Genomic DNA, 57,671 nt, shown 5'->3' with positions numbered 1-57,671 from the left:
TCTGCTACGCCCAGGGCCTCACCGACAAGGTCATGAAAGGCATGCTGACCGGCCCGGTGACCATGCTGATGTGGTCGTTCGCCCGCGAAGACGTCAGCCGCGAGGTGCAGGCTCGACAACTGGCGCTGGCCATTCGTGACGAAGTGAATGATCTGGAAGCGGCAGGAATCAAAATCGTGCAGATCGACGAAGCGGCGTTCCGTGAAGGCTTGCCGTTACGCCGGGCGCAGTGGCCGGCGTATCTGGAATGGGCAAGCGAAGCGTTCCGCCTGTGCGCCTCCGGCGTGCGCGACGAAACCCAGATCCACACGCACATGTGCTACAGCGAATTCAACGACGTGATCGAGTCGATCGCGGCGATGGACGCCGATGTCATCACCATTGAAACCTCGCGTTCGGACATGGAACTGCTCGAAGCGTTTGAAGCGTTCGCCTACCCGAACGACATCGGCCCGGGCGTCTACGATATTCACTCGCCACGGATTCCCGATGTGTCGGAAATGGTTGGCTTGCTTCGCAAGGCGGCGCAGCGTATTCCGGTTGAGCGGCTGTGGGTCAATCCGGATTGCGGGCTGAAAACCCGAGGCTGGCCTGAGACCGAAGCGGCATTGGTGCACATGGTCAGCGCCGCGCGGCAACTGCGTAAAGAGTGGACCTGACCCTTTATCGCCCTGGAATACATAACCCTGTGGGAGCGAGCCTGCTCGCGAAAGCGGTGTGTCAATCGACACCATGTTGGATGACCTGACGCCTTCGCGAGCAGGCTCGCTCCCACAGAATTCGCGTTCCCCCTGTCATTCACGGCAACACACAAATCCTTTGTGGGAGCGAGCTTGCTCGCGAAAGCGGTCTGTCAGCTACACATGCATCAAGCAAGGAAGCGCAATATCGGTGCACCATCGAACGGGTCCGTCAGATAGTGCGCCCTGACCCCGAAAGTCGTCTGTAACCGCTCCGGCGTCAGCACGTGCAGCGGCTCGCCAAGCGCGACCAGACGCCCGCGCTCCAGCACCGCCAGGCGATCGCACTTGAGCGCCTGATTGAGATCGTGCAGGGCGATCAGCGTAGTCACCGGCAGTGCGCGCACCACTTGCAGAATGCTCAACTGATGCTGGATATCGAGGTGATTCGCCGGCTCGTCGAGCAGCAGGATCTGCGGGCGCTGCGCCAGTGCGCGGGCGATATGCACGCGTTGGCGTTCACCGCCGGAGAGGCTGCGCCAGAGGCGGTTGCGCAGGTGCACGGCGTCGACGTCAATCAGCGCTTGCTCGACGATGGCATCATCGGCGGGCGACCACGGTTGCAGCGCCGACAGCCACGGCGTGCGCCCCAGCGCCACCGCGTCGAACACGCGAATGCCATCGTCGGTATCGGCCTGTTGCTCAACCACCGCGAGCGTCTGCGCGATAGTGCGCCGGGACATCTTGCCCAGCGTCCGACCGTCGAGCTGCACATGGCCCACGCTCGGTTCACGCAGCCCGGCGAGCAGTTTCAGCAGAGTGGATTTACCCGAACCGTTCGGCCCGACAATGCCCAGGGTCTCGCCGCGCCGAACATCGAGACTGACACCATTGAGCAACTCGGCACCGCGCACTTTGAAGCCCACCCCCGCACAACTCAGAACCGTGTTCATCGCGCCGATCTCCGGCCCACCAGAATCAGCGCGAACACCGGTGCGCCGACCAGCGCAGTGATCACGCCGACCGGGATCACCTGACCCTTGATCAGGGTGCGCGACAGCACATCGGCGGCAATCAGAAACACCGCACCGCCCAACGCACTGGCAGGCAGAAGACGCGCATGGCCGGTGCCGAGCAACAACCGCGCGGCGTGGGGAATCACTAGGCCGACAAAACCGATCGAGCCGACAATCGACACCATCACCGCCGTCACCAGCGCGGCGCAGCCAATCAGCAGGATCTGCACTCGGCGCACGGCAATGCCGAGGGAGGCTGCCGAGTCCGCGCCAAAGGTGAACGCATCCAAGGCTCGGCGATGCCACAGACAAACAACCAACCCCAACACCGCCACCGGCACCGCCAGCCACACCGACGGCCAGCGCACGCCGCCGAGATTGCCCAACAACCAGAACATGATCCCGCGCGCCTGTTCCGAGCTGGCCGAGCGGGTGATCAGAAAAGCGGTGAGGGCGTTGAACAGCTGCGAGCCGGCAATCCCGGCGAGAATGATCTGCCCGGTGCCGCTGGCCGAGCCGCTGACCCGCGCCAACAGGATTACCAGCACGAACGCCGTCACCGCGCCGGCAAACGCACCGACCGACAATGAAATCGCCCCGGCGCCGACGCCAAGCAGGGCGACCATCACCGCGCCAGTCGAGGCGCCAGCAGAAATACCCAGCAGATACGGATCGGCCAGCGGATTGCGCAGCAGCGACTGCAGGATTACGCCACAGGTCGCCAGACCGGCGCCGCAGGCCGCCCCGACCAAAGCGCGGGTCAGGCGATAGTTCCAGACAATGCCTTCGTCGATCGGGTCGAGCACATAACCGGCGCCCCACAGCTTGTTGGCCAGCACCTGCAATACCACGCTCGGCTCGATCGAAGTCTCACCAATGGCCACGCCGCCGATCAGCGCAACCGACAGCGTCAACAGCACCAGCAGCAAACGGATCAGGCGTCTGCTCATGGCGACAGGTCGTAGCCGTTGATGGCGCTGGCCAGTTGTGCGAGGCCGTCGAAGGTGCGCAGGCTGGCCTGCATGGCCATGGCGTCAAGGATGATGATGCGGTTGTGCTTGACCGCGTCCATGTTGCGCGTCACCGGATCACTGCGCAGGAAGGCGAGTTTCTTCTGGTAGTCGTCCGCCGGGAAACGTCGACGATCCATGCGCGCGATCACCAGAAACGTCGGGTTGGCCTTGGCGATGGTTTCCCAGCCGACGGTTGGCCATTCTTCATCCGACTCGACCACGTTGCGCACGCCGAGGGTGCTGAGCATGAAATCGGGAACGCCTTTGTGCCCGGCCACGAACGGCTCGATGTCCATCTCGGCGCTGGAGAACCACACCAGAGCGCTGACGTCTTTGCGCTGCTGGTTTTTCGCGGTGGCGATCGATTGCGCGAGGCTGGCTTTGAGCTGTTCATTGAGCTGCTCGCCACGCGCCTGCACATCGAAAATCGCCGCCAGTTGGCTCACGCTTTTGTAGATGCTGTCGATGCGAAACGGCGCCAGCCGCGTGCCGTCCGAGCCGACGAGGTTGTCCTTGGCTTCGCAGTCGGAGGGCAGCAGATAGGTAGGAATCTTCAGTTCATGAAACTGCTCGCGGGTGCCGACCGCGCCTTGCGGGCCGACCATCCATTCCAGCTCGACGGCTACCAGTTCCGGGCGTTTGGCGATCACCGCTTCGAAACTCGGCTCGTTGTCGGCGAGGCGCTCGATCCTGTCGTTCTGTACTTTGTATGTGCCCAGCACGTCATTGAACCACAGCGAGGTGCCGACGACCTTGTCGCCCAGACCCAAGGCGTAGAGCATTTCGGTGCCGGCCTGGCCGATGGTCACCGTGCGCGCAGGCGCGTGCTGAAAGGTCAGGCTGCTGCCACAGTTTTCCACGGTCAGCGGATACGCAGTCGGCGCCGCTTGCGCCAGGGCGCAAAGGCTCAGAGCGGTGAGCAGGGTGGCAACGCGGGGCAGCAGCATGGGGCAGTCTCCAGGGGAACCGTACGGGAGCGGGCGGGTACGGTTGGAAACACACCTCGGGCGCGGTCGTGGAAACTGCGCAAGGCCGGCATAGTGAAAACAAGCACGGCACGATGTCCTTCCCGGACACCCCGCCGGTTAGTCAGTCACTGTGCCGGCAGGTCTCCTGACTGATGCGTCATCGCCACGCTCCGGCCTTCCCGGGATTCACCCAGTGGCAGTCGAGGAGCAGGCTCGGCACCTACAGTTGCGGGGGCAGTTCCGATTGATGCTGTGCAAGCATTTCGGATTCCCTATTAATTCCGTGTGGAAACCGGCGGCGGCATGGTAGTCGATTTGCGCGGTGGAGGGGGAGGCGAATCTGCCACAGCGTCGATTTTGCCGTTGGCATTGCAATCGGCCGTATGCACTGATTAATATACGTTCCATATACACATCGTATCGGATTCATATATGGGCATCGTAAAAATTTCAGAGGACATGCACGAGAACCTGCGCATCTCCAGCAACGCCCTCAGCCGCTCGATCAACGCGCAGGCCGAGCACTGGATGCGCATCGGCATGCTCGCCGAGCTGCATCCCAAGCTCGACCACAGCGCCATTTGCCGCCTGCTGATCCGCGCCGAACAGAACGGCGGACTGGATCTGCAACAACTGACTCAGGAAGCCGTCAGCGCATGAGAAACCAGATCAAGATCAACACGCCGGCCGACATCGAAAAATCCCGCGCCGCCGGCAAACTCGCCGCTGAAGTGCTGGCAATGCTGGTGCCGCATGTGAAGGCCGGGGTGACCACCGATGAGCTGGACCGGTTGTGCAACGATTACATCGTCAATGTGCAGAAAGCCGTGCCGGCCAACGTCGGTTATCACGGCTTTCCGAAAACCGTCTGCGCGTCGGTCAATGACGTGGTGTGCCACGGGATTCCATCGGGTACGCCATTGAAAGACGGCGACATCGTCAACCTCGACATCGCCGTGATCAAGGATGGCTGGTTCGGTGATACCAGCCGCATGTATGTCGTGGGTGAGGCGAGCCCCGAGGCGCAGCACCTGATCAAGACCACTTACGACGCGATGTGCGCGGGCATTCGCGCAGTGAAACCGGGTGCAACGCTGGGCGATATCGGTTACGCGATCCAGAGCCTGGCGGAGGCGGAGGGCTTCAGCGTGGTACGCGAGTACTGCGGCCATGGCATCGGCAAGGTCTATCACGATGAGCCGCAGATCCTGCATTACGGCTTTCCCAATCAAGGGCTGAAGCTCAAGGCCGGGATGATTTTCACCGTGGAACCGATGCTCAATGCCGGCAAACGCCATGTGAAGAACATGCCTGATGGCTGGACGGTGCTGACCAAGGATGGCTCGTTGTCGGCGCAGTGGGAGCATATGGTCGCGGTGACGGAGAGCGGGTTCGAAGTGCTGACGGCTTGGCCGGATGAGATTGAAGGGTACCGGGCCATTGGCTAATACCGTGTCGCCTGCTTGCCCTCACCCTAGCCCTCTCCCAATGGGAGAGGGGACTGACCGAGGTGTTGTTGCGAGATACGCCGACGTGCGATACCGAGTCGAACTTACATTTTGAACAGCATGAAGATCGGCTCCCTTTCCCCCTCGCCCCCCGTGGGGGAGAGGGCTGGGGTGAGGGGGTAGATCCAACTGACTCAGCGCAATCAGTGAGCACCTGCTGCCTTGTTCAAATCGCTCTCGGTCCACTCGGTATAAACACAAGCATCCGCCGTCGCCCAGCGCACCCGGACCGGATCGCCGGCCTTGAGTGGCATGCCCGCTGCCGACAGCGCTTTCACCGTCATCGACGTCCCGCCCGCAGTGACCACGCTGCACGTCTGGCTCTCACCAAGAAACAGCACCTCCACAACATTCGCCGATACCTCATTCCAACCCGCCGCCAGCGGCTCATCGAGCGCCTGCTGCGTGCTCAACGCCAAGGCTTTTTCCGGACGCACCATCAGCAGCACATCCTGATCAGTGTGCAACCCGGACGTCAGCCGAATCGACAACGACTGACCCTCGAAAATCGCCGCTGCATTGCTCTGCGCCTTGAGCTTGAGGAAGTTCGAATTGCCCAGAAACGAGGCGACAAAGGCATTCGGCGGATTCTGGTAAAGGTCGTAACCACTGCCCAGACCGACGATCTTGCCGTGGCTGAAAATCGCGATGCGTTGCGACAGCCGCATGGCTTCTTCCTGGTCGTGGGTCACGTACACGATGGTGATACCCAGGCGTCGGTGCAGCTGGCGCAATTCGTCTTGCAGGTCTTCGCGCAGTTTTTTATCCAGCGCGCCCAGCGGTTCGTCCATCAGCAGGATGCGTGGCTCGTAAACCAGCGCCCGGGCGATGGCGACACGTTGTTGCTGACCACCAGACAGTTGCGAAGGGCGGCGATGGGCGAACTGTTCGAGTTGCACCAGTTTCAACATCGCATCGACACGTTTTTCGCGCTCGGCTGTCGCCAGTTTGCGAATCGCCAAAGGGAAGGCGATGTTGTCGCGCACCGACAGATGCGGGAACAGCGAGTAGCGCTGGAAGACCATGCCGATGTCACGCTTGTGCGGCGGCACGTTGACCAGCGACTGGCCATTGACGAGGATCTCGCCGCTGCTCGGTGTTTCAAAACCGGCGAGCATCGACAGCGTGGTGCTTTTGCCCGAGCCGCTGGAGCCGAGGAAGGTGAGGAATTCGCCGTCCTTGATGTCCAGCGAGATATTGTCGACGGCAGCAAAATCGCCGTAGTGCTTGTTCAGGTTGCGCAGACTGACCAGTGGTTTGTCGCTCTGCTGGGATGCGTCTTTGATCACGGCACTCATGTCGTACTCCTGGGCGCTCAGGCGCTGATTTCGTTGCGCCGGCGCAAGGCGGCGGCGATCACCATGACCAACACTGACAGGCCGATCAGCAGCGTCGAAGCGACGGCGATCACTGGCGTCAGGTCCTGGCGCAGGGTGGTCCACATTTTCACGGGAAGGGTTTGCAGAGTCGGGCTTGCCATCATCACGCTGAGCACCACTTCGTCCCATGAAACGAGGAAGGCGAAGAGGGCGCCGGCGACCATCCCCGGACGGATCGCCGGGAACGTCACCTTGAACACCGCTTGCAAGCGCGAGGCACCGCAGATTACCGCCGCGTCTTCAATCGACTGATCGAACAGCTTCAGCGAGTTGATGATCGAGATGATGGTGAACGGCAGCGCGACGATCACATGGCTGACGACGAAGGCGAACATGGTCCCGGTATAGCCGAGCTTGAGAAACAGCGCGTACACCGCCACGGCGATGATCACCAGCGGCACGATCATCGGCAGGGTGAACAGGCCGTAGAGCATCTCGCGGCCGGGAAAGCGCCCGCGCACCAGCGCAAACGCGGTCGGTAAACCGAGGGCCACGGCGCAGATCGTGGTCAGCACGGCAACCTTGAGGCTGGCGGCAGCGGCGTTCATCCAGTCGGGGTTGGAGAAGAACTGGCCGTACCATTTCAGCGTCCAGCCCGGTGGCGGGAACACCAGCCACTGCGAGGAGCCGAACGACAGCAGCACGATGAACACGATCGGCAACAGCAGAAACAGACCGATCAGCCCGGTAGTGGCGTAGAGGCCGAAACGCATGCGCCGGCTCATGGCATTGGGGGTCAGGAGCATGTCGGCTTACCTCGCATTACTGGCGCCAACCGGGGATTCCGGTTGAAGCTTCAGGTAGAAGTAGAACAGCACCAGGGTGATTGCGATCAACAACGCGGCGCCGGCACTGGCCAGGCCCCAGTTGAGGAACGATTGCACCTGCTGAATGATGAACTCCGGCAGCATCATGTTCTGCGCCCCGCCGAGCAGCGCCGGGGTGACGTAGTAACCGAGCGACATCACGAACACCATCAAACCGCCGGAGGCCAGACCCGGCCGGCACAGCGGCAGGAACACCCGGAAGAAGTTGGTCCACGGGCTGGCGCCACAGATCGAGCCGGCCTGCAGGATCATCGGGTCGATGGCCTGCATGGTCGCCTGCAACGGCAGCACGATGAACGGGATCATGATGTAGCTCATGCCGATCACCACGCCCGTCAGGTTGTGCACCATTTCCAACGGCTGATCGATGATGCCCATCGCCATCAGCGCCTTGTTGATCACGCCCGAGGCTTGCAGCAACACCAGCCACGAATAGGTGCGGGCGAGCAGGCTGGTCCACATCGACAGCAGCACGATGTTGAGGATCCAGCGCCCCCAGCCGCGCGGCACCAGGGTGATCGCCCAGGCCAGCGGAAAGCCCAGCAGCAGACTGAACAGCGTCACCAGCCCGGCCACCGAAAAGGTGTTGAGCAGCACTCGCGCATAGGCCGAGTTGGCGAACAGTTGTTCGTAGTTGCCGAGACCCGGCACAGGTTCGAGCACACCGCGCAGCAGCAGGCCAATCAACGGCGCCAGAAAGAACAGGCCGAGGAACAGCAGCGCCGGGACGAGGTTGCCGGCGCCGCGCCAGCGTTGCTTGAAGGCCGAACCGGCAGCGCCGGCGGCGCTCCCGGTGGCAGTGGAAGGACGGGGCGCAGTGGCCGCGATTTTCATTTGACCAGCCATTCGTTCCACCGTGTCGCGATAGCCGGACCGTTCTTGGCCCAGTAAGCGAAATCAAGGGTGATCTGATCCTTGGCGTAAGCCGTCGGCAGGTTGGGGGCCAGCGTCGAATCCAGACGCTCCACACTGTCGAGGTTGACCGGCGCGTAGGCGGTCAGGTTGGAGAAGTCGGCCTGACCTTTGGCGCTGCTCGCATTGGCGAGGAACTTCATCGCCGCATCTTTGTTTTTCGAGCCTTTGGGAATGACCAGAATGTCGGCCATGACCAGGTTCTGCTTCCAGCTCACGCCGACCGGTGCGCCGTCTTCCTGCAAGGCGTGCACACGGCCATTCCAGAACTGGCCCATGCTCGCTTCGCCGGACGCCAGCAGTTGCTGCGACTGCGCGCCGCCGCCCCACCAGACGATGTCTTTCTTGATGGTGTCGAGTTTCTTGAAGGCGCGATCCAGATCCAGCGGGTAGAGCTTGTCAGCCGCAACGCCGTCGGCCAGCAGCGCCAGTTCGAGCACGCCGGGGCTTGGCCATTTGTACAGGGCGCGTTTGCCGGGGTAGGTTTTGGTGTCGAACAGCGCACTCCAGTCCTGCGGCTTGTTGGCGCCTAGCTTGCCCTCGTTGTAGCCGAGGACGAAGGAGAAGAAGAACGAGCCGACACCGTGATCGCTGACGAAACGCGGGTCGATCTTGTCGCGCTGAATGACTTTGAAATCGAGGGGTTCGAGCAGGCCTTCGGCAGCGGCGCGCAGGGCGAAATCGGCTTCGACATCGACCACGTCCCACTGCACGTTGCCGCTTTCGACCATGGCCTTGAGTTTGCCGTAGTCGGTGGGGCCGTCCTGGACGACGGTGATGCCGCTGGCCTTGCTGAACGGATCGGCCCAGGCCTGTTTCTGCGCATCCTGGGTGCTACCGCCCCAGCTCACAAAATTCACGCTTTCGGCAGCCATTGCAGCCTGGCCGGTAACGCTGAGCAGTCCCGCGAAAAAGATCGCGGTTGCAGCTTTGTTCAACACCATGTTCACGCCCTCATTGTTGTGTTTTTGAGCGGGCCTTGCGTTGTTGCCCGCCTGTCGGGAGCAGTAGCTGGACGGTTTTTTGGTCCGTCCGGTCTATGGAATATCATATTATGGTATTCCAAACTTTGTGCAAGCACTTTGCCTTACCGGTTATCTGGCGGATCTGTCTTTCCGGTCTTCATCCAAATGTGTAGCGAATGAAACTGTGGCGAGGGGATTTATCCCCGTCGGGCTGCGGAGCAGCCCTGAAAGCGGGACATGCGATATTTCTGGCGGATCGCGTTGGCAGGAATCGGGGCCGCTTCGCAGCCCGACGGGGATAAATCCCCTCGCCACAGGGGAGTATCGATAACAGGGTTATTCGGTGAAAGGAATGCTCTCAACCACCTCAAGGTCATACCCGGTCAACCCCGCGTACTTCAGCGGCGGACCGAGGTGACGCAACTTGCCCACTCCCAGATTCTGCAGAATCTGCGCCCCCGTCCCGACCTCGGAATAAATCCGCGATTGCGAACGGCTGAACTGCCGTGGCGGCTGGGTCAACTGCGGCACGCGTTCGAGCAACGCCTGCGACGATTCATGATTGGCCAGCACGACCACAACCCCATGACCTTCCGCCGCGACCCGTTGCAACGCTGCCCAGAGGGTCCAGTTCGTCGGTCCGCTGTACTCGGCGCCGACCAGATCGCGCAGCGGATCGATCACGTGCACGCGCACCAGTGTCGGCTCTTCACGACGCAAGTCGCCCATGACCATCGCCATGTGCACACCGCCTTCGATGCGATCTTCGAAGGTGATCAAACGGAAGGTGCCATGCACCGTCGGCAGCTCTCGTTCACCGATGCGTTCGACGGTGTGCTCGGTGCTCAGGCGATAGTGGATCAGGTCGGCGATGGTGCCGATCTTGATCCCGTGCTTGCGCGCGAACTGCTCCAGATCCGGGCGGCGCGCCATGGTGCCGTCGTCGTTCATCACTTCGACAATCACCGAGGCCGGGGTGAAACCGGCCAGACGCGCCAGATCGCAGCCGGCCTCGGTGTGCCCGGCGCGGGTCAGCACGCCACCTTCCTTGGCGCGCAACGGGAAGATGTGGCCGGGCTGCACCAGGTCTTCGGCGCGGGCATTCGGCGCGACGGCGGCAGCAACGGTGCAGGCGCGATCTGCGGCGGAAATGCCGGTGGTCACGCCAACCGCCGCTTCGATCGACACGGTAAATGCAGTGCTGAATACACTGCCATTGGCGGGTACCATTTGCTCCAGGCCCAAGCGCTGACAATGTTCGTCGGTCAGGGTCAGGCAGATCAGCCCGCGTGCCTCGCGGGCCATGAAGCTGATAGCCTCCGGTGTGCAACGATCAGCGGCCAGCAGCAGGTCGCCTTCGTTCTCGCGGTCTTCGTCATCGACCAGCAGGACCATTTTGCCGAGGCGATAATCTTCGATGATTTCTTCGATGCTGTTGAAGGCCATGCTGGACTCTCAGGGTTCGTTGGAAATATATTGGTATACCATAATACAAAATCAACAAAGAGGTCACTATGAAGGCGTACTGGATTGCACATGTGGATATAGCCGATGCCGAGCACTACAGCCAATACACCCAGCGCACCCCGCAGGCGATTGCCGCATTCGGCGGCAAGTTTCTCGCCAGAGGCGGGCGCAGTGAAGCGCTGGAAGGGCGGCAGACGCCACAGCGTACGGTGATCATCGAGTTTGAAAGCTACGAAACAGCCGTCGCGTGCTACCGCTCGGCGGCGTATCAGGAGGCGAAAAGTTATCGCGAAGAATGGGCGAGGGCGGAGATCATCATCGTTGAAGGCATCAACCCAATTTAAGCCACACTGATGATCGTTCCCACGCTCCGCGTGGGAATGCAGCCCGGGACGCTCTGCGTCCCATCCAGAGCCGAACGCGGAGCGTCCGTAAAGGCATTCCCACGCGGAGCGTGGGAACGATCAGGGGGAAGGTGATTTTTAGCGCATGAAATGAATCTTGCCGCTGTCATCATTACCCATGTAAATCCCGTAAACCCCCGCTTGGCGCTCTTCGATATAGCGCTCGAGAATCTGCCGGATCGCCGGGTAATAGATCTGCTCCCACGGAATCTCTTCCGGGGCGAAGAACTTGTAATCCATGGTTTCCGGCCCGTACTGCCCGGTGATCTCCAGGGCGATGGCGCGGAAGATGATGTACACCTCGCTGATCTTCGGCACGCTGAAGATCGAATACGGCGAGACGATTTCCGCGCGCACGCCGCTTTCTTCCCAGACTTCGCGCAGCGCCGCCTGTTCGGTGGTCTCAAAGCTTTCCATGAAACCGGCCGGCAGCGTCCAGGTGCCCGGGCGCGGGGGGATCGCCCGTTGGCACAAAAGGTATTTGCCGTCCTGCTCTATGATGCAGCCGGCAATGATCTTCGGATTGACGTAGTGGATATAGCCGCAGCCGCGGCACATCAGGCGCTCGTGCGTATCGCCCGGCGGCGTCTGCTGACCGAGGTCAGGGCCACCGCATTTCGGGCAAAAGCTCGGGCTGAACATGTCATTGACCTATGCGGGGTTCTTTCAGCGCGATCGGCAGGGTGATCGCCGGGGTACCTTTGACGGCGACGCCGGTCTCTTCCTGCTTGCGCTTGAGGTAATCGAGGGCCACGGCGGCGGCCGCGCGGACGTGATCGACACACGCCTGATGCGCCGCCAGCGGATCGCCGCTCTTGATCGCCTCGACCATTTTTTCCATCTCGTGATTACTCGCGCCACGACGGTTTTCCTGGGAGACCGAGGTCGCGCGCAGATAGCTGATGCGTGCCTGCAACTGACGCAATTGGGTGGCGGCGACATGGTTGCCCGAGCCTTCGAGCAGCACGTCGTAGAAGCCCTGCACCGAGTCGATCACCTGTTGCAGCTCGCCGTCCTTGAGCGCCTTGCGGTTGTCATCGAGGGCTTTTTCCAGGGCTTTGATGTCCTTGGCTTTGGCGCGCAGGGTGAACAGCTGCACGATCAGGCCTTCGAGCACACAACGCAATTCGTAGATATCGACGGCGTCGTCGAGGGTGATGATGGCCACGCGCGGGCCTTTGGCATCGGCGAATTCGACGAGACCTTCGGATTCGAGGTGACGCAAGGCTTCGCGCACCGACGTGCGGCTGACGCCGAGGCGATCGCACAGGTCGCGTTCGACCAGGCGATCACCTGGCATGAGCTGGAAATTCATGATCGCGCTACGCAGTTTGTCCAGCACGATTTCGCGCAGGGTAACGGGGTTGCGATTGACCTTGAAGCTGTCGTCGAGTGGCTGGCGTTTCATGGGGTCCGCTCTTGAGCTTGGCTGTCCATGCCAGACGGGCATCAAAACAGCCGAGGGTTAACTGGAGGCCTCGGCGTCGGCTTCGGCAAAGGCTTCACGGGCCAGCCGGAAACTGTCCACGGCCGCCGGAACGCCGCAATAAATGCCGACCTGAAGCAGAATTTCGCGTATTTGCTCACGACTCAGGCCGTTACGCAAGGCGCCACGCACATGCAGCTTGAGTTCATGCGGGCGGTTGAGCGCCGAGATCATTGCCAGGTTGATCATGCTGCGCTCCTTGAGCGACAGACCCTCACGCCCCCAGACATGGCCCCAGCAGTATTCGGTGACCATTTCCTGCAGCGGACGGGTGAAGTCGTCGGCGTTCTCGATCGAGCGTTGCACGTAGGCTTCGCCCAATACCTGGGTGCGGATTTTCAGACCTTTTTCATACTTCTCGTTACTCATCATTCCTCCTCACAACACAGATCCCCTTGTTGGAATGAACCCTGTGGTGAGGGGATTTATCTCCCTCACCACAATGGGAGTTGGGTGGGGCAATCAGGTCAAGGCAGGCAACGCACCCAACTTGCCCTTGTGATAAATCATCGGCGTCACCGGGTGCTCGGGCAGGATCAGGTTCTTCACTGCGCCGACAATGATCGCGTGATCGCCGCCGTCGTATTCACGCCACAACTCGCACTCGATGATCGCCGTCGCCTTGGCCAGGATCGGGTTGCCCAGGTCGCTCAGGTGCCAGTCGATGCCCTTGGCCTTTTCCTTGCCCTTGCCGGCGAACGCGTAGGCTTCGGCGGTCTGCTCGGCGGAGAGCAAATGGATGGCGAATTTCTTGCTGTCGCGCAGCACCGGGTAGGTGTCGGACGCATAGTTGGGGCAGAACAGCACCAGCGCCGGGTCGATCGACAGCGCGCTGAACGCGCTGGCGGTGATACCGACGATGCCGCCGTCCGGGTCGAGGGTGGTGACCACCGTGACGCCGGACGGGAACGAGCTCATGACGTCTTTGTAAATGCCGGGTTCGATCATTTCGCAGGACTCCTAGCGCATCACAAACGGATCAGGCATTGGCGCCTGGGAGAGGTTGATCCACACCGTTTTCAGTTCGGTGTAGGCCAGCACCGAATCGATGCCGCTTTCGCGTCCATAGCCACTGTTCTTGAAGCCGCCGATCGGCGCCATCGCCGACACTGCGCGGTAAGTGTTGACCCAGATGATCCCCGAGCGCACATCGCGTGCCAGACGATGGGCGCGGCCGAGGTCACGGGTCCAGATGCCGGCGGCGAGGCCGAACTGTGAGTCATTGGCGATCGCCAGCGCTTCGGCTTCGTCTTTGAAACGAATCACCGAGGCGACCGGGCCGAAGACTTCTTCCTGCATGATCTTCATCGAATTGCGGTCGCACTCGAACAGCGTCGGCTCGTAAAACCAGCCTTCACCGAGATCCGCCGGACGCTTGCCACCGGTGCGCAAACGCGCGCCTTCGGCGATGGCATCGGCGACCAGACCTTCGACCACCGCCAGTTGCTGCGCGGTGGCCATCGGACCCATTTCACTGTTGTCTTCCTGTGGGTTGCCGATGCGGATGCGCTGGGCGCGCTCGACCAGACGGTTGACGAATTCGTCGTAGATTTCGTCCTGCACCAGCAAGCGCGAACCGGACACGCAGCTCTGCCCGGACGCCGCGTAGATCCCGGCAATCGCACCGTTGATCGCGCTGTCCAGGTCGGCGTCGGCGAAGATGATATTCGGCGACTTGCCGCCCAGCTCCAGCGACAGCTTGGCGAAGTTCTCGGCGCTGCTGCGCACCACATGCCGTGCCGTGGCCGCGCCGCCGGTGAAGGCGATCTTGCGGATCAGCGGATGGCGGGTGAGGGCGGCGCCGGTGCTCGGGCCGTAGCCGGTAACGACGTTGACCACGCCCGGCGGAATCCCGGCTTCGAGGGCCAGACGCGCCAGCTCGAGAATGGTCGCCGAGGCGTGCTCGGACGGCTTGATCACAATCGTGTTGCCGGCGGCCAGGGCCGGGGCCAGTTTGATCGCGGTCAGGTACAGCGGGCTGTTCCATGGAATGATCGCGGCAACCACACCCATGGCTTCGTGCACGGTGTAGGCAAACAGGTCGGGCTTGTCCAACGGCAGCGTACCGCCTTCAAGCTTGTCAGCGAGGCCTGCGGTGTAGTGGAAGAACTCCGGCAGATAGCTGACCTGGCCACGGGTTTCGCGGATCAGCTTGCCGTTGTCGCGGCTTTCCAGCTGCGCCAGGTGTTCCTTGTTTTCAGCGATCAGATCACCGAGGCGGCGCAGCAGTTTGCCGCGCGCAGTGGCGGTCAGGCCGCGCCAGGCCGGGCTGTCGAAGGCAGTTTGCGCTGCTTGCACGGCGCGTTCGACGTCCGCTTCATCGGCGTCGGGCAGTTCCGCCCAGGCTTGCGCGGAGGCCGGGTTGAGGCTTTCGAAGGTCTTGCCGGAGAGGGCGTCGACCCAGTCTCCGCCGATGCACATCTGGAAGCGTGCGAGTGTCATGCAACGATCCCCTTTATATGGTTTTGTCGGGCGTGTGCGAATTGGAGAAATTCCAGCAGCATCTGATTGACCAGACGCGGCGACTCTACCGGCATCATATGCCGTTGCTCGGGCAGCACGGCAACCTTCGCAGCGGGGATGCGTCGGGCCAGTTGCTCGGCCATTTCCGGGGTTGAACCGGGGTCGAGTTCGCCGGTGGCGATCAGCGTCGGCGCCTGAATGCTACTCAGATCGTCGGCGCGGTACATGTCCTGGGTGGCGAACAATTCGTAGGTGGTCAGGTAGCCCTGCGGATCGTTGTTGGCCAAAGTCTGGCGCAACGCGGCGATCTGCGCCGGGTTGGCTGCCTGATATTCACGGCTGAACCAGCGGGACAATGCCGCTTCGGCATTGGCGTCCGGGCCATGTTCGGCAGCCTGCGCAGTGCGTGCGATGACGCCGGCACGCTGTTCTTCGCTGCGGTTGAACACGCTGTTCAGCACCACCAGGCTTTGCAGGCGCTCCGGGTAATGCAGGGCGAAGGCCCTCGCGACCAGGCCGCCCATGGAGAAACCGATCACCGCTGCCTGGGGCAGATTGAGGTGATCGAGCAGCTCGAGCAACTGATCGGCGTAACCGAGCAGGTCGGTGCCGCTGGCCGGGCGCGGGCTGGCGCCGTGGCCGAGCATGTCGTAGGCGATCACCTGGTACTGGCTGGCGAGGCCGACAATCTGCCCGCCCCACATTTCTTTGTTCAGGCCCACGCCGTGGATCAATACCACGGGCTGGCCTTGGCCGGTCGCCAGGTAACTGGTGCCAGCCGGGGTGAGTTCAGCGGTGAGCCGAATCATGGAGCGCTCCTGCAATGCCTTTCTTGTTGTGATTACTGGGCCTTTTCGGCGGCCAGTTCTTCCAGATCGATGTAGCGGTTGCCGATGCGCGGGTGCAGGCGGCCACCGTCGGCGCAACCCAGCACGACAACGATTTCGTCAGCACGCGGCGCGTCTTCGATCTGCATTTCCAGGGTGATGTAGTGCGAACGCAGGCCTTCGTCGTCCTTGTGCATCATCGGGATCTGAATCGACGTGCCCGGACCGCCGCGCTTGTTGGTAAAGCTCAGATAGCTCTTGGCTTTTACCGCTTCGCGATAGTGATTGCCGAAGCGCAGGGTGTGGATCACCGCCGACGCGTGCTCGATTTCGCCATCAGCGCCGACGACCGCCGCTTTGCCGTAGGCCTCGATCTTCTCGGCACCGCCGATGATGCCGACCAGGCGTTCGACCATCATGGCGCCGAGGTCGGAGCAGTTGGCGCGGATCTGCGGCTTGAGGTCTTCGACAAAACCGTTGCCCACCCACGGGTTCTTCATCACCACGGCGAGGCCGACCATGGTCACCGGCTTGTCAGTAGCCTTGCCGCCTTCGATGAAGGTTTCTTCGACATAGCTGACGATCTTGCGAATTTCGAAACTCATGAGCTGCTCCGTTGGGGATTAAGAGTGTCTGTGCGTCTGATGGTATACCATAATACCGATCCTGCAAGTCCCCGCAGCGACAATTGCGTCATCCATCCTACGAATGGCTGCGCATTCAGCCTTTGGCGCGAAACCACCCATCACCACAAACCCTGTGGGAGCGAGCCTGCTCGCGAAAGCGGTGGGTCAGCCAATAAACAGGGTGACTGATACACCGCATTCGCGAGCAAGCTCGCTCCCACAGGGGAATTCCTTGGTTACAGAGGGCCGCTTTCGGTTAACAAAAGATAACGCGGCGCCGATTGTCAGACATTTGCAAAGCCCGATAGGATGAGCCAGCTTCCGAAGGGGCTCTGGATTGCGGGTTTCAGGACTATGCTTCTGAAACGCCACTAGCCGAGCACCCTTGCGGCGCCCTTGAAGGCCCGATGGCCCAACAATAATAAATAGGGGAAGGTCTATGAGTCGTTGCCGCCCGCCGGCGTTACGCAACACCGCGTTGCTGGCCACAGCACTCTCGCTGCTGGGCTTTGCCACGTTATCGGCACCTGTGATTGCCGCCGAGGCCCCGGCTGACGTGGTCTATGCCACCGAATCGGCCAAGGCCGCGAAAAGCCTGATTCTTGATGTCGTCCACGCTGGCGCGCGTCTGGTCGCGGTCGGCGATCGCGGGCACATCGTCTATTCCGATGACCAGGGCAAAACCTGGACCCAGGCCAAGGTGCCAACCCGGCAACTGCTCACTGCCGTGTATTTCGTCGATGACAAAAACGGTTGGGCCGTGGGCCACGATGCACAGATTCTCGCCAGCGCAGACGGCGGTCTGACCTGGACCAAACAATTCGAAGACCTCGCACGCGAATCGCCGCTGCTCGACGTCTGGTTCAAGGACGCCAGCAGCGGCTTTGCCGTGGGCGCCTACGGCACGCTGCTGGAAACCTCCGATGGCGGCAAGCACTGGGAAGACGTCAGCGATCGCCTCGACAACGAAGACCAGTTCCACCTCAACGCCATCGCCGCCGTGAAAGACGCCGGGCTGTTTATCGTCGGCGAGTCCGGCAGCATGTTCCGCTCCGCCGATGACGGCCAGACCTGGGAAAAGCTTGAAGGCCCGTACGAAGGTTCACTGTTCGGCGTGATCGGCACGGCGCAGCCGCAGACCCTGCTGGCTTACGGCTTGCGCGGCAATCTTTATCGCTCCACTGATTTCGGCAGCAACTGGGAGCAGGTCGAACTCAAAGCTGCACGCGGTGCGCTGGAGTTCGGCCTGTCCGGCGGCACGCTGCTGGAAGACGGCTCGATCGTCATCGTCGGTAACGGCGGCTCGGTGATCAGCAGCAGCGACAACGGCGAAACCTTCAGCGTGTTCAACCGCCCGGATCGCATTTCGCTGTCGTCGGTCACCGCCGCCGGCAACGGCAACCTGATTCTGACCGGGCAGGGTGGCTTGCACATCACCCAGCCAAACGGTGCCGAGACCAATAACAAGAAGGCGGGGCTATGACTTCCTTGATCACTCCTCAGCAGGAAAAGGCGACGGTTCTCGAGCGCCTGATCTTCAATAACCGTCCGGCCGTGATCCTGATCTGCCTGGTGGTGAGCATTTTCCTGTTCTGGCAGGCCACGCTGATTCGGCCGTCGACCAGTTTTGAAAAAATGATCCCGCTGCAGCATCCCTTCATCGAAAAGATGATGGAGCACCGCAACGATCTGGCGAACCTGGGCAACACGGTGCGTATTTCGGTGGAAGCCACCGACGGCGACATCTTCTCCAAGGAGTACATGGAGACCCTGCGCCAGATCAACGACGAAGTGTTCTACATTTCCGGCGTCGATCGTTCAGGCCTCAAATCGCTGTGGAGCCCGAGCGTACGCTGGACCGAAGTGACCGAAGAGGGTTTCGCCGGCGGTGAAGTGATTCCGCAGAGCTACAACGGCTCCCAGGACAGCCTCGATCTGCTGCGCAACAACGTGCTCAAGTCCGGCCAGGTCGGGCGTCTGGTGGCCAACGACTTCAAGTCGAGCATTGTCGACATCCCGCTGCTCGAGGCCTATCCGGACCCGCAGGATCAGGGCAAGTTGCTGGCGCTGGACTATCGCCAGTTCTCCCATGAGCTCGAAGACAAGATCCGCAACAAGTTCGAAGCGCAGAACCCCAACATCAAGATCCACATCGTCGGTTTCGCCAAGAAGGTCGGTGACCTGATCGACGGTCTGGTGATGGTGGTGCTGTTCTTCGGTGTCGCCTTCGTCATCACCCTGATTCTGCTGCTGTGGTTCACCAACTGCCTGCGCAGCACCATCGCGGTGTTGAGCACAACGCTGGTGGCGGTGGTCTGGCAGCTCGGGTTGATGCACTTCTTCGGCTTCGGGCTCGACCCGTATTCGATGCTGGTGCCGTTCCTGATTTTCGCCATCGGCATTTCCCACGGCGTGCAGAAGATCAACGGTATCGCCCTGCAATCCAGCGAGGCCGATAACGCCCTGACCGCTGCACGACGCACCTTCCGCCAGTTGTTCCTGCCGGGGATGATCGCGATTCTGGCCGATGCGGTAGGCTTCATCACCCTGCTGATCATCGACATCGGGGTGATCCGTGAACTGGCTATCGGCGCGTCCATCGGCGTTGCGGTGATCGTGTTCACCAACCTGATCCTGCTGCCGGTGGCGATTTCCTATGTGGGCATCAGCAAGCGCGCGATTGCCAAGAGCAAGAAGGACGCCAACCGTGAACATCCGTTCTGGCGTCTGCTGTCGAACTTCGCCAGCCCGAAAGTCGCGCCGATTTCGGTAGCCCTGGCGTTGATCGCCTTCGGTGGCGGCCTCTGGTACAGCCAGAACCTGAAGATCGGCGACCTCGACCAGGGCGCGCCGGAACTGCGTCCGGACTCGCGCTACAACAAGGACAACAACTTCATCATCAGCAATTACTCGACCAGTTCCGACGTGCTGGTGGTGATGGTCAAGACCAAGGCCGAAGGCTGCTCGCGCTACGAAGCCATGGCGCCGATCGATCAGCTGATGTGGAAGATGCAGAACACCGAGGGCGTGCAGTCGGCGATCTCGCTGGTGACCGTGTCCAAGCAGATGATCAAGGGCATGAACGAGGGCAACCTGAAATGGGAAACCCTGTCGCGCAACCCGGACGTACTGAACAACTCGATCGCCCGCGCCGATGGCCTGTACAACAACAGCTGCTCGCTGGCGCCAGTGCTGGTGTTCCTCAACGACCACAAGGCCGAAACCCTCGATCGTGCGGTCAACGCGGTGCAGGAGTTCGCCAAGGAAAACAACAAGGACGGCCTGGAATTCATCCTCGCTGCCGGTAACGCCGGGATCGAAGCAGCCACCAACGAAGTCATCAAACAGGCTGAGCTGACCATCCTGATTCTGGTGTACATCTGCGTGGCGGTGATGTGCATGATCACCTTCCGCTCCTGGGCAGCGACCCTGTGCATCGTCCTGCCGCTGGTACTCACCTCGGTGCTCGGCAACGCGCTGATGGCGTTCATGGGCATCGGCGTGAAAGTCGCGACGCTGCCGGTGGTGGCGTTGGGCGTGGGGATCGGCGTGGATTACGGCATCTACATCTACAGCCGCCTGGAAAGTTTCCTGCGTGCCGGGCTACCGTTGCAGGAAGCCTATTACCAGACCCTGAAGTCGACCGGTAAAGCGGTGCTGTTCACCGGTCTGTGCCTGGCGATCGGCGTGTGCACCTGGATCTTCTCGGCGATCAAGTTCCAGGCCGACATGGGTCTGATGCTGACCTTCATGCTGCTGTGGAACATGTTCGGTGCGCTGTGGCTGCTGCCAGCGCTGGCCAAGTTCCTGATCAAGCCTGAGAAGCTGGCGGGGCAGAAGGGCAATTCGCTGTTTGCCCACTGATCTGACAGGCTGAAACGACAAAGCCGCAACCTTGATGGGTTGCGGCTTTTTTTGTGGTCCAAGATCAAGAGCCCCTCACCCTAGCCCTCTCCCTGAGGGAGAGGGGACTGACCGAGGGGTGCGGCTAGATATATCGACCTGAAATACCGAGTCGGTTATGGATTCACAGCAGAACGTTCAAGTCGGCGTAAATCTCAAATATCCCCCAATCGGTCCCCTCTACCTCTGGGAGAGGGCTAGGGTGAGGGCAAGCGATCTCAAGCCCTAAGAAAGCTCTGCGCCAAGCACAACACTCAACGCACTGCGCGCATCATCCAGCTGCACCAGCGTCGCATGCCGGGCGCCCAGGGCATCGCGGTTCTCGATGGCGGTCAGAATCGCCTTGTGCCTCGGCAACGCCAGTTCATGCAGATTCGGCCGTTGATTGGAATGCTTCAACGCCTCGGCGATCGCTACCGCCAACATGTTGCACAGGTTCGCCAGCAGGTCGTTGTGCGTCGCATCGGCGATGCGGCTGTGGAAGTCCAGGTCCGGTTGCAACAGCGCTTCCGGGGTCGGCGCGGCTTCCATGCGTTGGTAGGCTTCGTTGATCGCAGCGATGTCGGCATCGGTCGCATGCTGAGCGGCGAGGGCGGCGGCTGCCGGTTCGATGATGCTGCGTACGCTGGTCAGCACGTTGAAGAATTCATTCTGCGGGCTGCTTTGCATCAGCCAGTGCAGCACGTCCGGGTCGAGCATGTGCCATTCGCGGCGCGCCTTGACCACGGTGCCGACGCGCGGTTTGGAATACACCAGCCCCTTGGCCACCAGCACCCGCGTGGCTTCGCGCAACACCGGCCGACTGACCGCGTACTCCTCGCAAAGCAGGGCTTCGGCGGGCAGTTTGTCGTCGGGCAAAAAGCGTCCGGAGACGATCTGCATGCCCAGTTCCTGGACGATGCGCGAGTGCATGCTTTTACGGTCGGAAGGTTTGCGGTAATCCATGGGGAGTGGCGCGATCCTGAGCGATGGAGATGCCGCGCATCATAGCAGGCACGGCACAATCTTGAGGTAGGCAATGATCGTTCCCACGCTCTGCGTGGGAATGCCTCAAGGGACGCTCCGCGTTCCAGCTCTGAAAGGGACGCGGAGCGTCCCGGGCTGCATTCCCACGCGGAGCGTGGGAACGATCAGTGGGGTGTCAGTGAGAGTGGCGCGGAACCTCGGCACCTCGGCAGCCCACCAGGAAGTCAAAGTCGCAACCCTGATCCGCCTGCAGCACGTGATCGATGTACAGCTGACGATAACCGCCCACCAGCAATTGCTGCGGTGCTTGCAGATCGGCCATGCGTGCGGCCAGTTCAGCATCCGGAATGTCCAGATGCAAACGGCCGCTGGCACAATCGAGCTCGATCCAGTCGCCTTCCTTTACTGCCGCCAAAGGCCCGCCGGCTGCGGCTTCCGGGGCAACGTGCAAAACCACCGTGCCGTACGCGGTGCCGCTCATGCGTGCATCGGAAATACGCACCATGTCGGTCACGCCTTCTGCCAACAGCTTGGCTGGCAAACCCATGTTGCCGACTTCAGCCATGCCCGGATAACCCTTCGGCCCGCAGTTCTTCATCACCAGAATCGAATCCTTATCGACGTCCAGCTCCGGATCGTTGATCCGGGCCTTGTACATGTCGAAGTTCTCGAAAACCACCGCGCGACCGCGATGCTGCATCAGTTCAGCGCTAGCGGCGGACGGCTTGAGCACCGCGCCCAACGGCGCCAGATTGCCACGCAACACGCAGATGCCACCGTCAGCGCGAATCGGATTGTCGAGGGTGCGGATCACTTGGTCTTCGCCGTAGATCGGCGCGTCCTTGGTGTTCTCGCCGATGGACTTGCCGTTGACCGTCAGTGCGTTCGGGTTGGGGATCAGATTGGCTTCACCGAGGCGGCGCAGTACCGCTGGCAAACCACCGGCGTAGTAGAACTCTTCCATCAGGAAACGCCCGGACGGTTGCAGGTCGACGATGGTCGGCATGCCGCGACCGATGCGGGTCCAGTCGTCCAGATCCAGCTCGACGCCGATGCGCCCGGCGATGGCTTTCAAGTGGATCACGGCGTTGGTCGAACCGCCGATGGCAGCGTTGACACGAATAGCGTTTTCGAAGGCTTCCTTGGTGAGGATCTTCGACAGCTTCAGGTCTTCACGCACCATCTCCACCGCACGCATGCCGGACATGTGCGCCAGCACATAACGGCGTGCGTCCACAGCCGGAATCGCGGCGTTGTGCGGCAGTGAAGTGCCCAGTGCTTCAGCCATGCACGCCATGGTCGACGCGGTGCCCATGGTGTTGCAGGTGCCCGCCGAACGCGACATGCCGCCCTCGGCCGCGAGGAAGTCATCGATGGTGATGGTGCCGGCCTTGACCTGTTCGCTGAGCTGCCAGACCACGGTGCCGGAGCCGATGTCCTTGCCTTTGTGCTTGCCATTGAGCATCGGGCCGCCGGTGACGACGATGGCCGGCACGTCGCAACTGGCCGCGCCCATCAGCAGCGCTGGAGTGGTTTTGTCGCAACCGGTGAGCAGCACGACGCCGTCGATCGGGTTGCCGCGAATCGCTTCTTCAACGTCCATGCTCGCCAGGTTGCGGGTGAGCATGGCGGTCGGGCGCAGGTTCGATTCGCCATTGGAGAACACCGGGAATTCCACCGGAAAACCACCGGCCTCGATCACCCCGCGTTTGACGTGCTCCGCGATCTGGCGGAAATGCGCGTTGCACGGGGTCAGTTCCGACCAGGTGTTGCAGATGCCGATGATCGGCTTGCCGTGGAACTGATGGTCGGCGATGCCCTGATTCTTCATCCAGCTGCGGTACATGAAGCCGTTCTTGTCGGCCGTGCCAAACCATTGGGCGGAGCGCAGGGTGGGTTTCTTATCAGACATGATCGATTCTCTTATTGTAAGACTATTGTTTGCGAGCTGACGCTTAATCTAAGCTCAAAATCCGCGCTTTGGAAGTGTTGTTGGGTAATTAGTATTACTATATAGTCGTTTTCGACGGAGGGATGGCCCTGGCTGTTTTGGCGAGAGGCGTCCCCCGAGGTTCTATAAAAACAACAATCGGAGACCGATCTCATGAGCCAGGAATTGCGGCTTGTCCGGCGCATCACACTGAAACTGATTCCCTTCCTGATCCTGCTGTACCTGATCGCCTATGTGGATCGCTCCGCCGTCGGCTTCGCCAAGCTGCACATGGGCGCCGACATCGGCATCGGCGATGCCGCCTACGGCCTCGGTGCCGGATTGTTTTTCATTGGTTACTTTCTTCTAGAGATTCCCAGCAACCTGATGCTCGAACGCTTCGGCGCGCGGCGCTGGTTCGCGCGGATCATGATCACCTGGGGCGCGATCACCATCGGCATGGCCTTTGTGCAAGGACCGCACAGCTTCTATGTGATGCGCTTTCTGCTCGGCGCGGCCGAGGCGGGCTTCTTCCCCGGCGTGCTGTACTACATCACCCAATGGTTCCCGGTGCGCCATCGCGGCAAGATCCTTGGCCTTTTCATCCTCTCGCAACCGATCGCGATGATGATCACCGGTCCCGTGTCCGGTGGTTTGCTGGGCATGGACGGCATCCTCGGCCTGCACGGCTGGCAGTGGCTGTTCATCGTCATCGGCACGCCGGCGATCCTGCTGACCTGGCCGGTGCTGCTCTGGCTACCGGACGGCCCGCAGCAAGTGAAGTGGATGGATCAGGCGGAAAAAGACTGGCTGACCGGCGAGCTGAAAAAGGACTTGCAGGAGTACGGCCAGACCCGTCACGGCAACCCTCTGCATGCGTTGAAAGACAAACGCGTGTTGTTGCTGGCACTGTTCTATCTGCCGGTGACCCTGAGCATTTATGGCCTCGGCCTGTGGCTGCCGACGCTGATCAAACAGTTCGGCGGCAGCGATCTGGTCACCGGGTTCGTCTCGTCGGTGCCATACATTTTCGGGATCATCGGCCTGCTGATCATTCCGCGCAGCTCCGACCGTTTGAATGATCGCTACGGCCACTTGGCGGTGCTCTATGTGCTCGGAGCGCTGGGCCTGTTCCTCAGTGCCTGGCTGTCGCTGCCGGTAGCGCAACTGGCGGCGCTGTGTCTGGTGGCGTTTGCGTTGTTCTCGTGCACCGCGGTGTTCTGGACCTTGCCGGGGCGTTTCTTTGCTGGCGCCAGTGCCGCGGCGGGGATTGCCTTGATCAACTCGGTGGGCAACCTCGGCGGTTACATCGGGCCGTTCGTGATCGGCGCATTGAAGGAATACACCGGCAATCTGGCTTCGGGGTTGTACTTCCTCTCGGGCGTGATGGTGTTCGGGCTGATTCTGACCGGCATTGTTTATCGCGTGCTGGAGCGCAAGCACGTGCTGCCCGTCGACCAGTTCGCCGCCAGCGCCCGTGGCGCGACCCGAACCTGACTGACCAACACTGGCCCCTGTGGGAGCGAGCCTGCTCGCGAAGAGGCCATCACATTCAACACTGTTGGTGACTGATACACCGCTTTCGCGAGCAGGCTCGCTCCCACAGGGGGATAGCGGCGTTTTTGATGGAACAGGAGAAAATCATGCATCTGGTTCAATTCGAATTACCCAACGGCGAGCGCCGTGTCGGCGTGGTCGTCAACGGTCAGGTCCGCGAAGTCGAGGACGCCCGCAGTGTCCGTGATCTGGCCCTGGCCGCAATCGAGGCCGGCAGCTCCCTTGAGGAGCAAGTGCAAAGCCTCGGCCTCGGTGCCAGCCACGACTATGGGCAGTTGCTCAAAGACCTGCGCATCCTGCCGCCACTGGATCACCCGGATCCGGCGCACATGCTGGTCAGCGGTACTGGTCTGACCCATCTGGGCAGTGCTTCGGCGCGGGACAAGATGCACCAGCAGGCCGGCGATGAAGCGGCGATGACCGACACCATGCGCATTTTCAAATGGGGCGTGGAGGGCGGTAAACCAGCGGCGGGGCAGGCCGGCGTGCAACCAGAGTGGTTCTACAAGGGCGACGGCAGCATTGTCGTGCGTCCGGGGCAGCCGTTCCCGCTGCCGCCGTTCGCCGAAGACGCCGGCGAAGAGCCGGAGATGGCCGGCCTGTATGTCATCGGCAACGATGGCAAGCCGTATCGCCTCGGTTTCGCCGTCGGTAACGAGTTCTCCGATCACGTCATGGAACGCAAGAATTACCTGTACCTGGCGCACTCGAAATTGCGCAGTTGCAGTTATGGCCCGGAACTTCGTACCGGTGAATTGCCTCAACACCTTGCCGGCACCAGCCGAATCCTGCGTGACGGCGAAGTGCTCTGGCAGAACGAGTTCCTCAGCGGCGAGGCCAACATGTGCCACAGCCTGGCGAACCTCGAGTACCACCACTTCAAATACAGTCAGTTCCTGCGTCCGGGCGACGTGCATATTCACTTTTTCGGCACTGCGACCCTGTCGTTTGCCGACGGCATCCGCACCCAGCCGGGCGACACGTTCGAGATCAGCCAGGCCGACTTCGGCGCACCGCTGGTCAACGGTATCGCACCGGTTCAGGCGGCTTTTGAACCGGACAGCATCGGCACCCTTTAAGGAGATCCCATGACTCAGATTCTCGGTCACAACTACATCGGCGGTCAGCGCAGCGCCGCCGGCAGCGTCAAACTGCACTCGGTCGACGCCAGCACTGGCGAGGCCCTGCCGCACGATTTCATTCAGGCCACGGCCGAAGAAGTCGACGCCGCCGCCAAGGCCGCCGCGGCGGCTTACCCGACCTATCGCAGCCTCAGCGCCGAACGTCGCGCGCAGTTCCTCGACGCGGTCGCCGATGAACTCGATACGCTTGGCGACGATTTCGTTGCCGTGGTCTGCCGCGAAACCGCGCTGCCCGCCGGACGCATTCAGGGCGAGCGCGGTCGCACCAGCGGGCAGATGCGTCTGTTCGCCAAAGTCCTGCGTCGCGGCGATTTCTACGGCGCGCGGATCGATCAGGCATTGCCGGATCGTCAGCCGCTGCCACGTCCGGATCTGCGTCAGTACCGCATCGGCCTCGGCCCGGTCGCCGTGTTTGGTGCGAGCAACTTCCCGCTGGCGTTCTCCACTGCCGGTGGCGACACCGCAGCAGCACTGGCCGCCGGTTGCCCGGTAGTGTTCAAGGCCCACAGCGGCCACATGGCCACGGCTGAACTGGTCGCCGACGCGATCATTCGTGCCGCAGAAAAAACCGGTATGCCCGCCGGCGTGTTCAACATGATCTACGGTGGCGGCGTCGGTGAATGGCTGGTCAAGCATCCGGCGATTCAGGCCGTTGGTTTCACCGGTTCGCTGAAGGGCGGTCGCGCCCTCTGCGACATGGCTGCCGCTCGTCCGCAACCGATCCCGGTGTTCGCCGAGATGTCGAGCATCAACCCGGTCATCGTCCTGCCCCAGGCACTGGCCACGCGTTCGGAAACCGTTGCGCGTGACCTCACCGCTTCGGTGGTGCAGGGTTGCGGTCAGTTCTGCACCAACCCGGGTCTGGTGATCGGTATTCGCTCGCCGCAGTTCAGCGCGTTTGTACAGCAAGTCGCCGCTGCAATCGGTGATCAACCGGCGCAAACCATGCTCAACGCCGGCACCCTCGGCAGCTATGGCAAAGGCCTGGAAAAGCTTCTGGCGCACAGCGGCATCGAGCATCTGGCCGGTAATCCGCAGCAGGGCAATCAGGCGCAGCCGCAGTTGTTCAAGGCCGATGTCAGCCTGTTGATCAACGGTGACGAAGTGCTGCAGGAAGAAGTGTTCGGTCCGACCACAGTGATCGTCGAAGTGGCCGATCAGGCACAACTGAGCGCAGCGTTGCACGGCCTGCACGGTCAATTGACCGCGACGATCATCGGCGAGCCGTCTGACTTCGAGCAATTCGCCGAACTGACGCCGCTGCTGGAACAGAAGGTCGGGCGCATCCTGCTCAACGGTTATCCGACCGGTGTCGAAGTGTGCGATTCCATGGTGCATGGCGGCCCGTACCCGGCGACGTCCGATGCGCGCGGCACGTCAGTGGGTACGCTGGCGATCGATCGCTTCCTGCGCCCGGTGTGCTTCCAGAACTACCCGGACAGCTTGCTGCCCGAGCCACTGAAAAACGCCAACCCACTGCGGATTCAGCGCCTGGTGGATGGCAAGCCATCGCGAGAGGCGATCTAGCCAACACCGCGATTTTTTGTGTTGATCGTTCCCACGCTCTGCGTGGGAATGCAGCCCGGGACGCTCTGCGTCCCATTGGAACGCGGAGCGTCCCTAGAGGCATTCCCACGCAGAGCGTGGGAACGATCAAGTGGCACACCGCTTTCGCGAGCAGGCTCGCTCCCACAGAGGTTCCAGCAGGGGCCTCTGGATCACATTGGGCTATCATTGGCCCTTTCCCCCTAGAAAGACTGTTTGCCATGACTGCCCAAACCCTTCTCAACGCCCTCGAACATTGCGGTATGGTCGAAATCGATGGCCTGCACGCCTTCGAATTCGCCCTCGACGAGGACGATAACCTGCACATCGAATGCATCGATGGCCGCGAAGCCAAGCACTGGGAATTCACCCCGGCGCAGGTCGCGCAAGCGACGTTCGATGAGACGCTGCAGAGCTGGCTGATCGTCGGTTACGCCAGCGACACCAAGACCACGGGCGAGCATCGTCTGGTGTGCGTCGGCGACGTAGTCAGCAGCAGCGACGATGAGGATGACAATAATGAAGATGCGTAATTTCTGGCCTTTGCTGATGGCCGGCAGCGTCGGCGCGATGGGGCTTTCCAGCGCCTCTGCCGAAACCTTGCAATTGCTGGTCGGCTCCTACACCGCCGGTTCCAGCCAGGGCATCTACCGCATGCAGTTCGACAGTGCCACCGGCCAGATCGACGCCAAGCCGCTGCAAGTGGTCAAGACCGAAAACCCTTCGTGGCTGACCCTCTCGAAAGACCAGAAACGCCTGTTCGTGGTCAACGAAAACGGCCCGGGCCAGACCGATCCGGTCGGCCGCGTCAGCAGCTTCGCCATCGACCCGAAAACCCATGCGCTGAGCCTGATCAATCAAGTGCAGAGCCTCGGTAACGAGCCGACCCATTCCAGCCTCAGCGCAGATGCCAAACACCTGTTCGTCAGCAACTACTCGGTGATGGAAGATCCGGGCGGTACCCTGGCGGTATTGCCGGTCGATGCCGACGGCCAGCTGAAACCGGTGGTGCAGATGAGCGGCCACCCGGCCAGTCGGGTCAACCCTGAGCGTCAGGCTTCCAATCACGTGCACTCGACCGTGTCGTCGCCGGACGGGCGCTATGTGTTCTCCAATGATTTGGGCGCGGACAAGGTTTTCATCTATCAGTACGACCCGAAGGCCAACCCGCACCTGCCGCTAACCCCGGCGAAAACCGCCTCGGTAGCCTTGCCGGCCGGCAGCGGCCCGCGTCATCTGCTGTTCAGCGCTGATGGCAAACACGCTTGGCTGACCATGGAGATGAGTGCACAGGTCGCGGTGTTCGACTACAACGACGGCGTCCTGACCCAGACGCAACTGGTCGATCTCGCGGCGGGCCAGCCGACCTCGGACAAAGCCGGCGCGGCGCTGCATGCTTCGGCTGACGGCAAGTTTCTCTACGTGAGCAATCGCGGCACGGCCAATCAGCTCGTAGTGTTCAGCATTGATCCGGCGACCGGTCAGCTCAAAGAGCTGCAAAAGCGCTCTGTCGAGGGCGATCACCCGCGCGAGTTTGCCCTCGATCCGAGCGGTAAATTCGTCTTGATCGCCAACCAGAAGAGCAACCAGATTGTCGTCGTCGAGCGCGATGCCAAGACCGGTCTGCTGGGCAAAACCGTGCAAAAACTGCCGATTGACGCGCCAAGCGATCTGAAATTCCTGGTGCGACAATAAGCCACAGGCTCCGGTCTGCGGGGCCTGCATCGTTGTATTAATTGCACTGATATCGGCTAATGCTACAAAAGATTTCAAGCGAGTAACCCTCGAGCGTTACGTTTGTTTCACAGCCCGCCGGGCAAACCAAGCAAACGAACACGAGGGTTACCGCCATGAATTTCAATCTCTTCTCCGTCATCGCCGCTTCCGCCATTTCTGCCACCGTGGTATTGCCAGCCGGTGCCAACGTCGAAATCGCCAGCAAAAAATCCCACACCCAGAGCTACACCCAGAAATACCTACAACAAAGCGCCAACTTCTACGCCGCGCTGGATCACAAAACCCAAGCCTGAAATTGCCGTCTCCTTGTTGGAGCTGCCGAAGGTTGCGATCTTGATCGCAGCCTTCGGCAGCTCCTACGCGCGCGTGCGTTCTGCACTCATAGGTTTTCTCTCGCCGGCAAATAGAGCCGCTAAATAATCAACGAAGCTGATATTCACCATTGCAAACCCTGAGTGGTTGCTTCGGCTTTTTTGATTGATTCTGTGGCCATCGAAACCTTTGCCCACGGAGAACACCATGGCCAGCGCAATCCTCACTTCCGCCAAACGCGGCGCCTACCTGGCCATCGGTCTGTACCTGGCCGTGGTGCTGTTCGTCAGCATCGGCGCACAGATGGAACACAGCTTCGACGCCCCGATCGACGTCGCCCACCCCGGCATCCAGTTCGAACTGCGCTCGCAAAGCGCGATGGCCGACAGGGCCGAACTCGCAGGAGTCGGCGGCGCATGAAAGGCTACAGACTCTGGGTCATCGCCAGCCTCGCGCTGATGACCAACGGCGCCTCACTCCTGGGGTTTGGCCAGGGCTCGGTGGGCGGTTTGGCCCGGGCCATAGAGGCCAACCACAACATCGCGCACAACATTGAACGCGCCAACACGCTGGGGCTGATGGCCGGCAATCCACCGGTCAAGGTCGCGGTGGATTTTCTCGGGCCGTTTGAAGTGGATTGCATGGCGCTGGGCATGTGCAACGCCCTGGCCTGACGAAGATCGTTCCCACGCTCTGCGTGGGAATGCCTCAAGGTACGCTCCGCGTTCCAATGGGACGCAGAGCGTCCCCGGCTGCATTCCCACGCGGAACGTGGGAACGATCAAGAGGGAGAGAGGGTTACTTCTTCATGATCGAGATGAACAGCTCGGATTCGAGCAAGCGCTGCAACCAGGCCTGCAAGCGAACATAAGGCGTCTGCGCGAACCACTCGCGATCAACATGAGCGAACTGTCGGACGAAGGGCAGCAGGGCGATGTCGGCGAGACTGAGCCGGTCACCCAGCAAATAGTCGTGGTCTGCGAGCGTCAGATCCAGATAGTGGGCGATCATCTCGCACTGCATGCGATAGACCTCCATCGGTTGCTCTGGATAACGCTCAGCGTATTTGTAGTGGTTCAACGAAGTCTTGAATCGTTGATCGTTCGTCTCGATCAGCATGTCCATGATGACGTCAGCTCCCGGATCATCCTTGAACAACCAATCATCCGGATCATTCTGCGCCAACGCCCAGCGCATGATCTGCAGACTCTCATCGATCACCACGCCATCGGCATTCAGCACCGGCACGGTGCCCTTGGGCGAGAGCGCGAGCATCTGCGCCGGTTTGTCCTTGAGACTGACTTCGACAATCTCCACCGGCAAGCCCGCATAACGCAGGGCCATTCGCGCACGCATCGCGTAAGGGCAGCGGCGGAAGGAATACAGCGTGTTCATATCACCTCCAGCGTGCTCAAACCATTGCCCTGGCGCCGCACCTGAATCTGCACCGGAATCCGCTCGTGCATTTCCTGCACATGGGAAATCACCGCCACCTTGCGTCCCTGCGCCTGCAAGCCATCGAGCGCGTCCATGGCCAGTTGCAAGGATTCCGGATCTAGGCTGCCAAAGCCTTCATCGATAAACAGCGACTCGATTTTCAGCGTGCTCGACGCCATCGAGGCCAGACCCAGCGCAAGGGCGAGTGATACGAGGAACGTCTCGCCGCCGGAAAGCGAATGCACCGAACGCAGTTCGTCGCCCATTTCCGTGTCCATCACCAGCAGGCCGAGCATGCTGCCGCCGCGTTTGAGGCGATAGCGTTTGACCAGTTGGCGCAGCTGCGCGTTGGCGTGATGCACCAGCAGGTCGAGGTTGTAGGCCTGGGCGATCTTGCGGAAGGTGTCGCCGGTGGCCGAGCCGATCAAGGCACTGAGCCGCGCCCAGCGCTGGTACTCGGCATAGGCGTCGGCGATCTGCTGGGCCAGCGCCTGATTGGCGTTCTGCCGGCGCTGGTCTTCAACCTGTTCGGCGCGCAGTTCGGCGCACTGCTGCTCGCTGACGGCGAACTGGTTTTGCAGCTCGGCGAGGGCGCTGTCCAGCTGTTCGGCGTCAAGATTGCCGTCCTGCCGGGCCTGGTGATCGAGCAGACGCTGATCGCGCTCCTGCAACAGGACCTGCGCCTGTTCGATGGCTTTTTCGTTGTGCTGAAGGGTCTGGCGCAGCGTGGCGACTTGCGCGTCGTCGAAGCGCAGCAAGTCTTCAAGGCCGCCGTCATTCAGTTCCGGATGGCTGGCGCGCCAATCGGCGATCTTGCCGGCGAGTGCCTGGTCTTCAGCTTGCAGTGCTTGCAGGCGTTCCTGTTGGGCCTTGAGCTCAGCGGCGATCTGCACCAGTTGCGTGCGCACACTTTGCAGCTCCTCAGCGGTGCTGGTTTCGGCGACGCGCGCCTGTTCCACCGCGTGTTCCAGCTGCCGCTGCCAGTGCTCGGCGCTGTCGTGCTCGCCAAGTAACTGCGCGAGTTTTTCCTGACAGCTTTGCTGCTGCTCGGTCAACGCCGTGAATTGCTGTTCGGCACTGTGCAGCTGCTGAGTGCGCAGCTGCTGGCGATCCTGCTCTTTCTCCAGCGTCTGCTGGCGTTGCTGCTGTTCGCTCAGTTCTTCCCTTTGCTGCTCGAGCTGAGACAGACGCTCGGCAATCTGCCGGTCCAGCTGCATGAACGTTGCCGCCGGCTCCAGGCGCAATGCCTCAAGTGTGTCGGCGGGCAGCAGCGGGCCGAACGCGCTGAGTTCTTCTTCAAGGCGCTGACGGTCGCTGTTGAGTTCATGCTGCTGATGGCTCAGCTGTTGCGCCGCTTGCTGATGCGCCACTTCAGCCTGACGCAATTGCTGCGACAAGCGCGCCGCGTCCTGTTGCAAGGTGAGCAGCGCACTTTGGCGTTGTTCGTCCTGAGTGATGCTCTGGTTCAACTGCTCGGTCTGGCGGCTGAGCCAGGCGTCGCGTTTGTCGGCGTCCTGATTGAACAGTTGCGCGGCCAGCGGATGCGCATCGAGGCTCGGGGCCAGGGCTTGTTGCTGCGCCGCGAGTTGTTCCTGTTGCCGCAGCAGCTCTTTCTGTTGTGCGATCACGCCACCGACTTCGCCGCGCAGCTCGATCAGTTTTTCCTTGAGCTGATCCACCACTTGCTGGGCGTTGGCCTGTTCGCTTTCATCGTGACGGCCAAGGCTTTGCAACAGCGCTTCGGGCTGATGATAGGGATGCTCGTTGCTGCCGCAGACCGGGCAGGGCTGATCGTCCTGCAACTGCGCGCGCAACTCTTCGACACTGGCACTGCGCGCCAGCCGCTGCCGCTCGAGCAGTTCGCGAGTGACATGGAGGGTCTGCTCGGCGACGGTCAGTTCGGCCTTGGTTTTCACACCGTCCTGGGTCAAGCGTTCGCGTTGCTGCTGCGCGTCGAGCTGGCGTTGTTGCAACTCGGCGCTGCGCTTGTCCAGATCCTGCTGAGACGCCCACAGGCGCGACAGGTCTTCGATTGCGCGCAGCTGTTTCCGGTTGTCCTGCAGCAAGGTGCCAAGCAGGCCGATCTGTTCGGCGACTGCGTCCGGCTCTGCGCCGGCTTCTTTGAACAGCACTTCCAGTTGCTGTTTGTGCGAGGCCAGTTGCTCAGCACTGTGCGCGGCGTTCTGTTCGAGCGACGCCAGTTCGCTCTGGCCCTTGTTCAAGCGGTTGCCGATCAGCATCAGCTGTTGCAGACGGTCGCGATAGGCGCTCCAGGCATCGCTCAACGGCGCCAGATGGGCACTCTGCTCAAGCTCAGCGGCGATGCGTTGCAAACGCGCGGCGACTTCAGTCTGCTTTTCCTGCAAAGCCTGAATCGCGCTCTGGCCATCCTTGAACGCTTGCTCGGCCGCTTGCCGGGCTTCGGCACTGCTGGCGGTGTCCTTGATCAGGCGGGCGAGGGTGCTTTGCTCTTCGAATGCCTGACGCAGCAACGGCGCATTTTCGCTCTGGCGTTGTTGCGCTGCGCTCAGGGCGACTTTCGCTGCGTCGAGGTTCTGTTCCAGCTGCGTCTGGCGTTCCCCGAGTGCCGCGTGTTGTTGCGTGTGCGCGGCAATCTGCGCCGCCAGTGGTGTCAGCAGCGCATCGAGCTCGGCCTTGCGCGCGAACTGATGGCGTTGCGGGCCAAGCTGTTCCAGACGCGTCAGCTTCACCCGCTCGCCGGCCAGGGCCTGCCATTGCTGTTGCGCGGTTTGCAGTTGTTCGCTGGCCGCTTGCTGCGCTTCCTGCAACAGACGCAAATCCTTCAGCCAGGCATGCTGTTGCTCAAGCTGTTTGAGCTGCGCTTGTTGCGCCTTCATCTGTTGCTGCGCGGTGTTGAAACGCTCGTCGAGTTCGGCGCGGGCTTCCGGTGCCAGCGGCGTCACGCCGGTAGCCTGATCCTGCAACAGCTTGTGCGCTTCGCGGGCCTCTTTGGTCTTGTCGAAGGCGCGGCGGCCGAGGCGGGTGTAGAGCGCGGTGTCGGTGAGTTTTTCCAGCAGTTCACTGCGGTCGTTGTCGTCAGCCTTGAGGAACGCACTGAACTCACTCTGCGCCAGCAGCACAGCGCGAGTGAACTGTTCAAAGTTCAGGCCCAGCGCGGCTTCCAGCTGGGTTTTGTATTCGCCTTTCTGGCTGGCGAGCAGTTGATCCTGATCGATGTCGCGCAGGCTCTGCCGGCTCGCTTGCAACTTGCCGCCAGCCTTCTCGCGAGCACGATTGGCTTCCCAGCGCGCGCGATAGCGGCGGCCATCGACGCCGACAAAATCCACTTCGGCATAGCCTTCGCCGGTACCGCGACGCAGCAAGGTGCGCGGGTCGCCAGTGGCGATTTCACCGTCAGCATCCGGGACTTTCGCATCACGGCCGGTGTTGTTCAGACGCGGCACAGCGCCAAATAGCGCCAGGCACAAGGCATCGAGCAACGTGCTTTTGCCGGCGCCGGTGGGGCCGGTGATTGCGAACAGACCGGCGCTGGCCAGCGGTTCAGCGGTGAAATCAATCTCGAACGGCCCGGCCAGCGAGGCCAGGTTCTTCAAACGAATGGCGAGAATCTTCATGGCTGCTCGCCCTCCAGTTGCACGTCCTGCAGCAGTTCAGCGAAGTCCTTGAGCGTCTGCTCGTCGACCTCGCTGCCGTAGTTGTCGAGCCAGGCGCGGCTGAACAGTTCCTGCGGGGTGAGCTGGTCGAGTTCGATCAGCGTGCTGCCGTCATCGCTGCCATCGGCGCCACGATTACCGGCGTATTCAGCGGCGATGCGCACCAGACGCACGGCTTTGCCTTGCAGCGCGGTTTCCACTTGATGGCGCAGATCCGGCTGCGGCTCATCGAGGCGCACGCGCACTTCCAGCCATGGTTGGCGTTGGGTTTCGGCGAGCAGATCGATGTTCGGCAGGTCGGCCAGTTGCAGCAGAATCTCGGCCAGCGGCGCCGGGCCGATGCGCTGCAGATTGACCGAGCGCGGGATCAGTTTCGGCTCTACGCTGACCAGAGTTTCACCGTCGAGGACCACATCGAGAATCTGATGCTGATAACCGATTTCGGAGAACGACAGCGGAATCGGCGAGCCGCTGTAGCGAATGCGCTCCTCGCCGTTGACCTTCTGCGGCTTGTGCAAATGGCCGAGGGCGACATAGCTGATGCTTTCGCCGAACAGGCTGGCGGGTAGCGCTTCAGCATTGCCGATGATCAGGCTGCGCTCGGAATCCTCCGACACCGAGCCCCCGGCCATGTGCGCGTGGCTGATAGCGATCAACGCCTGCCCGGGCTGGCGCTTGGCATTCGCCGCCGCGATCAGCCATTCATGCACCTGACCGATGCCGCGCAGATAGTTGTCACCCAGATGCGCGCCAGTGACTTCCGCCGGGCGCAAGAACGGCAGCGCCAGACACCACGCGGCGATTTCTCCTTGGGCATTCGGCAGCGGCAGCAACAAACGTTCGGCGTCGAGCTGCCCGTCATCCAGCCACAGCACCCGACCCAACGCATGGGTGCGCAAACGCCGCATCAACGGCGCCGGCAGCTCGATCCGCGAACCGGAATCATGGTTGCCGGCGATCATCACAATGGTCAGCAACGGCTGCTGTTCGTGAGCGCTGACGATGAAATCGTAGAGGCGTTCCTGAGCTTTGACCGGCGGATTGACCGTATCGAAGATGTCCCCGGCGATCAGCAGCACATCCGGCTGCGCCAAGTGCAACTGGCGCAGCAGCCATTCGAGAAAACACGCGTGCTCGAAATCGCGCTCCTGGCCGTGCAGGTTTTGCCCAAGGTGCCAGTCGGAGGTATGGAACAGACGCAAGGTGGACTCCGCTACAGAAAAGAGGTGATGGCCGCAGATGAAATGAGGGCGGCGAAAGAGGGGAGAGTTTACAGATTATTGCGCCGGTGGGGCTTATCGCGCAGGCGGGCGGTGAACGGTGCAACGGGGATTCCGGCACAACCGCTCATCGAAATCGATTTTTCAACGCATCCATTAATTGACGTCAAAATAGTGGCCATCTAATATCGCGCCACTATTTTGATACTAGTGCGCTATTGCAGGGATGCCAGCGACTCTTTGCGCTCATCCGCGCCGCTTTCCTGCGGAGCATGGCACCTGATCAGACCGATTATTGCCCGTTGCAGGATCTTCTACATGGACGTTCGCCAGTACGCATTCCTCGCTCGCCAGCCTTCTGCCGCTACGGCCAAACGCGAGCAGTTCCTCGGCATGCCCAAGCGCGGACTGGCGTTCCTGCTGGCCAACGTCATGTTCTGGCAACCGCTGTGGGCGCAGGCCGATGGCATCGTCGTTGCCAACCCGAATACCACGCTGGACCGTGCCGGCAACGGCGTGCCGATCGTCAACATCGCCACGCCCAACGCCAGTGGCCTGTCGCACAACCAGTTCCACGATTACAACGTCGGCGCACAGGGCGTCATCCTCAACAACGGCGCGACTCAAACTTCGAACACGCAACTGGGCGGGCACGTCATCGGCAACCCGAACCTGAAAAACAGCGGTTCGGCGCAGGCGATTCTCAACGAAGTCATCAGCGGCAACCCGAGTCAGTTGCGCGGTTACACCGAAGTAGCCGGGCAGTCGGCGCGGGTCATCGTCGCCAACCCCTACGGCATCACCTGCAATGGCTGCGGTTTCATCAACGCACCACGGGTGACGTTGACCACCGGTAAACCGGTGGTGGAAAACGGTCGACTGGATCGCTTTCAGGTCGATCAGGGCAGCGTGGCTATCGAAGGCGCGGGCATCAACGCGACCAATATTGACCGTTTCGAAATCATCACCCGCAGCGCCAAGATCAATGCGCAGATTCAGGCACAGAACCTGACCATCGTCGCCGGTCGCAACGACGTCAACGCCGACAGCCTCAACGCCACTGCACGCGCCGACGACGGCAGCGCCAAACCGCAACTGGCCATCGACTCCTCGGCACTCGGCGGCATGTACGCCGGGGCGATCAAGCTGGTCGGCACCGAGGCCGGGGTCGGGGTGAAACTCGACGGCAAACTGATCGCCAGCGGCGGCGATATTCAGCTGGATGCGAACGGGCAACTGAGCCTGGCCGACACCTCGGCTACCGGCGCGGTCAACGTCAAGGCAGCCAGCCTCGACGCGCAAGCTCCGGTTTACGCCGGCACGTCGCTCAACGTACAGACCCAAGGCAACCTGACCAACCGCCAGACCTTGGCCGCCCGCGACAGCGTGGTGCTCAGCGCCGGTGGGCAACTGACCAACGCCGGCGCCATCGAAGCCGGCGTTAATGCTGACGGCGGCCGTAACAGCAACGGTGATTTGAGCCTTCGCGCACAGAATTTGAACAACAGTGGCAAGAGCCTCAGCGCCAGCCGCAACCTGACCGTCAACGCCGCGCAAACCCTCAACAACCAGAATGGTCTGCTCAGCGGCCAGACCACGAGCATCACCGCCGGCACGCTGGACAACCGCAACGCCGGCAAAGTGCTGGGCAACAACAGCCTGACCCTCACAGCCAATCAGGTGCTGAACAATCAAGGCACGCTCACCAGCAATGGCAGACTCACCGGCAACATCGGTCAGTTGATCAACAGCAACGGTGAACTTGGCAGCCAGAGCGACGTAGTACTCACGGTCACCTCGCTGGACAACGTCGCCGGCCTGATCACCGCTGGCCGTTTGCTCGACATCACCGCCCTCGGCGCCATCAACAATCGCACCGGGCGCATCGGCGCGAAACAGGCCGTAGCGATAAAAGCGCAACAACTGGACAACAGCCAGCAAGGCCAGCTGACCAGCGAAGGCACGCTGACCACGCGCATCAGCGACCAGTTGAACAACCAGAACAAGGGCCTGATCCAGGCCAACGGTGCGATGGACGTGCAGGCCACGCGCCTGGATAACCGCGCCGGCAAGATTTCCGGTCTCGACACCCTGACCGTCAGCAGCGCGACCACCGACAACCGTGCGGGTGTTTTGCGCGCCGACAAAGCGACGACGCTGCTGATCGATAATCTGGATAACCGCGACAAGGGCCGCGCCGAGAGCAAGGCAGCGCTGACCTTCGAAGGCAGCACGCTGAACAACAGCAACGGCGGCTTGCTGACCTCGACCGGACTGTTGAGCCTCAAAGCCCGGGATGTGATCAACGATGCCGGACGGATTTCCGGCAAGGGCGATATCGACGCCAGCATCGACAACCTGACGCAGCAAACCGGCGAACTGGTTGCCGAAGGCAATCTGAAACTCACCGGCAAGACTCTCAACAGCCGCCAGGACAGCCTGGTCGGGTCGCTCAAGACCCTGACCGTCAATGTCGACCAGATCGACAACCGCGCCAGTACGCTTTCCAGCCAACTCGACCTGCATATCAATGGCGCACGCCTGGATAACAGGGAGGGCGGCAAGGTGCTGTCCGACACCACGCTGGGCCTGAAAGTCGCGCAGATCATCAACGCCACCAATGGCCTGATTTTCAGCAAAGGCGCGGCGACGCTCAGCGGCATCGGTTTGAGCAATGTGGGCGGGCGGATCGTCAGCCAGAACACACTGAACCTGACCCTCGACAATGCCCTCGATAACCAGCAAGGCCTGATCAGCAGTGAAGGGCAGATGACCCTGAATCTCGGCAGCCTCGACAATCGCCTGGGCAAGCTGTCGAGCCTGGAAGCGATGGCACTGACCAGCGTCGCCGGGGTACAGAATCAGGGCGGGCTGCTCGCCTCGCAAAAGGGCCTGACCTTCACCAGCGGCAGTCTCGATAACAGCGACAACGGCATCCTCAGTGCCAAGGCCGATTCGACCCTGACCACCGGTGAGTTCAAGAACCGGCAGGGCGGCAGCCTCGCCACGGACGGCACGCTGTTGCTGACCACCGCGCATCTGGATAACTCCGGCGGCATCATCGGCAGCCAGAAAACCCTGCAGGCTTCCGTCACCTCGCTGCAGCAGGACGGCGGCGAGCTGTTCAGCAACGGCGACCTGACCCTGGACCTCAACAATGGCCTGCTCGATAACCAGCGCGGCAATATTCATACGCCGGGGCAACTGCTGCTAAAAAACCTCAAGGATGTGAACAACAGCGCCGGGGAAATCTCCGCTGCCAAAGCCTGGAATCTAAGCGCGCAAAGCCTGAACAACGACGGCGGCAAGCTGCTCAGCAATGAAAAACTCACCCTGGTCATCGACCGTGCGCTGAGCAACGTGAAAGGCCTGATCGCCTCTGCTGGCCTCCAAGCGCGCAGCGCCAGCCTCGACAACAGCGGCGGTGAGATTCGCGGGCGTGGCGAGGTCGATTTCACCGTCAGCGATCTGTTCGACAACCAGGCTGGCGTGGTCATCGCCGACGAGGGCCTGACGCTCACGGCGGCGCGTCTGGATAACCGCCGCGAGGGCCTGGTCGGTTCGACCCAGGCGCTGCAACTGGTCGTCGACCATGTCGATAACCGCAGCGGTGAACTGTCGAGCAAGGCCGGCGTGAGCCTGATCGGCGCCTGGCTCGACAACAGCGACAGCGGCTACATGCTGGCGGGCGGCAATCTGGCGTTGACCGTCAACGAGGTGATCAACCGCAATAACGGCGTGCTGTCCGGCGTTACCGGGCTGACGCTGGTCGGCAAGAGTCTGGAAAACAGCGCTCGCCTGACCACGCAACAAGACCTCGCGATTACCCTCTCTGGCGAGCTGAACAACGCGCAGGGCAGTCTGCTCAGCGAAGGGGCGCTGGCGATCGATGCGCAAAGCCTCAATAACGATGGCGGTACGCTGTCCAGCGCCAAAGCGCTCAGCGTCGACACACGCGGTGCGGTCAGCAACCGGGGCGGCCAGTTGTTGACCGATGCAGCGTTGACGCTCACCAGCAGCGCGCTGGACAACCAGCAGAAAGGCGTGATCAGCAGCAAAAGCAATCTGCACATCACTACCGGCGAACTCAATAACAGTCAGGCGAGCATTTACGCCGCCGATCAGCTTGAGTTGAGCGCCGGCAAAGTGACCAATACGGCTGGCAGCCTCGGCGCTGGCAATGCGTTGACTGCCGATATTCAGGGCCTCGATCAGCAGGGCGGCAAACTGTTCAGCAGCCACGCCAGCGTCAGCGTCGATCTGCACGGTGGTGCGCTGAACAACCAGAGTGGGGTGATCAATGCGCCAGGGCAGTTGCTGCTGAAGAATCTCGCTGAGGTGAACAACCGTGGTGGCGAGATTTCCAGCGAGCAGGCCTTTGAACTGATCGCCAAATCGCTGGACAACAGCGGCGGCCAAGTGCTGAGCAATCAGAAACTGAGCCTGATCCTCGACAAGGCCCTGACCTCGATCAAAGGCACGATCGCGGCAGCAGCGTTGCAGGTTCGCGCGGCCAGTCTCGACAACAGCGATGGTGGCGTATTGCTCAGTGACAGCGATATCTCGGTGACCGTCGATGGCCTGCTCGACAACCACAACAAGGGCAGCATCCGCGCCGCGCAACAACTGACCCTCAACAGCACCGGCCTGAACAACGAGGAGGGCACGCTGGTGGGTGCCGCTGGCCTTGCCATCGACCTCGGCGCCACCGCGCAGGACCTCAACAACCAGGGCGGGGTGATCAGCAGCAAAGGCGCGCTGAGCATTGCGCATCTGCGTGACCTCAATAACCAGGACGGCGTGATCAACAGCAAAGGCGTGCTGAGCATCGCCACCCTGCGTGACCTGAACAACCAGAAAGGTGAGGTTTCCAGCGTCAACAGCTTCAGCCTCAACGCCAATAGTCTGGACAATCGCGGCGGCAACCTGATCAGCAATCAGCAACTGTCCCTCACCGCAGCCGAGCTGAAAAACAACGGCGGCCTGAGCTCAGGCTGGAACGGCGTGACCCTTGCCGGCGGCACTATCGATAACAGTCTCGGGGGCGCGATCTCCAGCCAGCTCGGTAATGTCAGCATTGACCTCAGCGGCGCGCTGATCAACCACAGCCAGGGTGGCGTGGGCAGCAAGGGCGAGCTTTACATCAAAGCCGCCAGCCTCAACAACAGCGCCGGCACGCTGACCAGCGACGGCAAGCAAACCCTGACTTTGCAGGGCGGCGAACTCAACAACGCCTCCGGCGGCTTGATCAAAAGCGCTGACACCCTCGATATCCGTGCGGCGAGTCTGAACAACGCCTCGGGTAACCTGAGCGCGAAAAAAGCCCTGACCTTCACCGGCGGCGCGTTGAACAACAGCGCCGGCAGTCTGGTCGGCGACGACCGCGTCACACTCGACCTGCTCGGCGCGCTGACCAACGTCAACGGCGCGCTCGGAAGCAGCGGGCCGCTGGTGCTGACGCGTTCGACCAGCATCGACAACCGTGGCGGCCAGATGATCAGCCAGAGTCTGCTGAGCCTGCTCACCAGCGGCGATCTGAACAACAGCCAGCGCGGCACCATCGCCGGCAGCGGCCAACTGAATCTCACCGCCGGTGGCCTGTTGCGCAACGACGGCGATGGCCTGATTTCCAGCGGCGCCGCCGACGCCACCCTCACCGCAGCCGCACTGAACAACGCTAACGGTGCGGTGCAAAGCATGACCGCGCTGACCGTCAACACGGGCAACGGCGCAATTGACAACCAGGGCGGCAAGATCATCGCGCAGAACGGCGATCTGAACCTCACCGCCGCCAGCCTCGACAGCCGAGGCGGCGTGCTGTCGAGCCTCAAAGGTCTGCTGCAAACCCGTCTGACCGGTGTGCTGCGCAACGGCCAGTCAGGCAAGATCGAAGGCAGTCGCCTCGACCTGCGTGCATTGGGCGGCATCTACAGCGACGGCGGGCGCATCGCCGCCAACAGCGGCGACATCCTGCTCAACGCCGGCGGCAACGCCCTCGACAACAGCGGCGGCGGCATCTATGCGCGCGGCCAGGTGAACGTCATCGCCGGCTCGATGAACAACACGGCCGGCCAAGTCAGCGGCAGCCTCATCGACATTGGCCTTGGCGGCAATCTCGCCAACAACAGTGGCCTGATCGAAAGCGCCAGCACCCTGGCGATTCGCGCCGCCAATCTCAACAACCAGAGCGGCAAACTGCGCGCCCTCGGCAGCAGCGGCAAAACCGTTTTCCAGATCGGCAGCCAGTTCGACAACCGCAACGGCCTGGTGGAAACCGCCAACACCGACTTCACCCTCGCCGCACCGAGCTTGCTCAACGCTGGCGGCACGGTGACCCATGTCGGCCTCGGTGAATTCGGCATCTCCACTACCAACGTAATGAACGCCGGCGGCTCACTGGTGACCCGTGGCGGCCTGACCCTGAACGCGGACAGCTGGACCAACAGCAGCGTGATCCAGGCGGGGCGCTTGACGGTGAATGTCGGCAATTTCGTGCAGACGGCTAGTGGTCAGTTGCTCGCCTCGAATCAATTGGTGGGGCGTGGCGGGAACTGGACGAACGAGGGGTTGATTGCCAGTGATGGCGGGCTCGATATTCAGGTGAGCGGGACTTACGGCGGCAATGGGCGCACGAGCAGCCTGGGCGACCTGCAACTCGACGCCTCAACCCTCTACCTGACCAGCGCAACGAGTATCGCGGCCGGAGGCAATACGACCGTAGGAGCGCGCGGTGGCTTGGCGACCGTCAACAACTACGGCCGCCTGACCGCTGCCAATAATTTGATAGTCAACGCCGGAGTCGTTAACAACTACGGAACGCTTGCAGGCGCGTCAGGTATGAAATTGACGACCTCATCGCTGCTCAACGATGAAGGTGGATTCCTGTTCAGCGGGGGCGACATGAAGCTTCGCGTGGGCAGTTTCAGCAACAAAAAATCAGACGTTTACAGCTTGGGCGAAATCGACATCACGCGGGACGATGCTGGCAATCGCGCGGCAATGGTGGAAAACCTTTCGGGGACGATGGAAAGCGCCGGCGACTTCTCGATCAAGGCAGATTCAATTGTCAACCGCAGGGACCAGTTCAAGACGGTTTCGCAGATGTACTGGTCGGATATCGGGGTGCGCTGTTATTCGTGTGATGAACTGCCTCCGAACTGGACTGATCTGCAAGGAGGCAAACTACCGTCTCACCTTGTCTGGGAACAGAAGTACAAGGTCAGCATTTCTGAGGGGGAAAGTTCCAAAGCCGCATCCATTACTGCTGGGAAAAATTTTGACGTTACAGGCGGATCGTTTCTTAACTCAAACTCGTCAATCGCGGCCTCCGGAAACGTCAACATCAATGTGGCTAATTTCGAAAACTCGGGTACTGCCACTGGCGATTACGTTTCGCGCAAATACGTCAATGGAGGGCTCTCCGTTGCTCAGTGGAACGAAGTTGCCGTGTACAACATGTACAACGATGCGAACTACAGCAAAGATCTGCGTTTCTGGAACGCCAACGAAGATGATTCACGGGTAGTGTCCAAGGTCGTCAGGTATGGAGCCAAAGGTGAGGCTGACAACTGGTTTCAAACGTTCGGCTCGACCATCATTTCTTTGAATAGCCAAAGTCAGGCTGTCAAATTCCAGGATTCTCTTTATTCATCAGGAGTCAGAACCGAAGCTCCGGACTTCATAAAAAACGCTGTTTTCAGTGAAAAAGTAGTCACCTCCGATCCGTCAGGTTTCGCCTCGGCCATCATTCAGGCGGCCGGCAATGTCACCATCAACGCCAGTAACAAAATCAGCAACGGTGTCGAAACGGCCTACAGCTCAGGCGCCGCCGGCACCTCCCGCAACGCCAATACCGGCGCTGGCGGCACCGGTAAAACCGCCGTCATCAGCCTCAACAGCCAACTGCCACCCGACCTCGCCCAGCAACAAGTCAATCCGCTGACATTGCCCGGTTTCAGTCTGCCGGTGGGTGGCAACGGCATGTTCCGACTGAGCGGCAAAGAGGGCAGCGAACAAACAATGGCGCCAGGTCAGGCCTGGGCCATTGGTTCCATTTCCGGCACTGCCGCCAAACATTTGGAAGGTATGCCGGTGCGCAAGGCAACCGACTTCCAGTTCGACGGCAATGACCCGGTTTCGATAAAAAATCGCGATCTGATGCTGGCCAACGGCGCGTCAGTGAACCTCAACGACAAAACTGCCCAGTTCAACGTCGGCACGACCACCGCTGATGTGCCAGTAGGCGTGCTACTGCCTAATCGTGGCAACGTTTCTTTCGATGTGCCGCGCGTGCAGGGTCTGCCCGACACCAGCGTGCGCTCCAATCCACACAAATACCTGATCGAAACCAATCCGGTACTCACCGACCTGGAAAAATTCGAGAGTTCGGATTACCTGCTGCAGAAGCTCGGCTACGACCCGGACAACAGCGCCAAGCGCCTGGGCGACGGTTTCTTCGAACAGCGGATGATCCAGCAAGCGGTCGTCGAGCGTACCGGTCAGCGTTTCATCGACGGCCAGACCTCCGACGAAGCGATGTTCAAGTACCTGATGAACAACGCCATCGCCAGCAAGGGCCAGCTCAACCTGTCGATGGGCGTCACCTTGACCGCGCAGCAAGTGGCAGCACTGACCCATGACATCGTCTGGCTCGAAGAGCACGAAGTGAACGGCGAAAAAGTGCTGGTGTCGGTGCTGTATCTGGCGCAGGCCAATAACCGCCTGGCGCCAAATGGGGCACTGATTCAGGGCGGTGACGTGACCCTGATCGCCGGCGGCAACCTCGATAACACGGGTACGCTGCGCGCCTCGAACAACCTCTGGGCAGAAGCAGGCAATGACCTCACCAACAGCGGCTTGATCGAAGCGGGCGAGCGCCTGACGCTCAAGGCCGGCAACGACATCATCAACAAGTCCGGCGGCATCATTTCCGGCAAGAATGTCAGCCTGACAGCCACCAACGGCAGCGTGATCAACCAGCGCGACGTCAACAGCGTAGATGTCAGCCGGGGTGGCAACGTGTTCCATCGTGACTACTTGGACAACGCCGCGCGAATCGAAGCAGCCAACGATCTGACGATCAAGGCCGGCCTCGATATCAATAACATCGGCGGTGTGCTCAAAAGCGGTCAGGACATGACGCTTGATGCGGATCGCGACGTCAATATCACTTCGGTCCAGAACCGGAGCACGAATGCGCGCGGTAGCAGTTTCCTCAATCAGAGCATCACGCAGCACGGCGCCGAAGTAACGTCCGGGCGGGATCTGTCGATCAGTGCCGATCGCGACGTGGCAATCGTGGCCAGTCGGCTGGATGCCAAGCGCGATCTCAGCGTCGACTCAGGTAACGACATCGTCATCACCTCGGCCGCCGACGAGAGCGACTACGTTTCACGCAGCAAAAAACGCGCGAATGAAACCCATAGCATCACGCAGCAATCATCAGTGTTGAACGCCGGCCGCGACATCGCGCTGAACGCCGGCAACGACCTGGGCATCATTGCCAGTCGCATCAAAGCGACCGAGGACATCAGCCTCGATGCAGAACAGGACATCACCGTAGCTTCGGCGAAGGACGAGAGTTCGTCTTATTACCACAAGAAGAAAAAGGGTTCGTTCGGACGAAGTAAAACCACTCAGTCGGAGAGCTATGAGAGCGAAAACGTTGGCTCGGTAATTGAGGCCGGCCATGATCTGACCGTCAACGCCTCCAAGGATGAAGACGGCGCTGTCAGTCTGGATGGCGGGCGCAATGTCACCATCATTGGCAGCCAGATGAACGCCGGTAATGATCTGGTCGTCGGCGCCAAGAACGATGTGGCAATTCTTTCTGCCACCGAGGAGTCTGGGTCCTACACCAAGAAAACCAAAACCGGCACCTTCGGCCTGTCGAAAAGTGGCAGCAGCCATTTGCAGACCACTGTGACTCAGGTAGGCAGCCAACTGGATGCCGGGCATGATGCAGTGATTCTGGGAGGGCGAGATGTTCGTCTGAACGCCAGTGAAATCAGCGCTAAAAACGACGCCGAATTGCATGCCGGTCTGGTGGACAAAGCGGGCGATATCACCCTGTCGTCTGCAGATGACCAAGCCTACAGTCGATCTGAGGAATACAAGAAGAAACTCGGACTTTCGCTGAAGGATGCGATTGGCTGGGCTGTCGGCACGCCTGGTGCGGGTGCTGATATGACGTTCGCCACCTCACACAACGGCGGTCGGGTAGTCGCCAGCACCGAGAGCATTGGTAGCCAGATCAATGCTGGACACGACGCGGTGCTGAATGCGTCGCGTGACATAAATATCATTGGTAGCGGAATCAGTGCTGATAACAGCGCTGTGCTCGACGCTGGTCGTGATGTCAGCGTGGTCGCCTCGATTGATCAGCAGCGCAGCAACAGCTGGAAGACAGACAAAACAGTCGGTATCAAACAGACCATCGACAGCAATGCCTTCACAACTTTTGCCGGCAGCGAAACCGCCCAGCATGGCGTCAACAGCAAGGGATATACGGCAGCGGGCAGTTCCATCGAAGCAGGCAGTCACATCAGTGTGAATGCGGGGCGCGACATCAATCAGCAAGGTTCTGATCTGACCGCCGAGAATGATATCCATCTCAAAGCGGTTCGTGACATCAACATTGATGCGAAGGAAGAGGCGAGCGAAGTCACCACCCTCGACAGCATAAAGCGCAACGGCCTGACCATATCCACGGCTTATAACATCGGCAATACCATCGAGGGTCTGAAGGGCACTGGAAAGGGTGAGGATGGCGTCAGCAAAGGCTCCAGTGTATTGAAGTCGGTCGATACGCTTGATCAGTTTTTCAGTGGGCCAAAGTTCGACGGACATTTCGGTGCGTCGAGCATTAGCTCATCCCACACGCAGAACTCCGTCACGCAGAGTCCGTCGTCCCTTAACGCGGGCGGAGACATCACGTTGGATGCGGGCAATAACGTCAGTGTCCGTGGTAGCCAGTTCAACGCGGGTCGCGACATCAATGTCAAAGGCAAAGACATCACGTTTGATGTGGCTCATGGTTCCCAAAACAGTGATGACCATTCCACGCAAAGCAAGGGTGGGATCAAGGGCGGCACCACCGGCGGCTTCAAGCTCGGGGTCGGCGTCAGCAATGTTGGTAATGAAGGCGAGTCGGCACAGCAATCTTCGACGCCTTCTCAACTGAATGCCGGTGGCAACATCAACCTTGATGCAAAGAACGACCTGACTCTGATTGGCACCCGCGTCACCGCCGAGCGAGATATCACCCTGAAGGCCGCGAACGATCTGAATATCCTCTCGGCCCAGAACGATCATAGCAGTTCCAATGACCGCCGTAGTTGGGGGGCCGAAGGCGGGATCATGCTCGGTCAGCAGGGATTCGGCATTTACGGTTCGGCAAACATCGGCATTGGCGATCTGAATCGCGAAGGTGTCGAACAGCAGGAAGCCTATCTGTACGCCGGCAACAAACTGAACTTCGAAAGCAAGCGTGATACCAATATCGCCGGCGCTACCTTGCGTGGTGATGAGGTCATTGGAGACGTTGGTCGCAACTTGACCGTTTCGTCAGTACCCAACACCGGCAAGGTCAGTGGGCAAGAGTTCGACTTGAGCATTACCGGTTCGTTTGTTGGCGCAAGTGGTTCGGTGGGTTATGGCAAAACCACCGGAAAAACCAATTGGGTTGAAAACCAGACTGTTATCAGCGGCAAGAGCAAGGTTGATATCCGCACAGAAGATCACACTCAACTCGACGGCGCAGTTGTCACCGCCGATAACGGCAACCTGGAACTCGATACGGGAACTCTCGGTTTCCGCAATATTACCGGCAAAGACAACGAGCACGGTTACTACCTGAATGTCAGCGGCAGCTACAGCTCCAATGGCAACGCCCAGGCCGACAAACCCAACAAAGGCATGGAGGGTGAGAACAAAAACAGCTGGGCAGTGGAGGGGTACAAATACGACAAGGATCGTGAGCAGACCCTGAACGCAACCGTGGGCACCGGCCAGATCACCGTCCGCAACGACAAAGTTACCGGTCAGGACTCTACGGCGGGTCTTAATCGTGACGTGAGTAAGGCGTACGAGATCACCAAGGATCAGGAACATCGTACGGACTTGTATGTGAGCAGCAGTTCCATCGATGCAGTCACGCACCCTATCGACACGCTGGATAGCTGGGGCGACAGCGCCACCCATTTCACGGAAAACATGCGCAACCAGGCCACGGCCAGCGTTAACTTTCTGAACAATCTCAATCGCGCAATCGATGCGCAGTTAGTCGATATCAGCGAAGTTTCTCCAACGTTGCGTAAAGATCTGGGTGATGAGCAGGCACTCGCGATCACCAAGAACCTTGTGCGCCAGGGACTAGATCCAGCGGCACTGGACTCGATTGATCCCGAACTTCGCGCGGGCTTGAAACGAATTGCAGACTTGGCCGCCGACTACGATAAAAAATTCGGAGATGACACTGATAGCAACCTTGGAACGATTGATGTCGAAACCAGTAATGGCAGAGACACCATGGTCATCGACAAGACTGAGGTAACGGCAGAGCGCATTAGCATCGCCGAAGGCGTGTTGAACGAAGTGAGTGATCTGCTCACTTACGCCAGTACCTTGCCTGCCGACAAAGTGGACCAGATGAAGACGGTCGCGATCGGTGCCCAAGCCATAATGGGGCCGATGAAGTTCGCACTGAGCCTCGCTGCGAACGGCATCATGAATCTTGCTGCTGGCGAAAAGATCGAGGAGTACAAGTCAAAAGCGGCGTTCAATCTGACCGTGTTTTTCACCGGGAAAAACACAGAAGAAGAAATCGAAGCCCTGGACGTTAGCAATGAGCTTGCGAAGAGCGAACACGCCAAGGGGAACAAGGACTATCCGCTCGATGGCGATGGACGGGTTGTCGCTTCGCGGTTTCTGATTGATGCGGTGTTGGGGGAGTTCAAAGCGATTGGTGCTAAAGCCACCGGTCGGGTGCTTGAAGTCACGAAAAAAACGGGTGGAAAAAAACCTGGCTCTGATCCAGCATCCTCACCAGATAGACCCCAGGTTACGAAATTTGAAAAAATGGAGGATTTCTTCAAGGAGCCGGGTTTTGGCGGCGAACTAGCCGACGCTACTAGAAAAACCTCCAAGAGATTTCAAGGTCAGGCCGTTTATAAAGCGACTGAGAAAATTGCTCCATATATCAAGAAAGGCGATCAGATATATTTGGATAACCTTCACAAAGACCACTTGGAGGTGTTCGATAAATTTGGTGATGTAAAGTTTGTGTTGAATTTAGATGGATCAAAGAATTTTGAGAAAACAGATAAGGCTGTCGCCGATGGGAGAAAGTTGAAATGAATGATTTAGAGTCAGTCAAGCATTTCATTGTCGAGTTGATGGAAGAAAAGACCGGTCGCTTCGATGAGAACAGTTTGGAGGCCGATTACAAACTGGATTGGGAGTCTGAGCTTTCCGAAAGGCTAGGAAACGCTTTCTACAATATGTCCAGAGCGGCATCCGCCAAGGCCGACTCAAACGAAGTGATGTTAAAAGCCGCGTTGCTGAATTCACGAACGGACTTCATGGATCTTGCCAATTTTTTTCGGGATATCTATGACGATCTGGATGCGTTGGTAAAACATCCTGCTTGGCCGAAAATCCCCAAGGGTTTTGATTACGGAAAAATCTCTGAGTAGGAGCCAGGGATTGATTTTCGGGCGAGGCAATCCCACCTGGTCAGGAGGCCGGACTACCTCATACTGACGTACACGACAGATGGCGAGCCAAAAACCGTGACGTTTAAAAAGAAGCCAAGCAGTTACTAGAGGTAAAGGCTTGATTACTCAGGATATTGAACTCGTCAACCAGATCTTTCAGTTAGTCGATCCCGGGATTGTCAAGGGATACGATGCTTTCAGCTACAGCGTCGAATGGGGCGGTAACTATATGGAAGCTGAACTTGCCGTTGAGAAAGATGGTGTTGAGAGATGGGATGCCGAAACGGATTTCAATAATTCAAAAATCTACATGCTCGTGGAGAAGCTTCACGAAAATGCAGCTGTAAGGGGCGAACCATGGAAATCCTTTGTGCTCTCGTATCGCGATGGTGAACAAGTGCGAACGAAATTTGGTTATTGAACCACGGGGCGTCGAAAGGACAGGCATGCTCATCGAAGATCTAGAAGTCATTAAAAGCATTTTCCGAATCGTTCATGGCGGCATCGTCCACGGCTACGACTCTTTTCGTTACGAGATTGAGATGGGAGAAGGGTTTATGGAAGCCGAGTTGACAGTCGAAAAGAACGGCATTGAAGTGACGGATGCCGAGATCGATTTTGATATTTCAGACGTGTATTTTCTGGCGAAAGAACTAAAAGCCAACGCAATGCGACGTGGGGAGCCATGGAAATCATTCGTCATGTCATACCGCGAAGGCGAACAAGTCCAAACAAAATTCGCTTATTGATTCCAGACTTTCAGACCAAAAGATCGCAGCCTTCGGCAGCTCCTACGAATTGTGAGCAGGAGCTGCCGAAGGCTGCGATCTTGTACTTTTCACTTCGGATAAAGCGGCGGCAATCCACTCTCACTTACCGGATCCTGCACGCGCTCGGCGGCGGGAATAGTGCGGATCGCCCGCCACAAATCCTCACCCTGCCAGTGCTGTCCCGTCTCGCTGTACAGCGCGCCGTTCAGCCCATCCAACGCGTCCGACAACGGCACAAACCGCGCGGCCATGTCTGCCAGTGTCTCCGGCTGCTGCCTCGCCCAGGCGTCCAGTGCCTGGCGGGTGGCGTGGGGGTCGTTGGCCTGGCTGGCGCGTTTGATGTCGTCGAGCAGGGTGCGTGGGCTCGGGCCGGTCTGGGCGGCGCGGTGGATTGCCGGTTGCCAGCGGGCGCGCCACCAGAGGCCGAAGCCGAGCAGGGTGGTGCAGGCGAGGATCAGGGTGCTGAGTTTCCACCACCACAGGGTGTCGTTGTCGGGCGTACTCGGTTGCAGGGTGCCGGCCGGCGTGTCGATTTGCAGGCTGGGGTTGTTCGCCACTTGCAGGGTGCGTGCGGGCAGGCTGCTGTGTTCGAGGTGGTCTTCGAAGGTGTTCCACCAGACTACGTCGACGGTTGGCAGGTCGATCGCGCCGCTGCGGCTCGGCACCAGGGCTTCGCGTTCTTCGCGGCTGCCGATGATGCCGCGGTCGCTGCTCTGGTTGCTCAGCACCGGTTGATCGGGGTAGCGGCGCAGGCCATTGACGTCGGTGGCGGGCAGGGCTGGCAGTTGCGAGCTGGCGAGGCCTTCGACTTTCAGGGTCAGGCTGCGGGTCAGGGAATCGCCGACTTGGGTGTGGTGGGGTTCCGGGCTCCAGCTTTCGCTGAGGCTGAGGTTGCGCGCCGGCAGCCATGGTGCATCGACCGGGTAGGTCAGCGGTTTCGGTTTGACCGTCAGCGGAATCGACGCCGAGCTCACGCGCATCAGTTTGCCGGGCTTGGGCCCCGAGGCGTCTGCCGATGGCGCGGTATCGACCAGCGTGGCGCTGAAGGTCTGCGGGGCGATCGTCAGCAGGCCGCTGTGTTGCGGGTAGATCGCGTAGCGCATCTCGATCACGCCGTGGCGCAGGCCATTGATGTCTTTTTCGTAGGTGCGCGTGTCACCAAGTTGTTCGATGCGCGCATCGGCAATTTGCAACGGGCTGAGGCTGCTGTCGTCGTAGAGCGAAACCGAGTGATAAATGCGCAACGTCAGGATGGCCTGCGCCTGCACATAGACGTTGGTCTGATCGAGGCTGGCTTCGATGAACACCGGATCAAGGCTGTTGTTGTCTTCGCGGTTGTCGCTGGCGATCACCTGCACGGTGATCGGCTGGCTCTGTGCTTCGCCCAGTTGCAGCGGCGGAATCACTACGCTGCCGTTCTCTTTCGGCAGCAGGGTGATGATCCAGCGGGTGGTCGCGCGGTTGTCGCCGTTGAGAGTGTTGAGCTGGTTGACCTGGCGCGTGCCGCGCACTTCGAACAGCGCTTCCAGCGCCGACAGATCGGGCTTGCCGAATTGGGTGACGTCGTCAGTTTCGAGGGTGAGCTCGACCGTCTCGCCGGAGTTCAGGCGACTGCGATCCACGCTGGCGGTCAGCTCGGCCGCCTGAGCGGTGGCCGTGCAGATCAGCAGGGGCAGCAAGAGAGCGGTGAAGCGGGTCATCGATTGTTTTCCTGATCCTGATGTTGTTGCTGTTCGTACCAGAATTTGCGCCTTAGCAGTTCGCCCGGGTCGTCCGGGATCTTGCCCAGCCATTGCTCGAGCGCCTGACGCTGCTCGCCTTCGAGGTTGTTCTCGCTCGGGCGCAGGGTCGGCACCGTGTCGGTTTCCTCTTCCTCGTTGCTGCCGGGGATTTCATTGGGGCCTGGCAGCGGCGGGGCGGTCGGCGGCGGTTCGCTGGCCGACTCGGCCGGTTGCGCCTGGCTCTGGGTTTCACTGCTCACCGCCGGAGGGGGCGCGGTGGTGGGCGAGGGCTCATCGCCGGGCAGACTTTGTTCGTTCGGCTGGTTATCCGGTTCGGGCGGCGGCGGGGCGTTTTTCTGCTTCAGCAGGTTTTCCACCAGCGCCTTGTTGGTCTGCGCCGGACGCAGATCCGGTTGCAGCTCGAGCGCCTGTTCGTAGGCATCGATCGCCGCTTCCAGCTCGCCACTTTTTGCCAGAGCGTTGCCACGATTGTAGTGGGCGCGGGCATCGCTGCCCTCGGCGAAGCGCTGAGCGGCGCCACTGTAGTCGCCGGCCTCGTACAACGCCACCCCTTGCCACTGATGATCTTCAAAATGCTGCGCGGCTTCGGCCGGTCGTTTCTGCTTGAGCAAGTGCAAACCCTGTTGATCGGGGCGCAGCCACAAGTCTTCGAAGTCGAAAGCGTAGCTCGGTTGCGGCAGGCACCACAGCAGCGGCAGGCAGAACAGCCAACCACGGCGCCCGGCACAAGCGGCGAGCAATAGCAGCGGCAACAGCAGCCAGTAGCCCTGATCGGCCCATGTATCGAGGCGCACGGTCTGGCCGTCGTCGCGCAGGCTGCGCGGGCCGTTGAGCAGGCCAAGGGCGCCAAGATCAGCCTCGTCGAGTCGCGCCGGGTGATACTCGCCGCCGACGCTGTTGAGGAATGTCGCCAGACCAGGACTGTCGAGTTGCGGCACGCGGATCGCGCCTTGCTCGTCCTTGAGGAAACTGCCGTCCTCCTGGGCAATCGGCGCACCTTCGGCGGTGCCGATGCCGAGCATCAGCAGTTGCGTCGACTCGCCATTGAGCGCGCGGCGAATGCCTCGCCGTTCCTCTTCGTTGAGCGACGAACCGATCAGCAGAATCCGTCCCTGTCCCAGCGCACCTTGCTTGAGCAAGGCCAATGCTTTGCCCACGGCCAGATCGGCGCGGTGGCCGGCTTCCGGCATCAGCGACGGCTTGAGCGCGTCGAGCAGGTTGCGACTGGTCGCCAGATCATCCGACAGCGGCACCAGCGTGTGCGCGCTGCCGGCATAAACGACGATGGCGGTCTGCGCATCGCTGCGCGCCTGCAACAGGTCGAACAGCTTGCGCCGCGCCTGTTCGAGACGCGTCGGCGGCGAGTCGGTGGCGAGCATCTCCGGAGTCAGTTCGAGCACCACCACCAGCGGATCGGCGGGTTTCTGGCTGGTCTGTTCGACGCGCTCCCAGCTCGGCCCGAGCAAGGCCAGAATCGTCAGCAACCACGCCACGCCAAGGGCGATCCACGGCAGTTTGCTCTGGCGCCCGCTGCCGCCACTGAGCAATGCTGCATGGAACGCTGGCGGCAGAATCATCTGCCAGCGACCGGCGCGTTTCTGTCGGTGCCAGAGTTGCCAGAGCAGCCAGCCGAGCAGCGGCAACAGCAACAGCCACCAAGGGCGGAACCAGTGCGGCCAGAGCGCGATCATCGGCGCCTCCGCAGGCGCAAACGCTGCAAGCGCTGACGCCAGTCCGGCAGCGGACTCTGTAAATACAGTTGTTTGGTAAACAGGCGTTGCAGCGGATTGTCCGGCCACAGTTCGCGGACGACCAGCAACAGACTCAACCACAACGCCAGCGCCAGCGGCCAGTGATACAAGGCTTGCGCCGGGCGTGCCTGAGTCGGTTGCTGAGTCACCGGTTCGAGCTGGTCGAGGGTGTCCTTGATCGCTTGCAGCTCCAAGCCGTCATGGGCGCGGAAGTACTGGCCGCCGGTGATTTCGGCGATGGCCTTGAGCGCCGGTTCATCCAGATCAAGGCTCGGATTGACCCCGAGCAGGCCGGTCGAGCCGCTGTCCTCGGGATTGGCGCCGATGCCGATCGGATAGATTCTGACGCCCTCGCTGGCGGCGAGTTTTGCGGCCGTCAGCGGATTGATTTCGCCGCCGTTGTTGGCGCCGTCGGTGACCAGAATCAGCACGCGACTTTGCGCCGGGCGCAGACGCAGACGTTTCAGGGCCAGACCGATGGCATCGCCGATCGCGGTGTTTTTGCCAGCGATACCGATCCGCGCTTCGTCGAGCCACACGCGCACGGTGCGCCGGTCAAAGGTCAGCGGCGCTTGCAGGTAGGCCTGACTGCCGAACAGGATCAGGCCGACGCGGTCGCCGTCGCGGCTTTCAAGGAAATCCCCGAGCAAATGCTGCACCAGCGACAGGCGACTGACTTCCTCGTCCTGCCATTGCATGTCGGGGAAATCCATCGAACCGGACACGTCCACCGCCACCAGCAGATCACGGCCACTGGCGGCTATCGGCAGCGGTTCGCCGAGCCATTGCGGGCGCGCGGCGGCGATCAGCAGAATCAGCCACAGCAAGATAAACGGCGCCTGCTGCCGCCAGGCCGGCAAGTTGGCGCGGGCGCGGCGGCGGGCGAGGCCTTCGAGGTCGGCGAGGAAACTCACTTTGAGCGCCGGCTCGCCGCTGTCGGCCACCGGCAGGACAAGACGCATCAGCCACGGCAGCGGCAACAGCACGAAGATCCACGGCCAGGCGAACTCAAACATGTTTGCGAATCCACGTGTCGACCGCTTGGGTCAGGCCGGCGATGGCTTTGTCATCGAGTTTGCATTCCGGCTTGTAGGCGCCTTCGACCAGCACCATCCAGCGCGTCAGGCCGGCAGCGGGGCAGCGGTTATCGAGGAAAGCCAGCCATTTGCGGCCGTTGAGGGTGTGGCTCTGGCTGTACGGATAGTGGTTGCGGCACAGGCGTTTGAGCAGGCCGTTGAGTTGTTGCAGCCAGGCGCCGGCCGGAGCGCCATCGTAAGGTTTGGGCATTTGCGCCAGTTCGGCGAGCGCGGCGATGCGCACCGGATCCAGCGGTTGCTCGGCGCGCACCACCGGGCGTTTCTTCATCGGAATGAAACGTCGCAGCTTCCACGCGGCAAAGCCCAGCAGCGGCAACAGCAGAAGCAGCAGCCACCAGCCCGGCGCCGGCGGCCAGAAGGCGATCGGCGGCGGCGAGATCAGCGGTTGCAGTTGTTCGAGGCCGTTCATCGACCTTTCCCCGGACGCTGCGGGTTCAGGAATTCGCGCATCTGCTCGACCATTTCGCTCTGCGTGCTCAACGGCATCAGCAACACCCGCAGCTTTTGTGCGAGCAATTCCCAACGGGCGATCCGCGCTTCGGCCTGGGCGCGGTAGGTCTGGCGCAGGTCGAAATTCAGCGTGTCGATTTCCAGTTGCGCGCCACGCTCGGCGAAGCGCAGCAGGCCGGCAGCGGGCAGGGCGTGATCGAGCGGATCGGACAGCGGCAGCATCAGCAGATCACAATGCCGCGCCAGCAAACTCAGTTGTTGTTCGGCGCTGTCGGACAACGCGCGTTCGTCGCAAATGACGATGGCCAGACTGCCCGGCCGCAGCACTTCCCGCGCGCGGCGCAGGGCCACGCCGAAGGCATCGCGATCCGGCTCGCGCTCGCTGTGCAGCGACTGATTGACCTTGACCAGACGGTTGAGCAATTGCAGCAGGCTCTGCTTGCTCCGGCGAGGCTTGATTTCGTAGTGTTCGTTGTCGCCGAACACCAGCCCGCCGACGCGATCGTTGTGCCCCAGTGCGGCCCAGCCGATCAACGCCGCGACCTGCGCCGCCAGCACCGACTTGAACATCAGCCCCGAACCGAAAAACAGCCGCGTGCTTTGCTCGACCATGATGAAAATCGGCCGCTCGCGCTCTTCGTGGAACAGCTTGGTGTGCGGTTCCTGCGTGCGCGCAGTGACGCGCCAGTCGATGGTGCGCACGTCGTCACCGGCCTGATACACCCGCACTTGGTCGAAGTCGACGCCACGGCCACGGAATTTCGAGTGATGCAGGCCGATCAGCGGGCTGCGCTGACTCGGCGTGGAAAACAGTTGCACCTCGCGCACGCGGTGACGCATCTCGATCAGCTCGGCGAGGCTGATGCGGATACCGGGTTCGGAGGGCAGGACGGCGTTCATGGGGGTCAAGCGACGGCGACGACGTCGAGAATCCGCTGCACCACGCGATCCTGATCGATGCCAGCGGCTTCGGCTTCGAACGACAGAATGATGCGATGGCGCAACACGTCGAACAGCACCGCTTGAATGTCTTCCGGGCTGACGAAGTCGCGACCGGCCAGCCAGGCGTGGGCGCGGGCGCAGCGATCGAGGGCGATCGAGCCGCGCGGACTGGCGCCGTAGGCGATCCACTCGGCCATTTCCGGGTCGAACTTGGCCGGGTTGCGCGTGGCCATGACCAGTTGCACCAGGTATTCCTCTACGGCGTCGGCCATGTACAAACCAAGGATTTCCTTGCGCGCGGCGAAGATCGCCTGCTGGCTGACCCGACGCTCGGGCTTGGTCTCACCATTCAACGCCTCGCCACGGGCCTGTTGCAGGATGCGCCGTTCGACAGCGGCGTCGGGGAAGCCGATCTTGACGTGCATGAGGAAACGGTCGAGCTGGGCTTCCGGCAACGGATAGGTGCCTTCCTGTTCGATCGGGTTCTGCGTGGCCATCACCAGAAACAGCGGCGACAGCTCATAAGTGCTGCGCCCGACGCTGACCTGACGCTCGGCCATCGCTTCGAGCAAGGCCGATTGCACCTTGGCCGGCGCGCGGTTGATTTCGTCGGCCAGCACCAGGTTGTGGAAGATCGGCCCTTGCTGGAAGACGAAACTGCCGGTTTCCGGACGGTAGATTTCGGTGCCGGTGATGTCGGCCGGCAGCAGGTCGGGGGTGAACTGAATACGATGGAACTGGGCTTCGATGCCCTCGGCGAGTTCTTTGATCGCTTTGGTCTTGGCCAGACCGGGAGCGCCCTCGACCAGCATATGGCCGTCGGCGAGCAGGGCGATGAGCAAACGCTCGATGAGTTTTTCCTGGCCGAGAATCTGCGTTGAAAGAAAGGTTCGCAGCGCCAGCAGCGCTTCACGATGTTCCATCGGTGACTGTTCCTGGAAAGGGATGGCCGAGGGCATACGTCATACGCCAGGGCTGGGGGCGTTACTTTAATCCATCGCGGGGGGTGGCGACTAACGGCATTTGTGCAAAGCGCGGGAAATACCGGGGCGCATTGGTGGTTTTTTGTAGCAGGGGAGTGTTGGACCGGCAGTTCCGGCCCCATCGCTGGCAAGCCAGCTCCCACAGTGATCGCTGCGTTGCATAAATTGCCTGCACGCCGCTAAAACCTGTGGGAGCTGGCTTGCCAGCGATTGGGCCTGTCCAGACGCCATCAAATCTGGCTGATATAGGTGCCAGTGCCGTCCAGAATATTCTTCAAGGTCAGCTCGACCTCGGC

At 60.8% G+C, this 57,671-nt stretch carries 45 protein-coding genes and 1 riboswitch (1 of these 46 running past the window's edge); of the genes, 19 read left to right on the top strand and 26 right to left on the bottom strand.

The window, feature by feature from the left end:
* Nucleotides 1-659 carry the 3' portion of a 5-methyltetrahydropteroyltriglutamate--homocysteine S-methyltransferase gene (gene metE, locus D8U82_RS27835; RefSeq protein ID WP_130903366.1) on the top strand. 1,630 nt of this gene lie to the left of the window's left edge, so the window shows 659 of its 2,289 coding nt (coding positions 1,631-2,289); its start codon lies beyond the left edge, outside the window; it ends in the stop codon at nucleotides 657-659.
* Nucleotides 660-868: 209 nt separating this feature from the next.
* Here the strand turns inward: metE and D8U82_RS27830 are convergent, their stop codons facing one another.
* The 3 genes from D8U82_RS27830 to D8U82_RS27820 are packed head-to-tail and all read right to left on the bottom strand — an operon-like array spanning nucleotide 869 to nucleotide 3,656.
* Nucleotides 869-1,633 (bottom strand): ABC transporter ATP-binding protein, encoded by a 765-nt coding sequence (locus D8U82_RS27830; protein ID WP_130903365.1) that lies wholly within the window; start codon nucleotides 1,631-1,633, stop codon nucleotides 869-871.
* Nucleotides 1,630-2,646 (bottom strand): iron ABC transporter permease, encoded by a 1,017-nt coding sequence (locus tag D8U82_RS27825; protein WP_130903364.1) that lies wholly within the window; start codon nucleotides 2,644-2,646, stop codon nucleotides 1,630-1,632. Before D8U82_RS27825 ends, D8U82_RS27830 begins: the two co-directional genes overlap by 4 nt.
* Complete coding sequence (locus D8U82_RS27820) at nucleotides 2,643-3,656, bottom strand: ABC transporter substrate-binding protein (protein WP_130903363.1); 1,014 nt, start codon at nucleotides 3,654-3,656, stop codon at nucleotides 2,643-2,645. The genes D8U82_RS27825 and D8U82_RS27820 overlap by 4 nt, the downstream gene beginning before the upstream one ends.
* 138 nt (nucleotides 3,657-3,794) lie before the next feature.
* Nucleotides 3,795-3,989, bottom strand: a riboswitch (cobalamin riboswitch).
* 120 nt (nucleotides 3,990-4,109) lie between these two features.
* On the opposite strand from D8U82_RS27820, the gene D8U82_RS27815 reads away from it, so the two are divergent.
* On the top strand, nucleotides 4,110-4,337 hold the full coding sequence (locus tag D8U82_RS27815) for a ParD-like family protein (protein ID WP_123442271.1): 228 nt from the start codon (nucleotides 4,110-4,112) through the stop codon (nucleotides 4,335-4,337).
* Entirely contained in the window at nucleotides 4,334-5,125 is a 792-nt protein-coding gene (gene map / locus D8U82_RS27810) for a type I methionyl aminopeptidase (protein ID WP_016775022.1), read from the top strand. Before D8U82_RS27815 ends, map begins: the two co-directional genes overlap by 4 nt.
* A gap of 203 nt (nucleotides 5,126-5,328) precedes the next feature.
* On the opposite strand, the gene D8U82_RS27805 is transcribed toward map, so the two are convergent.
* The 5 genes from D8U82_RS27805 to ribBA all read right to left on the bottom strand — a co-directional run bounded on the left by D8U82_RS27805 (nucleotide 5,329) and on the right by ribBA (nucleotide 10,714).
* Nucleotides 5,329-6,483 carry an ABC transporter ATP-binding protein gene (locus D8U82_RS27805; protein WP_130903362.1) on the bottom strand — a complete coding sequence of 385 codons (1,155 nt, stop codon included), beginning with the start codon at nucleotides 6,481-6,483 and terminating at the stop codon, nucleotides 5,329-5,331.
* Between the two features lie 17 nt (nucleotides 6,484-6,500).
* The gene (locus D8U82_RS27800; protein WP_007918021.1) at nucleotides 6,501-7,310 is read right to left on the bottom strand and encodes an ABC transporter permease; all 810 of its coding nucleotides are present in this window, start codon (nucleotides 7,308-7,310) and stop codon (nucleotides 6,501-6,503) included.
* A 6-nt stretch (nucleotides 7,311-7,316) separates the two neighbouring features.
* The gene (locus D8U82_RS27795) at nucleotides 7,317-8,225 is read right to left on the bottom strand and encodes an ABC transporter permease (protein WP_016775019.1); all 909 of its coding nucleotides are present in this window, start codon (nucleotides 8,223-8,225) and stop codon (nucleotides 7,317-7,319) included.
* Nucleotides 8,222-9,247: an ABC transporter substrate-binding protein gene (locus D8U82_RS27790; protein WP_122602413.1), complete on the bottom strand. Its 1,026-nt coding sequence runs from the start codon at nucleotides 9,245-9,247 to the stop codon at nucleotides 8,222-8,224. Before D8U82_RS27790 ends, D8U82_RS27795 begins: the two co-directional genes overlap by 4 nt.
* A 357-nt stretch (nucleotides 9,248-9,604) precedes the next feature.
* A complete protein-coding gene (ribBA, locus tag D8U82_RS27785) occupies nucleotides 9,605-10,714 on the bottom strand; it encodes a bifunctional 3,4-dihydroxy-2-butanone-4-phosphate synthase/GTP cyclohydrolase II (RefSeq protein WP_123442274.1) in 1,110 nt (369 codons plus the stop codon).
* A gap of 68 nt (nucleotides 10,715-10,782) precedes the next feature.
* Here ribBA and D8U82_RS27780 point away from each other — a divergent pair, with 68 nt between their 5' ends.
* Nucleotides 10,783-11,079 (top strand): DUF1330 domain-containing protein, encoded by a 297-nt coding sequence (locus D8U82_RS27780; RefSeq protein WP_016775016.1) that lies wholly within the window; start codon nucleotides 10,783-10,785, stop codon nucleotides 11,077-11,079.
* A 138-nt stretch (nucleotides 11,080-11,217) separates the two neighbouring features.
* On the opposite strand, the gene D8U82_RS27775 is transcribed toward D8U82_RS27780, so the two are convergent.
* The 7 genes from D8U82_RS27775 to D8U82_RS27745 form a co-directional block, all read right to left on the bottom strand.
* On the bottom strand, nucleotides 11,218-11,781 hold the full coding sequence (locus D8U82_RS27775) for an NUDIX hydrolase (protein WP_016775015.1): 564 nt from the start codon (nucleotides 11,779-11,781) through the stop codon (nucleotides 11,218-11,220).
* Nucleotide 11,782: 1 nt separating this feature from the next.
* A complete protein-coding gene (locus D8U82_RS27770; protein WP_016775014.1) occupies nucleotides 11,783-12,547 on the bottom strand; it encodes a GntR family transcriptional regulator in 765 nt (254 codons plus the stop codon).
* Between the two features lie 57 nt (nucleotides 12,548-12,604).
* Nucleotides 12,605-12,994: a carboxymuconolactone decarboxylase family protein gene (locus D8U82_RS27765; RefSeq protein WP_007968634.1), complete on the bottom strand. Its 390-nt coding sequence runs from the start codon at nucleotides 12,992-12,994 to the stop codon at nucleotides 12,605-12,607.
* 93 nt (nucleotides 12,995-13,087) lie between these two features.
* Complete coding sequence (locus tag D8U82_RS27760; protein WP_130903361.1) at nucleotides 13,088-13,573, bottom strand: flavin reductase family protein; 486 nt, start codon at nucleotides 13,571-13,573, stop codon at nucleotides 13,088-13,090.
* A 12-nt stretch (nucleotides 13,574-13,585) separates the two neighbouring features.
* Entirely contained in the window at nucleotides 13,586-15,067 is a 1,482-nt protein-coding gene (locus D8U82_RS27755) for an aldehyde dehydrogenase (RefSeq protein WP_125927343.1), read from the bottom strand.
* On the bottom strand, nucleotides 15,064-15,897 hold the full coding sequence (locus D8U82_RS27750) for an alpha/beta fold hydrolase (protein WP_024013187.1): 834 nt from the start codon (nucleotides 15,895-15,897) through the stop codon (nucleotides 15,064-15,066). Before D8U82_RS27750 ends, D8U82_RS27755 begins: the two co-directional genes overlap by 4 nt.
* A gap of 32 nt (nucleotides 15,898-15,929) precedes the next feature.
* On the bottom strand, nucleotides 15,930-16,520 hold the full coding sequence (locus D8U82_RS27745) for an amino acid synthesis family protein (RefSeq protein WP_007968626.1): 591 nt from the start codon (nucleotides 16,518-16,520) through the stop codon (nucleotides 15,930-15,932).
* A gap of 460 nt (nucleotides 16,521-16,980) precedes the next feature.
* Here D8U82_RS27745 and D8U82_RS27735 point away from each other — a divergent pair, with 460 nt between their 5' ends.
* Both D8U82_RS27735 and D8U82_RS27730 read left to right on the top strand, forming a co-directional pair.
* Nucleotides 16,981-18,024 (top strand): YCF48-related protein, encoded by a 1,044-nt coding sequence (locus D8U82_RS27735; protein ID WP_122507913.1) that lies wholly within the window; start codon nucleotides 16,981-16,983, stop codon nucleotides 18,022-18,024.
* A complete protein-coding gene (locus D8U82_RS27730) occupies nucleotides 18,021-20,405 on the top strand; it encodes an RND family transporter (protein ID WP_024013186.1) in 2,385 nt (794 codons plus the stop codon). The genes D8U82_RS27735 and D8U82_RS27730 overlap by 4 nt, the downstream gene beginning before the upstream one ends.
* A gap of 264 nt (nucleotides 20,406-20,669) precedes the next feature.
* On the opposite strand, the gene D8U82_RS27725 is transcribed toward D8U82_RS27730, so the two are convergent.
* Together D8U82_RS27725 and D8U82_RS27720 are read right to left on the bottom strand one after the other, a co-directional pair.
* Nucleotides 20,670-21,389 (bottom strand): FadR/GntR family transcriptional regulator, encoded by a 720-nt coding sequence (locus D8U82_RS27725; protein WP_024013185.1) that lies wholly within the window; start codon nucleotides 21,387-21,389, stop codon nucleotides 20,670-20,672.
* 196 nt (nucleotides 21,390-21,585) lie between these two features.
* Nucleotides 21,586-23,322, bottom strand: a complete 1,737-nt coding sequence (locus D8U82_RS27720; protein WP_071172698.1) for an IlvD/Edd family dehydratase — start codon at nucleotides 23,320-23,322, stop codon at nucleotides 21,586-21,588.
* Nucleotides 23,323-23,514: 192 nt separating this feature from the next.
* On the opposite strand from D8U82_RS27720, the gene D8U82_RS27715 reads away from it, so the two are divergent.
* From D8U82_RS27715 to D8U82_RS27675, 8 genes are all read left to right on the top strand, one after another.
* Nucleotides 23,515-24,837, top strand: coding sequence for an MFS transporter (locus tag D8U82_RS27715; RefSeq protein ID WP_130903360.1), 1,323 nt, complete (start codon nucleotides 23,515-23,517; stop codon nucleotides 24,835-24,837).
* A 146-nt stretch (nucleotides 24,838-24,983) separates the two neighbouring features.
* The gene (gene araD1, locus D8U82_RS27705; RefSeq protein WP_130903358.1) at nucleotides 24,984-25,976 is read left to right on the top strand and encodes an AraD1 family protein; all 993 of its coding nucleotides are present in this window, start codon (nucleotides 24,984-24,986) and stop codon (nucleotides 25,974-25,976) included.
* A 9-nt stretch (nucleotides 25,977-25,985) separates the two neighbouring features.
* The gene (locus D8U82_RS27700; protein WP_110603689.1) at nucleotides 25,986-27,566 is read left to right on the top strand and encodes an aldehyde dehydrogenase (NADP(+)); all 1,581 of its coding nucleotides are present in this window, start codon (nucleotides 25,986-25,988) and stop codon (nucleotides 27,564-27,566) included.
* Between the two features lie 239 nt (nucleotides 27,567-27,805).
* A complete protein-coding gene (locus D8U82_RS27695; protein WP_123442283.1) occupies nucleotides 27,806-28,117 on the top strand; it encodes a DUF5629 family protein in 312 nt (103 codons plus the stop codon).
* Nucleotides 28,104-29,279 (top strand): lactonase family protein, encoded by a 1,176-nt coding sequence (locus D8U82_RS27690; RefSeq protein ID WP_130903357.1) that lies wholly within the window; start codon nucleotides 28,104-28,106, stop codon nucleotides 29,277-29,279. Before D8U82_RS27695 ends, D8U82_RS27690 begins: the two co-directional genes overlap by 14 nt.
* A gap of 155 nt (nucleotides 29,280-29,434) precedes the next feature.
* On the top strand, nucleotides 29,435-29,614 hold the full coding sequence (locus D8U82_RS27685) for a hypothetical protein (protein WP_016775003.1): 180 nt from the start codon (nucleotides 29,435-29,437) through the stop codon (nucleotides 29,612-29,614).
* Nucleotides 29,615-29,840: 226 nt separating this feature from the next.
* Entirely contained in the window at nucleotides 29,841-30,053 is a 213-nt protein-coding gene (locus D8U82_RS27680; RefSeq protein WP_130903356.1) for a hypothetical protein, read from the top strand.
* The gene (locus D8U82_RS27675; RefSeq protein WP_039763921.1) at nucleotides 30,050-30,307 is read left to right on the top strand and encodes a hypothetical protein; all 258 of its coding nucleotides are present in this window, start codon (nucleotides 30,050-30,052) and stop codon (nucleotides 30,305-30,307) included. The genes D8U82_RS27680 and D8U82_RS27675 overlap by 4 nt, the downstream gene beginning before the upstream one ends.
* A gap of 124 nt (nucleotides 30,308-30,431) precedes the next feature.
* On the opposite strand, the gene D8U82_RS27670 is transcribed toward D8U82_RS27675, so the two are convergent.
* From D8U82_RS27670 to D8U82_RS27660, 3 genes are read right to left on the bottom strand one after another with little or no spacing between them, the layout of a single operon-like run.
* Nucleotides 30,432-31,028, bottom strand: a complete 597-nt coding sequence (locus tag D8U82_RS27670) for a glutathione S-transferase (protein WP_130903355.1) — start codon at nucleotides 31,026-31,028, stop codon at nucleotides 30,432-30,434.
* Entirely contained in the window at nucleotides 31,025-34,666 is a 3,642-nt protein-coding gene (locus D8U82_RS27665) for an AAA family ATPase (RefSeq protein ID WP_130903354.1), read from the bottom strand. The genes D8U82_RS27670 and D8U82_RS27665 overlap by 4 nt, the downstream gene beginning before the upstream one ends.
* Nucleotides 34,663-35,907, bottom strand: a complete 1,245-nt coding sequence (locus D8U82_RS27660; RefSeq protein WP_056789434.1) for an exonuclease SbcCD subunit D C-terminal domain-containing protein — start codon at nucleotides 35,905-35,907, stop codon at nucleotides 34,663-34,665. Before D8U82_RS27660 ends, D8U82_RS27665 begins: the two co-directional genes overlap by 4 nt.
* Between D8U82_RS27660 and D8U82_RS27655 the strand changes: the two genes are divergently transcribed.
* The 5 genes from D8U82_RS27655 to D8U82_RS27635 all read left to right on the top strand — a co-directional run bounded on the left by D8U82_RS27655 (nucleotide 35,893) and on the right by D8U82_RS27635 (nucleotide 50,389).
* Nucleotides 35,893-36,111 (top strand): hypothetical protein, encoded by a 219-nt coding sequence (locus D8U82_RS27655; protein ID WP_130903353.1) that lies wholly within the window; start codon nucleotides 35,893-35,895, stop codon nucleotides 36,109-36,111. The two genes, D8U82_RS27660 and D8U82_RS27655, sit on opposite strands and share 15 nt — an antisense overlap.
* Nucleotides 36,112-36,243: 132 nt before the next feature.
* Complete coding sequence (locus tag D8U82_RS27650) at nucleotides 36,244-49,281, top strand: hemagglutinin repeat-containing protein (protein WP_130903352.1); 13,038 nt, start codon at nucleotides 36,244-36,246, stop codon at nucleotides 49,279-49,281.
* Nucleotides 49,278-49,619, top strand: coding sequence for a hypothetical protein (locus D8U82_RS27645; RefSeq protein WP_130903351.1), 342 nt, complete (start codon nucleotides 49,278-49,280; stop codon nucleotides 49,617-49,619). The genes D8U82_RS27650 and D8U82_RS27645 overlap by 4 nt, the downstream gene beginning before the upstream one ends.
* A gap of 139 nt (nucleotides 49,620-49,758) precedes the next feature.
* Nucleotides 49,759-50,061: a hypothetical protein gene (locus D8U82_RS27640; protein ID WP_130903350.1), complete on the top strand. Its 303-nt coding sequence runs from the start codon at nucleotides 49,759-49,761 to the stop codon at nucleotides 50,059-50,061.
* 25 nt (nucleotides 50,062-50,086) lie between these two features.
* Entirely contained in the window at nucleotides 50,087-50,389 is a 303-nt protein-coding gene (locus D8U82_RS27635) for a hypothetical protein (RefSeq protein ID WP_125918477.1), read from the top strand.
* An 89-nt stretch (nucleotides 50,390-50,478) separates the two neighbouring features.
* On the opposite strand, the gene D8U82_RS27630 is transcribed toward D8U82_RS27635, so the two are convergent.
* Genes D8U82_RS27630 through D8U82_RS27605 form a run of 6 tightly spaced genes read right to left on the bottom strand, consistent with a single transcriptional unit; the run spans nucleotide 50,479 to nucleotide 57,315 of the window.
* Complete coding sequence (locus D8U82_RS27630) at nucleotides 50,479-52,110, bottom strand: BatD family protein (RefSeq protein ID WP_130903349.1); 1,632 nt, start codon at nucleotides 52,108-52,110, stop codon at nucleotides 50,479-50,481.
* Nucleotides 52,107-53,843, bottom strand: coding sequence for a tetratricopeptide repeat protein (locus D8U82_RS27625; RefSeq protein ID WP_130903348.1), 1,737 nt, complete (start codon nucleotides 53,841-53,843; stop codon nucleotides 52,107-52,109). Before D8U82_RS27625 ends, D8U82_RS27630 begins: the two co-directional genes overlap by 4 nt.
* Nucleotides 53,840-54,919: a VWA domain-containing protein gene (locus D8U82_RS27620; RefSeq protein ID WP_122610882.1), complete on the bottom strand. Its 1,080-nt coding sequence runs from the start codon at nucleotides 54,917-54,919 to the stop codon at nucleotides 53,840-53,842. Before D8U82_RS27620 ends, D8U82_RS27625 begins: the two co-directional genes overlap by 4 nt.
* Entirely contained in the window at nucleotides 54,912-55,409 is a 498-nt protein-coding gene (locus D8U82_RS27615; protein WP_122750528.1) for a DUF4381 domain-containing protein, read from the bottom strand. The genes D8U82_RS27620 and D8U82_RS27615 overlap by 8 nt, the downstream gene beginning before the upstream one ends.
* Nucleotides 55,406-56,350, bottom strand: a complete 945-nt coding sequence (locus D8U82_RS27610) for a DUF58 domain-containing protein (protein ID WP_130903347.1) — start codon at nucleotides 56,348-56,350, stop codon at nucleotides 55,406-55,408. The genes D8U82_RS27615 and D8U82_RS27610 overlap by 4 nt, the downstream gene beginning before the upstream one ends.
* Before the next feature lie 5 nt (nucleotides 56,351-56,355).
* Entirely contained in the window at nucleotides 56,356-57,315 is a 960-nt protein-coding gene (locus D8U82_RS27605) for a MoxR family ATPase (protein ID WP_007913915.1), read from the bottom strand.
* Nucleotides 57,316-57,671: the final 356 nt, after the last annotated feature.

The organism is Pseudomonas sp. Sample_23, from assembly GCF_004307595.1.
In the GTDB taxonomy this organism is placed as follows: domain Bacteria; phylum Pseudomonadota; class Gammaproteobacteria; order Pseudomonadales; family Pseudomonadaceae; genus Aquipseudomonas; species Aquipseudomonas atacamensis.
Note: the sequence above shows the minus strand (reverse complement) of the source record. Positions and strands in the feature narration are given on the sequence as shown.

Excerpts from the sequence above, each read along its gene's own strand:
- D8U82_RS27830 (WP_130903365.1), bottom strand. The coding sequence starts at position 1,633 with ATGAACACGGTTCTGAGTTGTGCGGGGGTGGGCTTCAAAGTGCGCGGT.
- D8U82_RS27825 (WP_130903364.1), bottom strand. The coding sequence starts at position 2,646 with ATGAGCAGACGCCTGATCCGTTTGCTGCTGGTGCTGTTGACGCTGTCG.
- D8U82_RS27820 (WP_130903363.1), bottom strand. The coding sequence starts at position 3,656 with ATGCTGCTGCCCCGCGTTGCCACCCTGCTCACCGCTCTGAGCCTTTGC.
- D8U82_RS27815 (WP_123442271.1), top strand. The coding sequence starts at position 4,110 with ATGGGCATCGTAAAAATTTCAGAGGACATGCACGAGAACCTGCGCATC.
- map (WP_016775022.1), top strand. The coding sequence starts at position 4,334 with ATGAGAAACCAGATCAAGATCAACACGCCGGCCGACATCGAAAAATCC.
- D8U82_RS27805 (WP_130903362.1), bottom strand. The coding sequence starts at position 6,483 with ATGAGTGCCGTGATCAAAGACGCATCCCAGCAGAGCGACAAACCACTG.
- D8U82_RS27800 (WP_007918021.1), bottom strand. The coding sequence starts at position 7,310 with ATGCTCCTGACCCCCAATGCCATGAGCCGGCGCATGCGTTTCGGCCTC.
- D8U82_RS27795 (WP_016775019.1), bottom strand. The coding sequence starts at position 8,225 with ATGAAAATCGCGGCCACTGCGCCCCGTCCTTCCACTGCCACCGGGAGC.
- D8U82_RS27790 (WP_122602413.1), bottom strand. The coding sequence starts at position 9,247 with ATGGTGTTGAACAAAGCTGCAACCGCGATCTTTTTCGCGGGACTGCTC.
- ribBA (WP_123442274.1), bottom strand. The coding sequence starts at position 10,714 with ATGGCCTTCAACAGCATCGAAGAAATCATCGAAGATTATCGCCTCGGC.
- D8U82_RS27780 (WP_016775016.1), top strand. The coding sequence starts at position 10,783 with ATGAAGGCGTACTGGATTGCACATGTGGATATAGCCGATGCCGAGCAC.
- D8U82_RS27775 (WP_016775015.1), bottom strand. The coding sequence starts at position 11,781 with ATGTTCAGCCCGAGCTTTTGCCCGAAATGCGGTGGCCCTGACCTCGGT.
- D8U82_RS27770 (WP_016775014.1), bottom strand. The coding sequence starts at position 12,547 with ATGAAACGCCAGCCACTCGACGACAGCTTCAAGGTCAATCGCAACCCC.
- D8U82_RS27765 (WP_007968634.1), bottom strand. The coding sequence starts at position 12,994 with ATGAGTAACGAGAAGTATGAAAAAGGTCTGAAAATCCGCACCCAGGTA.
- D8U82_RS27760 (WP_130903361.1), bottom strand. The coding sequence starts at position 13,573 with ATGATCGAACCCGGCATTTACAAAGACGTCATGAGCTCGTTCCCGTCC.
- D8U82_RS27755 (WP_125927343.1), bottom strand. The coding sequence starts at position 15,067 with ATGACACTCGCACGCTTCCAGATGTGCATCGGCGGAGACTGGGTCGAC.
- D8U82_RS27750 (WP_024013187.1), bottom strand. The coding sequence starts at position 15,897 with ATGATTCGGCTCACCGCTGAACTCACCCCGGCTGGCACCAGTTACCTG.
- D8U82_RS27745 (WP_007968626.1), bottom strand. The coding sequence starts at position 16,520 with ATGAGTTTCGAAATTCGCAAGATCGTCAGCTATGTCGAAGAAACCTTC.
- D8U82_RS27735 (WP_122507913.1), top strand. The coding sequence starts at position 16,981 with ATGAGTCGTTGCCGCCCGCCGGCGTTACGCAACACCGCGTTGCTGGCC.
- D8U82_RS27730 (WP_024013186.1), top strand. The coding sequence starts at position 18,021 with ATGACTTCCTTGATCACTCCTCAGCAGGAAAAGGCGACGGTTCTCGAG.
- D8U82_RS27725 (WP_024013185.1), bottom strand. The coding sequence starts at position 21,389 with ATGGATTACCGCAAACCTTCCGACCGTAAAAGCATGCACTCGCGCATC.
- D8U82_RS27720 (WP_071172698.1), bottom strand. The coding sequence starts at position 23,322 with ATGTCTGATAAGAAACCCACCCTGCGCTCCGCCCAATGGTTTGGCACG.
- D8U82_RS27715 (WP_130903360.1), top strand. The coding sequence starts at position 23,515 with ATGAGCCAGGAATTGCGGCTTGTCCGGCGCATCACACTGAAACTGATT.
- araD1 (WP_130903358.1), top strand. The coding sequence starts at position 24,984 with ATGCATCTGGTTCAATTCGAATTACCCAACGGCGAGCGCCGTGTCGGC.
- D8U82_RS27700 (WP_110603689.1), top strand. The coding sequence starts at position 25,986 with ATGACTCAGATTCTCGGTCACAACTACATCGGCGGTCAGCGCAGCGCC.
- D8U82_RS27695 (WP_123442283.1), top strand. The coding sequence starts at position 27,806 with ATGACTGCCCAAACCCTTCTCAACGCCCTCGAACATTGCGGTATGGTC.
- D8U82_RS27690 (WP_130903357.1), top strand. The coding sequence starts at position 28,104 with ATGAAGATGCGTAATTTCTGGCCTTTGCTGATGGCCGGCAGCGTCGGC.
- D8U82_RS27685 (WP_016775003.1), top strand. The coding sequence starts at position 29,435 with ATGAATTTCAATCTCTTCTCCGTCATCGCCGCTTCCGCCATTTCTGCC.
- D8U82_RS27680 (WP_130903356.1), top strand. The coding sequence starts at position 29,841 with ATGGCCAGCGCAATCCTCACTTCCGCCAAACGCGGCGCCTACCTGGCC.
- D8U82_RS27675 (WP_039763921.1), top strand. The coding sequence starts at position 30,050 with ATGAAAGGCTACAGACTCTGGGTCATCGCCAGCCTCGCGCTGATGACC.
- D8U82_RS27670 (WP_130903355.1), bottom strand. The coding sequence starts at position 31,028 with ATGAACACGCTGTATTCCTTCCGCCGCTGCCCTTACGCGATGCGTGCG.
- D8U82_RS27665 (WP_130903354.1), bottom strand. The coding sequence starts at position 34,666 with ATGAAGATTCTCGCCATTCGTTTGAAGAACCTGGCCTCGCTGGCCGGG.
- D8U82_RS27655 (WP_130903353.1), top strand. The coding sequence starts at position 35,893 with ATGGAACAGACGCAAGGTGGACTCCGCTACAGAAAAGAGGTGATGGCC.
- D8U82_RS27650 (WP_130903352.1), top strand. The coding sequence starts at position 36,244 with ATGGACGTTCGCCAGTACGCATTCCTCGCTCGCCAGCCTTCTGCCGCT.
- D8U82_RS27645 (WP_130903351.1), top strand. The coding sequence starts at position 49,278 with ATGAATGATTTAGAGTCAGTCAAGCATTTCATTGTCGAGTTGATGGAA.
- D8U82_RS27635 (WP_125918477.1), top strand. The coding sequence starts at position 50,087 with ATGCTCATCGAAGATCTAGAAGTCATTAAAAGCATTTTCCGAATCGTT.
- D8U82_RS27630 (WP_130903349.1), bottom strand. The coding sequence starts at position 52,110 with ATGACCCGCTTCACCGCTCTCTTGCTGCCCCTGCTGATCTGCACGGCC.
- D8U82_RS27625 (WP_130903348.1), bottom strand. The coding sequence starts at position 53,843 with ATGATCGCGCTCTGGCCGCACTGGTTCCGCCCTTGGTGGCTGTTGCTG.
- D8U82_RS27620 (WP_122610882.1), bottom strand. The coding sequence starts at position 54,919 with ATGTTTGAGTTCGCCTGGCCGTGGATCTTCGTGCTGTTGCCGCTGCCG.
- D8U82_RS27615 (WP_122750528.1), bottom strand. The coding sequence starts at position 55,409 with ATGAACGGCCTCGAACAACTGCAACCGCTGATCTCGCCGCCGCCGATC.
- D8U82_RS27610 (WP_130903347.1), bottom strand. The coding sequence starts at position 56,350 with ATGAACGCCGTCCTGCCCTCCGAACCCGGTATCCGCATCAGCCTCGCC.
- D8U82_RS27605 (WP_007913915.1), bottom strand. The coding sequence starts at position 57,315 with ATGGAACATCGTGAAGCGCTGCTGGCGCTGCGAACCTTTCTTTCAACG.